The organism is Streptomyces sp. NPDC034670 (assembly GCF_055574875.1).
In genome coordinates, this window is record NZ_JBVITR010000014.1 from 1 (window position 1) to 55,802 (window position 55,802).

The window sequence follows — 55,802 nt, forward strand, 5'->3', positions numbered from 1 at the left end:
AACATATCTGGCGTTGACTTTTGGCACGCTGTTGAGTTCTCAAGGAACGGACGCTTCCTTCGTACTCGCCCTCGCGGGCTTTCCTCCGGGCGCTTTCCCTTCGGTCCTGCGTTTCCGACTCTACCAGACCTTTCCGGTCCGATTCCCTGTCGGCGGGATGTGCCGTCGGCCTTCGGCTTTCGCCGGTCGGCCTTTCGACATTCACTACGTTAGCCGATTCCCCCGCTCGATTCATAATCGAGTTCTGCGGTTCGGAATTCAGACATGCGGACATGAAGAATCCGAGCCCGCCGAGGGCTGATCGTCAGTAGTGGGTTGTCCTCTTCCGGCTGCAGGCGAGTGCCGTACCCGGTTCAAGAGGCCCGGACTACGTTACGTGTCTTCCAAGGCCGAGTCAACTCCGTCGGCGCCTCGGGACATGGGCCCGGTACGGGCTCACGGTCGGGTCGTCGGCGATCCAGAAGCGCCAGGGGTGGACGGCCCCGTCGCCGGAGACTCCGGTGCGCGGACCGTTGCGTACCTGATCGGGGGGGACGGGGGTGCCGGTGAGCACGCGGAGCGGGGTCTCGTCGGGGGCGCAGGCGTCCGTGCCGTTGAGGGCGCGGTCGACGTCCAGGGCGGTGGCCAGGCGGGCCGGTCCCTTGGCCAGTTCCTTGTCGTTGCGGGCCGAGAGCCGACGGGTGCGGGCCAGCTCCGCGCCCTCGACGATCTCGCCGGCGCGGAGCAGGACCGCGCTCGCCCGCTCCTCGGGACCGCACACCAGGTTCATGCAGAACCACATGCCGTAGGTGAAGTAGACGTACACATGGCCGGGCGGGCCGAACATCACGTCGTTGCGGGCCGTGCGCCCCCGGTAGGCGTGCGAGCCGGGGTCGTTCGGGCCGTCGTAGGCCTCGACCTCGGTCAGACGCAGGGCGATCGGGCCGTCGGGGGTGGTCCGCACCAGGATCCGGCCCAGGAGGTCCGGAGCGACCTCGAGGACGGGGCGGTCGAAGAACTTCCGGGGCAGGGGCGTACGGTCAGGGCTGGCGATCATGCCGTCCCAGAGTAACGGAGTCGGGCGGTGGCACGGGGTGGTCACCGGGCCCCGCGCTTGCCAGGGTGGGCACGGAACCGGCCACGGCCGGATCGCGTTCATAGGGATCACAGGGTCCCTGCGCACGAGTCGATGCAGGACGACGGATCAGGTGTGGCCCACGGGGGTCGCCGGAGAGGGAGAGAGATGGCGTTCAAGAAGCTGCTCGCGAGTCTGGGAGCCGGCGGGGCCTCGGTCGAGACGGTGCTGCACGAGGCCAACGTCGTCCCGGGCGGTGTCGTCCAGGGTGAGGTGCGGATCCAGGGCGGGTCCGTGAACCAGCAGATCGAGGGGCTGTCGGTCGGGCTGCAGGCCAAGGTCGAGGTGGAGAGCGGCGACCAGGAGTACAAGCAGGACATCGAGTTCACGAAGTCCCGCCTGGGCGGCGCCTTCGAGCTCCAGGCGGGGGCGGTGCACGCGGTGCCGTTCGGTCTGGAGATCCCCTGGGAGACGCCGATCACGATGATCGACGGGCAGCCGCTGCGCGGGATGGACATCGGGGTGACCACCGAGCTGGCGATCGCGCGGGCCGTGGACTCCGGCGACCTGGACCCGGTCAACGTGCACCCGCTGCCGGCGCAGAAGGCCATCCTGGACGCGTTCATCCAGCTGGGCTTCCGCTTCAAGAACGCGGACATGGAGCGCGGCCACATCCGGGGCACCCGGCAGAAGCTGCCGTTCTACCAGGAGATCGAGTTCTTCCCGCCGCAGCAGTACCGGGGGCTGAACCAGGTGGAGCTGAGCTTCGTGGCCGACGAGCGGGAGATGGACGTCGTGCTGGAGATGGACAAGAGGGGAGGGCTGTTCAGCGAGGGCAGCGACACCTTCCGGTCCTTCAAGGTCGGGCTGAACGACCACCAGGGGACCGACTGGGCGGCATACCTCAACCAGTGGCTGTCGGAGGTCGGCAGCAGGCGCAACTGGTTCTAGGCTCGGTCCCACCGAACGCAGACGATCAGGAGGTACCGAGGTGACCGAGCTCAAGCGGCGGCCGCTCCCCCATGACTTCCATCCGCCCGTGCCGTCGTTCACGGTGACGAGCGAGGACGTCGAGGAGGGGGCGACGCTCAAGGACGCTCAGGTCCACGCGGCGGGCAACACCTCGCCGCACCTGCGGTGGGAGGGCTTCCCGCCGGAGACCAAGAGCTTCGCCGTGACCTGCTACGACCCCGACGCCCCGACGGGCAGCGGGTTCTGGCACTGGGTGGTGTTCGACATCCCGGCCTCGGTGACCGAACTGCCGGCGGGTGCGGGCGGCGGCGCGTTCGAGGGGCTGCCCGAGGGCGCGGTCCACGCGCGCAACGACTACGGCACCAAGGACTTCGGGGGTGCCGCGCCGCCGCCCGGCGACGGACCGCACCGGTACGTGTTCACGGTGTACGCCGTGGACCGGGAGAAGCTCGGTCCGGACTCGGACGCCTCTCCCGCCGTGGTGGGCTTCAACCTGCGGTTCCACACGATCGCGCGTGCCCAGCTGATCGGCGAGTACGAGGTGCCCGCCGGTTCCTGAGCGGCCCGGACGCCCCGGAGCGTTCACGGAACGTTTGCCCGCCCCTGGTCCTGGAATTGATCGGGGGCGGGCATTTTTGTCACCGGGAGCGCGGGGGTCGCCTCCCGCTGGAGCAGCGGATATTGCGTTGTCCATCTCGGTGTGCCCGGCCAGAGTTGACCCCAGCCCGCCGAGGGGTGGGCCGGTGCACACGGGAGGTGGGCTGGTATGCGGGACACGCTGGTGCTGAACGCGAGCTTCGAGCCGCTGTCGACGGTGACGCTCAACCGAGCCGTCGTTCTGGTGCTCCAGGACAAGGCCGTCGTCGAGCAGGCCCACCCCGAACTGCGGATGCGGGGAGCCGCGGTCGACATACCGGCGCCCCGGGTGATCCGGCTCTGCCAATACGTGAGGGTGCCGTTCCGAAGACAAGCGCCGTGGTCGAGGCGGGGCGTCCTGGTGCGGGACCGGCACAGGTGCGCCTACTGCGGGCGGCGGGCGACGACCGTGGACCACGTGGTGCCGCGGTCCCGGGGCGGCCGGGACACCTGGCTGAACACGGTGGCCTCGTGCCCGGAGGACAACCACCGCAAGGCGGACCGGACTCCCCAGGAGGCGGGGATGCCGCTGCTGCGGCAGCCGTTCGAGCCGACGCCGGCGGACGCGATGCTGCTGGCGCTGGGAGAGGACGACTTCGACGCGCTGCCCCAGTGGCTGGTCCAGTCCGCGGCCTAGGCCTCCCGTTCGGATCAGGCCGGACGTCGTGCGGCGGGCCCGCCTCCCCGTGGGGGGCGGGCCCGCCGTTCGTGTCCGTGCCGGCGCGATGTCAGTCGATGGTCGGCTTCTCCCGGCGCTCCTGAGGGGGAACGCTGCCGCCGGGGGCTTTGCCGCCGCCCGAACCGCCGCCCATGGCCCCGAAGTTGCCCACGGCGCCGGAGAGGCCCTTGAGCGCGTCGCCGATCTCGCTGGGGACGATCCAGAGCTTGTTGGCGTCCCCCTCGGCGATCTTGGGGAGCATCTGGAGGTACTGGTAGGAGAGCAGCTTCTGGTCCGGGTCGCCGGCGTGGATCGCCTCGAAGACCGTGCGGACGGCCTGGGCCTCGCCCTCGGCGCGCAGGGCCGCGGCCTTGGCCTCGCCCTCGGCCCGGAGGATCTGGGACTGCTTCTCGCCCTCGGCGCGCAGGATCTCGGACTGCCGGACGCCTTCGGCCTGGAGGATGGCGGCGCGCTTGTCGCGGTCGGCGCGCATCTGCTTCTCCATCGAGTCCTGGATGGAGGTGGGCGGTTCGATGGCCTTGAGCTCGACGCGGTTGACGCGGATGCCCCACTTGCCGGTGGCCTCGTCGAGGACGCCGCGCAGGGCCGCGTTGATCTCCTCGCGGGAGGTCAGGGTCCGCTCCAGGTCCATGCCGCCGATGATGTTGCGGAGCGTGGTGACGGTGAGCTGCTCGATCGCCTGGATGTAGCTGGCGACCTCGTAGGTGGCGGCGCGCGCGTCGGTCACCTGGTAGTAGATGACGGTGTCGATGTTGACGACCAGGTTGTCCTGGGTGATGACCGGCTGCGGCGGGAACGGGACGACCTGCTCACGCAGGTCGATGCGGTTGCGGATGGTGTCGATGAACGGGACGACGATGTTCAGGCCCGCGTTGAGCGTCCGCGTGTAGCGGCCGAAGCGCTCGACGATGGCGGCGCTGGCCTGTGGGATGACTTGGATCGTCTTGATCAGGGCGATGAAGACCAACACCACCAGGATGATCAGGACGATGATGATCGGCTGCATCGTCGGTTCCCCGTACCCTTCTTCGCCTCGGCGCCTTGGGCAGATCCTATGCCTGTTGAGGATCTTGCTGGTCGAGTCTGACAGACCGTCGTGGAACTCGGGGGTGGTTCGGCTCAGTTGTGTCGCGCGGGGTCACATGACGACGGCCGTGGCCCCCTCGATGTCGACGACGTCCACTTCCTGGCCCACCTCGTAGGCGCGGCCGGCGTCGAGGGCGCGGGCCGACCAGACCTCGCCGGCCAGCTTGATCCGGCCGCCGGAGCCGTCGACGCGTTCCAGGACGACGGCCTGTCTGCCCTTCAGGGCGTCCACCCCGGTGGCGAGTCGGGGCCGCTGGGCGCGATGTCTGGTCGCGATGGGCCGCACCACGGCGATGAGGGCGGTCGAGACGACGGCGAAGACCACCACCTGGGCCACGGCGCCGCCGCCGAGGAACCCGGAGACCACTGCGGCGGCGACGGCGCCCACCGCGAGCATGCCGAGCTCGGGCATCGCGGTGATCACGAGCCCGATGCCGAGTGCCGCCGCGCCGATCAGCCACCACAGCCATGCGTCGATGTCCACGGGGTCATGGTAGGACCGCGCGCCCGGTCGCCGACAGGGCGCCGCTCGGGCGGAAAGGGCCGTCATGCCCGGTGCGCCGGGGGCTCGGAGGGGTTCAGGACATCGGGAGGCCCTGGGCGGTCCAGCGGTCGCCGACCTGTTCGACGACGAGGGGCAGGCCGAAGCAGAGGGAGAGGTTGCGGGAGGTGAGTTCGAGCTCCAGCGGGCCGGCGGTGAGGACCTTGCCCTGACGGATCATCAGGACGTGGGTGAAGCCGGGGGCGATCTCCTCGACGTGGTGCGTGACCATGATCATGGAGGGGGCGATCGGGTCGCGGGCGAGGCGGCCGAGGCGGCGCACGAGGTCCTCGCGGCCGCCGAGGTCGAGGCCGGCGGCGGGCTCGTCGAGGAGCAGCAGCTCGGGGTCGGTCATCAGGGCGCGGGCGATGAGGGTGCGCTTGCGCTCGCCCTCGGAGAGGGTGCCGAACCGGCGGTCCAGGTACTCGGACATGCCGAGGCGGTCGAGGAAGGCGCGGGCGCGCTGCTCGTCGATGTCCTCGTACTCCTCCTGCCAGCCGGCGGTCATGCCGTAGGCGGCGGTGAGCACGGTCTGCAGGACCGTCTGGCGCTTGGGGAGCTTGTCGGCCAGGGCGATGCCGGCCACGCCGATGCGCGGGCGCAGTTCGAAGACGTCGGTGCCGGGCGTGCCGAGGGTCTCGCCGAGGATGGTGGCGGTGCCCTTGGTGGGGTAGAGGTAGCTGGACGCGATGTTGAGGAGGGTGGTCTTGCCGGCGCCGTTGGGGCCGAGGATGACCCAGCGCTCGCCCTCCTTGACCGACCAGGAGACCTGGTCCACCAGAGCCCGGCCCTCGCGAACCACGGATACGTCCTGAAGTTCCAGAACATCGCTCATGAGCGCCTTGTCTCCCCTTGCAGTGTGGCCGGTCTCGGCTGTCGCGTAACGCCTGTGGGTCGGTCCGCCGCACCCGTGGGCGCAGCCCTCCATGAAATCTACGCCACCGGCCGGGCCGGGCATTCCATCGGGCCGGTCCTGAGGTCGGCCTAGGGTGGGGGCATGTTCTCGGAACCTCGCTCAGGACGCCTTGCCGCTTGGGGAAATGCCCTGCTCGCCGGACTTGTCTCGCCGGATGACGCCGTGCTCGCCGTGGTGGGCGAGGACGCGGTGCACCGGGTGGCGGGGCTGCCGGGTGAGTCCGCGCCCGTGGGGCTCACCCTGGCGCTGGGGCGGCTGCGGGGGCTGGGGGTGAGGGGGCTGCGGGTCGCGCTGCCCGTGCCGGGGCATCCGCTGGGGCTGAGCGGTCCGCCGGAGTTCAACGCGCGGGCGCTGGAGGCCGGGGAGGCGGTGGTCTGCCACGGGGCCGCGTTCGGACTGGTGCCAAAGGTGCGCGAGGCCGGGCCGGACGGTGATGTGCACGTCGAGGTCGTGTGGCACTGCCTGGCGGTGCGGGAGGCGCCGCCCGCCGACGTGCCCTCGCTCGGTGAGGCCGAGCGGGAGCTGGCGGAGGCCCTGCGGGAGGCGACCGAGGTGCTGACGCGGCTGGACGTGGCCGGGTCGGGGCCGGTGGCCGAGGCGGCGATCGACGCCTACCGGGCGCGGGCCGAGGCAGGGCGCGGGGCGCCGGCGCCGGGGTATCCGCCGCGGGCGGTGCGGGTGCTGGAGCTGGCGCAGCGGGTGGGGACGCTGATCGCGCTGGCGGGGACGAGCGGGCACGGGGGCGCGGTGAGCGCCTCGGAGATGGCGGCGCGCGGGGAGGCGCTCAGGCCGGTGGAGCGCACGGCCCGGCGGGCGCAGGTCGCGGCGTACAACTCCGTCGTGGAGGAGCGTGAGCGGGGGACGCGGTGAGCCGCGTGCGCACGGACGACACGGTGCGGACACGGCCGACCGGCCTCCCGTGCGGGGCCGGGAGGCCGGGGTCCGCACCGCTCCGGTGACGGGTGTCAGTCGTTGACGGCCACGTTGCCGAAGGCCGGGTTCAGCAGGCCGACGACGTTGACGCTGTTGCCGGAGACGTTGACCGGGACGTCGGCCGGAACCTGGACGAGGTTGCCGGAGGCGACGCCCGGGGAGCCCACGGCCTGGCCGTCGGCGTGCGCGCCCTCGGTGGCGGAGGCCACGCCCGTGCCGGCGGCGAGCAGACCGCCGGCCACCATCGCCATGGCCGCTGCCTTCTTCAGGTTCTTCACTTTCCAAGCCCTCCTTGCGACGGCCGCGGCAGGCGCCGCGGCACGCCCTGGAGAACGGCGGGCGTCCGAAGAGGATGCGCCGTTCGGGGGACATTCCCACGACGGTATGAATCTCTGATCGGAGGGGAACCTTCCGCGCCGTCCGGGGCGTCGCGGGTCAGCCGCTCAGGCCGTGGCGCACCGCCCAGAGGGCGGCCTGGGTGCGGTCCGCCAGGTCGAGTTTCATCAGGATGTTCGAGACGTGCGTCTTCACGGTCTTCTCGGACAGCACCAGGGCGCGGGCGATCTCCCGGTTGGAACGCCCGTCCGCTATCAGGCCGAGTACCTCGCGTTCCCGTTCGGTGAGCGAGCCGGCGCGTCCCTGGCCCGGGGCGGACTCCTCCTGGGACAGCAGGGCGCCGGCCACCTCGGCCTGGAGGAGGACGTGACCGGCGTGCACGGAGCGGATGGCCCCGGCGAGCGCGTCGGGGTCGACGTCCTTGTACACGTACCCGGCGGCGCCCGCGCGCAGGGCCGGGACCACCGTGCGCTGTTCGGTGAAGCTGGTGACGACCAGCACGCGCGCGGGGTGGTCCAGTTCGCGCAGCCGGCGCAGCGCGTCCACGCCGTCCGTGCCCGGCATCTTGACGTCCATGAGGATGACGTCGGGCCGCAGTTCCTGTGCGAGGGCCACCCCCCGGCTCCCGTCCGCGGCCTCTCCGACGACCTCGATGTCGTCCTGCACCTCGAGGAAGGTGCGCAGGCCCCGGCGCACCACCTGGTGGTCGTCGACCAGCAGCACCCTGATTGCGTCAGCCACCGGGGACCTCCATCTCGATCGTGGTGCCCTTGCCGGGCGCCGATTCCACGGTCAGCCTCCCGCCGGCCCCGCTCGCCCGGTCCCGCATGGAGACCAGGCCCAGGTGGCGTCCCGCGCGGCGGACGGCCCGCGGGTCGAAGCCGCTGCCGTCGTCGGTGACCCGCAGGACGGCTCCGCCGCCGCGGCGTTCCAGGGTGACGTCGACGTGCTCGGCCCCGGAGTGCCGCAGGGCGTTGTGCAGCGCCTCCTGGGCGACGCGCAGCACGGCTTCCTCCTGGGCCGCGGGCAGGGCCCGCACGCCGCGGCCGGTGAAGGTGACGCGTGCGGTGTGGGCGCGGTCGAGGACCCGGGTCTGGGTGCGGAGGGTGGCGACGAGCCCGTCCTCGTCGAGGGCCGCGGGGCGCAGCTCGACGACCGCCGCGCGCAGTTCGTCGGCGGCTTCGGCGGCCAGGACGGCGACCTGCTGGAGTTCGCCCTTCGCGCGGGAGGGGTCGCGGTCCACGAGGCGGGCCGCGGCCTGCGCCGTCAGCCTCAGGGAGAAGAGCTTCTGGCTGACGGCGTCGTGGAGTTCGTGGGCGAGGCGGGAGCGTTCCTCGGCGATGGTCAGCTCGCGGCTGCGTTCGTAGAGCCGGGCGTTGGTGAGGGCGATCGCCGCGTGCTGGGCGAGGATGCCGAGCAGTTCCTCGTCGTCCTGGGTGAAGCCGCAGGTGCCCTCGGGTTTGGGGCACTTCTTGTTGGCCAGGAACAGGGCGCCGACGACCTCGTCGCCGGCGCGGACGGGCAGGCCGAGGAAGTCGGCCAGGTCGGGGTGGGCGTCCGGCCAGCCCTCGAAGCGGGGGTCCCGGCGCACGTCGGCCAGGCGCTGCGGCGCGGCCTCCTTCAGCATCGCGGCGAGGATGCCGTGCTGGCGCGGGAGGGGGCCGATGGCCCTCCACTGCTCGTCGCTGACGCCGTCGACCACGAACTGGGCGAATCCGCCGTGGTCGTCGGGCACGCCGAGCGCGGCGTACTGGGCGTCGAGCAGTTCGCGGGCCGAGACGACGATCGTCTTGAGGACGTCGCGCACCTCGAGGTGCCTGCTCATGGCCAGCAACGCGGAACTCACCGCGGCGAGGCCGGACCGGGGGCCGTGGCTCATGCCCTCACGGTACCGGCGGGCGGGGACGGCCGGATCGGGCGGGCGGCGGCCGCGGCCCGGGCCGCAGGTCCTAGGCCCCGGGTCCTCGGGTCGGCGGCGTAGGGCGAAGGGCCCCGGCCGCCTGCGTCCGCCGCCCGAGGCGGGGCGGGCGGCGGCGTCCCTACGGTGTGATCACGCCGATCGGACGGCGTTCACGACAAGGGGGCACGTCATGCCGGTGGCGATCGTCACGGGGGCTTCGAAGGGGCTGGGCAGGGCGCTGGCCGGGGCGCTGGCCGCGCGCGGCTGGGACCTGGTGCTCGACGCGCGGGACGCGGTCCGCCTGGCGGAGGCGGCCGGGGTGGTGTCCGCGCACGGCACGCGCGTGAGCGCGCTGCCCGGGGACGTCGCGGACGCCGGGCACCGCGCGGAGCTGGTGGCCACGGCGGAGCGGCTGGGCGGGGTCGACCTGCTGGTGCACAACGCGAGCGCGCTGGGCGCCGAGCCGCTGGTGCGCCTGGCGGAGCTGCCCCTGGACGGGTTGCGGCGGGCGCTGGAGGTGAACCTGGTGGCGGCGCTGGGGCTGGTGCAGGAGGCGCTGCCGCGGCTGCGGGCCTCGCGGGCGGGCACGGTGGTCGCGGTGAGTTCGGACGCCGGCGCCGAGGCCTACGGGACCTGGGGCGGGTACGGGGCGTCCAAGGCGGCGCTGGACCACCTGGCGGCGGTGCTGGCCGTGGAGGAGCCGGGGCTGCGGGTGTGGGCGGTCGATCCCGGGGACATGGCGACGGACCTGTACGCGGCGGCCGTACCGGACGACGACGCTCCGAGGCCGGAGCCGGCCCGTGTGGTGCCGGCCTTCCTGCGGCTGCTGGACGAGCGGCCGGCGAGCGGCCGCTACGCGGCTCCGGCGCTGCTGGAGGAAGGGCGGTGACCCTGGCCGTCCGGGTGCCGCGGGAGCTGTCGGCGCGGGTGCCGGCCGAGCAGCGGGGGCCCGGGCTCGACCGGGACTCGGTGCGGCTGCTGGTGTCCCGGGGCACGAGGGTGTCGCACCACGCCTTCGCGGAGCTGCCGCGGCTGCTGCGGGCCGGGGACCTGCTGGTGGTGAACACCTCGCCGACGCTGGCGGCGGCCGTCGCCGGGTGGGTCGGGGGCACGCGCGTGGTGGTGCACTTCTCCACCCGCGGGGACGACGGCCGGTGGGCGGTCGAGCTGCGGGACCCCGACGGCCGCGGCACCACGCGCGCCCGTGCGGGGGGACCCGCGGGGACGGAGGTGCGGCTGGCCGGGGGCGCGCGGCTGGTGCTGGAGGCGCCGCTGAGCACGCGGGGCCGGCGGTTGTGGTGGGCCCGCGCGCCGCGGGACGTGCCCGGGGTGCTGCGGGAGCACGGGCGGCCCGTCCGGTACGCCTACACGGAGCGGGACCAGCCGTTGTCGGCGTACCAGACGGTGTTCGCGCTGCCGTCGCCGGAGGGAGCGGGCAGTGCGGAGATGCCGAGTGCGGGGCGCCCGTTCACGGCGCGGACGGTGGCGGAGCTGGTGAGCCGCGGGGTGTGGTTCGCCCCGGTCGCCCTGCACGCCGGGGTGGCGTCGGCGGAGGCGCACGAGCCGCCGTACCCGGAGCGGTTCGTGGTCCCCGAGGCGTCGGCCCGGCTGATCGGCGCGGTGCGGGCGGGGGGCGGCCGGGTGATCGCGGTGGGGACGACGGCCGTGCGGGCGGTGGAGTCGGCGGCCGGGGCGGACGGGGTGGTGCGGGCCCGTGCGGGGTGGACCGATCTGGTGGTGACGCCGGAGCGCGGGGTGCGGGTGGTGGACGGGCTGCTGACCGGGCTGCACGAGCCGGAGGCCTCGCACCTGCTGATGCTGGAGGCGGTGGCGGGCCGGGCGGCGGTCGACCGCGGTTACGAGGAGGCGCTGCGGGAGCGCTACCTGTGGCACGAGTTCGGGGACGTCCACCTGGTCCTGCCCGAGCACGACCCTCACTCAGCGCATTGCTCCAGCAACCAGCGGTGAGAAGCGCAGTCGGGTGATGTGAGGCCGAGCATAGGACGTACATCACGTACGAACGGGTTTAGGAGAGACATACCGGCCACACGAGCGGGTCCAGCGGTCCTATATGCCCGATTCGCCCATCCGTGATCCACTACCCGACTTCGTACGTCACATCTTTGCCTCGCCATTTTGCGGCCGCTAAGAATGGCTGCCGTCGCTCGACGCCGCGGGTTCCGCCCGCGGCGTTCTGCCGGAAGTCTCCCCCTCCCCCCTCCGGCACGCCGAGCGACCTCCGCGCTATTCGAAGAGGTCCATTCCCCATGCCGAAGAACTTCCTCACCCGTGGTCACGGCCGCGCCCTGAACCGCCAGCACAGGATCGCCGCCGCCGGTGTCGCCGCCCTCGGCGCCGCCGCCATAGGTCTCTCGGCGGTGCCGAGCAGCGCGTCGACGACCGCCACGAGCGAGGCCGCCGCTCCCGCCGCGCAGGTGGCGTACAGCACCGAGCCGATCAAGGACGTCAAGGCCGACATCACCGACCTTCAGGCCGGCGCCGGCCTGAAGGTCGAGGAGATCTCGGCGAAGAAGGAGGCGGAGGCCCGGGCCGCCGCCGAGAAGGAGGCCGCCGCGGCCGAGCAGAGGGCCGCCGCCGCGGCCGCCGCGAAGGAGCGGGCCGAGAAGGCGCGCCAGGCCGAGGAGGCCGCCAGCCGGGCCGCCGAGCGCGCCGAGGTGAAGGAGTCCGCCCCGAAGGCCTACGCCGACAACCTGGACGGCTGGATCCGCGAGGCCCTGTCCGTCATGAAGAAGCACGGCATCCCGGGCTCCTACGAGGGCATCCACCGCAACATCATCCGGGAGTCCTCCGGCGACCCGAAGGCCATCAACCTCTGGGACATCAACGCCCGCAACGGCATCCCGTCTAAGGGCCTGCTGCAGGTGATCCCGCCGACGTTCGAGGCGTACCACGTGCCGGGCACGTCGAAGGACATCTACGACCCGGTCGCCAACATCACCGCCGCCTGCAACTACGCGGCCGACCGCTACGGGTCCATGGACAACGTCGACAGCGCGTACTGAGGTCGGCGCGGACCTCTCCCCCACGCACCCGCACGCCGAAGGGCGGCACCCTCCTGACGGGGTGCCGCCCTTCGGCGCCGCACGGCGGTGGCCACCGGGACTACTTGCGCATGACCTCGGGCTCGTGCCGGCGCAGGAAGCGGGCCACGAAGAAGCCGCAGACCACGCCGAGGGCGATGAGCGCGCCCATGTCCAGGGCCCAGGCGCCGACCGTGTGCTCCCACAGCGGGTCGGTGTCGCCGGGCGTCTCCGGCGGGCTGATCCTGTTGAAGTCCAGCGTGGCGCCGGAGGCGGCGACCGCCCAGCGCGACGGCATCAGGAACGAGAACTGGTTGACGCCGATCGAGCCGTGCAGGGTGAAGAGGCAGCCGGTGAAGACCACCTGGATGATCGCGAACATGACCAGCAGCGGCATGGTCTTCTCGGCGGTCCTCACCAGCGAGGAGATGATCAGGCCGAACATCATCGAGGTGAAGCCGAGCGCCATGATCGGCAGGGAGAGCTCCAGCAGCGTGAACCCGCCGAGGACCAGGCCCTCCTCGGGGATCTCCCGGCTGGAGAAGCCGATCACACCGACCAGCAGGCCCTGCAGCACGGTGATCGTGCCGAGCACGCACACCTTGGACATCAGGTACGCCGAGCGGGACAGGCCGGTGGCGCGCTCCCGCTCGTAGATGACCCGTTCCTTGATCAGCTCGCGCACGGAGTTCGCGGCCCCCGCGAAGCAGGCGCCGACCGCGAGGATCAGCAGGACCGTGGTCGCCGTGCCGTTCGGGACGAGCCGGCCGGTCCGCGGGTCGGGCGGGTTGGGCAGCAGGCCGCGGTCCGGGTTGATGAGCAGGCTCACCGCGCCGAGGACGGCCGGCAGGACCACCATCAGGGCGAGGAAGCCCTTGTCGGAGGCGATCACCGAGACGTAGCGGCGCACCAGGGTGACGAACTGCGGCGTCCAGCCCTGCGGCTTCGGCGGCCTCATCGCCTGCATCGGCGGCACCTGCGCGGCCTGCGGGGCGACCGCGTCGATGTCCGCGGCGTACATCTGGTAGTGCTGCGAACCCTTCCAGCGGCCCGCCCAGTCGTAGTCGCGGTAGTTCTCGAAGGCGGAGAAGACGTCGGCCCAGGTGTCGTAGCCGAAGAAGTTCAGCGCCTCATCGGGCGGGCCGAAGTAGGCGACGGACCCGCCGGGGGCCATCACCAGGAGCTTGTCGCACAGCGCCAGCTCGGCCACCGAGTGGGTGACGACGAGGACCGTGCGGCCGTCGTCGGCCAGACCGCGCAGCAGCGTCATCACGTCGCGGTCCATGCCCGGGTCGAGGCCGGAGGTCGGCTCGTCCAGGAAGATCAGCGACGGCTTGGTGAGCAGCTCCAGGGCCACCGAGACGCGCTTGCGCTGGCCGCCGGAGAGGGAGGTGACCTTCTTCTCCTTGTGGATGTCCAGCTTCAGCTCGCGCAGCACCTCGTCGATGCGGGCGTCGCGCTCGGCGGCCGTGGTGTCGGCCGGGAAGCGGAGCTTGGCCGCGTACGTCAGGGCCTTCTTGACGGTCAGCTCCTTGTGCAGGATGTCGTCCTGCGGGACCAGACCGATGCGCTGACGCAGCTCGGCGAACTGCTTGTACAGGTTCCGGTTGTCGTAGAGGACCTCGCCCTGGTCGGCGGGCCGGTAGCCGGTGAGCGCCTTGAGCAGGGTCGACTTGCCGGAGCCGGACGGACCGATGACCGCGATCAGCGACTTCTCCGGGACGCCGAAGGAGACGTCCTTGAGGATCTGCTTGCCGCCGTCGACCGTGACGGTCAGGTGGCGGGCGGAGAAGGACACCTCACCGGTGTCGACGAACTCCTCGAGCCGGTCACCGACGATCCGGAACGTCGAGTGGCCGACGCCCACGACGTCGGCGGGGCCGAGCAGGCGCGAGCCGCCCTTGGGGATCGGCTGGCCGTTGACGTACGTGCCGTTGTGCGAGCCCAGGTCGCGGATCTCCATGCGGCCGTCGGGCGTCGAGTGGAACTCGGCGTGGTGGCGGGACACCTGGAGGTCGGAGACGACCAGGTCGTTCTCCAGGGCGCGGCCGATGCGCATCACGCGGCCGAGCGAGAACTGGTGGAACGTGGTGGGGCTGCGGTCGCCGTGGGCCGGCGGCGTCCCCGCGCCCCCGCCGGGGCCCTGCTGCTGCGGGATGTGCGGCGGCTGCGGCGCCGCGTGCTGCTGCTGTGGCTGCGGCTGCGGCTGCGGCTGCTGCCAGCCCGCCTGCGCCGCGGGCGGCTGCTGCTGCGGTGCCTGCGGGGACCAGCCCGGGTGCGCCCCCCGGGCCGCGTACGGCTGCTGCGGCGCGGCGGCCGGGGCCGCGACGCCGGACAGCGTCACGCGGGGCCCGTCGTTCGCGTTGCCCAGGTGCAGCACCGTGTCGGAGCCGCACTCCAGGTGGTGGATCCGCTGCCCCTGCACGAACGTGCCGTTGGTGCTCCCGTGGTCCTCGACGACCCAGCCGCGGCCGTTGAAGCTGATCGTGGCGTGACGCCAGGAGACCCTGGCGTCGTCCAGCACCACGTCCCCCTGCGGATCGCGTCCGAGGGTGTAGGACCTGGACGGATCGAGCGTCCAGGTCCGTCCGTTTGATTCCAGTACGAGTTCCGGCACTCCATGCCCCACTGAGTTGTCCCCCGAATTTCCCCCGTCGCAGGGAGTCTAGGGATGTCGAACATCGTGGGGAACTATTCCAGGCCCGGTCCGCCGACCGGAAGCCGGGCCTTGTCACGACCGCGCACCAACGCGTCCGCCGTCTCCGCCGGCGGGGCGGGAACCGGACCGGGGAACGGTGGACCACGCGAGGGGGCGTGCGCGGCCGTCCGGCGGCCCGCCGGTTCCCGGTGACCGCGACGGGCCTGACGGCGTCCGCGGTTCACGGCGCGCCCGCCGTGACCACCCCCGCCGGGCCGCCCCGGAACGGGCCCGGCCGGGGGCGCGGGGCGCGGGGCGGAGGGCGGAGTACGGGGAGGAGCAAGGTCCGGGACACCTCCGCGACGCCCGGTGTTCGCCGTCCGTCAGGCGGACCTCGGGGGCGCGGGGCACCTGGTGCCGGATACGGTGGGAACACCATGAGCGCATCGCAGACCTCCGAGCTCCCCACCCTCCTCGTCAAGATCTTCGGCAAGGACAGGCCGGGCATCACGGCCGGCCTCTTCGACACCCTCGCCGCCTATTCGGTCGACGTGGTCGACATCGAGCAGGTCGTCACCCGTGGCCGGATCACCCTGTGCGCGCTCGTGACCGAGCCGCCCCAGGGGCTGGAAGGGGATCTGCGGGCGACCGTCCACAGCTGGGCGGAGTCGATGAAGATGCAGGCGGAGATCATCTCGGGCATCGGCGACAACCGGCCGCGCGGGCTCGGCCGTTCCCTGGTCACCGTGCTGGGCCACCCCCTCACCTCGGAGGCGACGGCGGCGATCGCCGCCCGGATCACCAAGGCCGGCGGCAACATCGACCGCATCTTCCGGCTCGCCAAGTACCCGGTGACCGCGGTGGAGTTCGCGGTATCCGGGGTGGAGACGGAGCCGCTGCGCACCGCGCTGGTGACCGACGCGGCCAGGCTCGGGGTCGACATCGCCGTGGTCGCGGCGGGGCTGTACCGCAGGGCGCAGCGCCTGGTCGTCATGGACGTGGACTCGACCCTCATCCAGGACGAGGTGATCGAGCTCTTCGCCGCGCACGCCGGCTGCGAGGACGAGGTCGCCGAGGTGACGGCGGCGGCGATGCGCGGGGAGCTGGACTTCGAGCAGTCGCTGCACGCGCGGGTGGCGCTGCTGGAGGGGCTGGACGCCTCGGTGGTGGACAAGGTGCGCAGCGAGGTGCGGCTGACGCCGGGCGCCCGCACCCTGATCCGTACGCTGAAGCGCCTCGGCTATCAAGTCGGCGTGGTGTCCGGTGGGTTCACCCAGGTCACGGACGACCTGAAGGACCGGCTGGGGCTGGACTTCGCCCAGGCGAACACCCTGGAGATCGTCGACGGGAAGCTGACCGGCCGGGTCACCGGCGAGATCGTGGACCGGGCGGGCAAGGCCCGGCTGCTGCGCCGGTTCGCGGCCGAGGCGGGGGTGCCGCTGTCGCAGACCGTGGCGATCGGCGACGGCGCCAACGACCTGGACATGCTCAACGCGGCGGGTCTCGGTGTCGCCTTCAACGCCAAACCGGTGGTGCGCCAGGCGGCCCACACCGCGGTGAACGTCCCCTTCCTCGACACGGTCCTGTACCTGCTGGGCATCACCCGCGAGGAGGTCGAGGCGGCCGACACCCCCGACGGGGACTGAGGCGCCCGGTCACGGCACGGGCGGGGCCCGGCACCTTCCGCGTCCGCGGGGTGCCGGGCCCCTGTCGTGCCGGACGGGTCACTCGGTCGGCGCCCAGTAGTCGAGCAGGGTGGCGACACCGGGCTCCAGGGTCTTCCAGGAGCCGGTGAAGGACAGGACGGTGAAGGCGGCGGCCGGGTAGCCCCGGCGGCTCATCCGCTCGCGGGCGTCGCCCTCGGCCCCGCCGGCCAGGACGTCGGCGAGGCCCTGGATGCCCGGGTTGTGGCCGACCAGGAGGACGTTCTGCGCGTCGTCGGGCGTCTCGTTGAGCAGGGCGATCAGCTCGCCGGGCGAAGCCTCGTAGATCCGCTCCTCGTAGACGGTCTTCGGTCGCTGCGGGAACTCCTGGACCGCGAGCTTCCAGGTCTCCCGGGTCCGGACCGCGGTGGAACACAGGGCCAGGTCGAAGGCGATGCCGGTGTCGGCGAGCTTGCGTCCGGCGACCGCGGCATCCATGCGGCCCCGCTCGGCGAGCGGGCGCTCGTGGTCGGCCACCGGGGGCCAGTCGGCTTTCGCATGCCGGAAAAGGGCAATCCTACGGGGTTCTGCGACGCTCATGGAACCCAGCTTCGCACGAAACAGGCCACGAGGCGCAGGGAGTTGGCGGCCGCTCCCGGGGCGTTCAGCGGGCCACGAGCTGCTGTACGCGCTCGACGAGGTGGGTGAGCCCGGGTTCCCCCGCGGCCGCGTGGGCGTCGGAGGGGTTCAGGACCAGGGCGAGCAGCGTGACGAAGGCGAGCGCGGGCAGGGCGAGGGCCCACCACGGCAGCCTGGTGCCGGCGCCGCCCCGGGGGGCCGGGTGGGGCCGGGTGTGCGTGCGCGCCGCCATGGGAGGCCTCCGTCCTTCGTGTGGTCCGTGGTCCGCTCCCGCGGCCACCTCTCGAAGGTACGGATCTCCCGGGGACCGGCCCATCCGGTGATCCACCCACTTGACCCTGAGCCTGTCCCCCTAGGGGACAGGGGGGCCGGCACCACCACGGCCGCCCGGACGGGGCGGCGCGGGCCGTCATGGCGCGAGGAAGCTCGCGATCACTCCGATGACGATGAAGATGGCGAAGAAGGCGCCGAAGACGAGCAGCATCTTCTTCTGGCCGTTCTGCGGGTTCGGGTCGAGGACTGGCATGGGGCCAGTCTCGCACCTTTCCTCCCGCGGTGGCCCCCGGGGTCGGACGGGGTCAGCGGGCCGCCGCCGTCTCCTCCTCCACCGTGCGGTCGCGGCCCGCCAGGACGCCCGCGATCGTCTGCGGGACCATCAGGCCGGCCATCAGCGCGATCGGCGGCCCCCAGCCGCCGCTGTGCTGGTAGAGCACGCCCACCAGCAGTGGTCCCGGGACGGAGATCAGGTAGCCGGTGCTCTGCGCGAAGGCCGACAGCCGGGCCACGCCCGCGCCGGTCCCGGCCCGCATCCCGACCAGGGTCAGCGCCAGCGGGAAGGCGCAGTTGGCGATGCCCAGCAGCAGCACCCAGGCCCAGGCGCCGGCGGCCGGCGCGAAGTACAGGCCGGTGTACCCGGCGAGGCCGCTCACCCCCAGCACGAGCACGATCGGCCCCTGCCGGGGCAGCCGCGCGGCGAGGCGCGGTATGACGAAGGCCAGCGGCACGCCCATCAGCATGAGGACCGCGAGCATCAGCCCGGCCGTGCCCGCGGGCACGCCCGCGTCCCGGAAGATCTGCGGCATCCAGCCCATGGTGATGTAGGCGACGGTCGCCTGGAGCCCGAAGAAGACGGCCAGCGCCCAGGCGGTGCGGCTGCGCGTGACGCGCGGCGCGGGCTCCGCGGGCGGGCGCGCGCGCCCGGGCGCCTCCCCGCGTACGCGCCCGCCGGACGGCGCCGCGCCCCGCTCCCGGACGAACGGGAGCCAGGGCAGGACCGCGGCGGCGGCGAGGGCCGCCCACAGGGCGAGGCCCGTGCGCCAGTCCCCGCCCAGCGCGTCGGTCAGCGGCACGGTCGTCGCGGCCGCCACGGCGGTGCCCAGGGCGAGGGCCATCGAGTACAGGCCGGTCATGGAGCCGACCCGGTCGGGGAAGTGGCGCTTGACGATGACCGGCATCAGGACGTTGCCGACGGCGATGCCCATCAGCGCGAGGGCGGTGGCGGCCAGGAAGCCCGCCGTGCCGCCCGCGAACGGACGGATCAGCAGGCCGGCGGCGATGGCGGCCAGGCCGGCGCACACCACCGCGCCGGCGCCGAAGCGCCGGGCCAGCCGGGGCGCGGCGACGCCGAAGACGGCGAAGCACAGCGAGGGCACCGAGGTGAGCAGCCCGGCCACGCCGCCGCTCATGCCGAGCCCGTCGCGGACCTCCTCGAGCAGCGCGCCCAGGCTGGTGATGGCGGGGCGGAGGTTCAGCGCGGCCAGCACGATGCCGGCGACGAGCAGCCGCACGGTCCACGCGCGCGGCCCGGTGGCCCGGGAACCCGGGGCTTCGGTCGTGGACGCGCGGGTCCGGATCTCCTCACTGGGCATGGGGACCATCATAGAATGATGGGATGATTCATGGCCGGTGTCGAGGCAGCCGTCCGGCACCCCCGTCGTGCGAAGGTGGGCCATGCCGTTGAGCCATCCCCGCCGTTCGGCGCTGTCCGAGCAGGTCATCGCCGCGCTGCGGGCCCAGATCACCTCGGGCGAGTGGCCGGTCGGCTCACGCATCCCGACCGAGCCGGAGCTGGTCGAACAGCTGGGGGTCGCCCGCAACACGGTCCGCGAGGCCGTCCGCGCGCTCGCGCACAACGGGCTGCTGGACATCCGCCAGGGCTCGGGCACGTACGTGGCGGCCACCAGCGAGCTGGCCGGCGTGATGCACCGCCGCTTCGCCGGCGCCGATCCCCGGCACATCGCCGAGCTCCGCTCCGCCCTGGAGTCGGCCGCGGCGCGGCTGGCCGCCGAGCGGCGCACGGAGCGGGACCTCAGGCAGCTCGACACGCTGCTGCTGCGCCGCGAGGAGGCCTGGGAGTCGGGTGAGGCGGAGGCGTTCGTGGCGGCGGACGCCACGTTCCACCTGGCCGTCGTGGCCGCCTCGCACAACGACGCGCTGACCGCGGTGTACGCGGACCTGGGCGAGGTGCTGCGGGACTGGCTGCGCGACGACGTGGGGCGGGAGCTGACTCCGCGGACCCGCATGGACCACGGGCGGCTGGTGGAGGCGATCCGCGCGGGCGACGGGGCCACGGCGGCCGAGGAGGCCGCCGCCTACCCGCTGGTGTGCCGGCCGGGGCGGCCGGGGGCGCCGGGCGCCTCCTGAGCCCGCCCCGCCGGCGGGCGACCCGGCGAAGGCCCCGGCGGAGGCTCCGGCGGACGATCCGGCGGAGGCTCCGGCGGACGGTCCGGCGGACGGCTCAGCCTTCCCTCCGGTGGGTGATCCACGCCGAGTGGACCTCCTCCCAGCAGCGTCCGGTCAGCTCCACGGTCTGCGCGGGTTCCACGGCCACCGGGACGCCGTCGCCGTCGAGGTCCCACCAGCGGACGCACTCGACGTGCAGGCTGACACGATCGGTGTCCGGATAGGGGTTGTGGCAGTGGGCGGTCACCCGGGATCCGTCGATGCGGACCCGGCAGGCGGCGCCGAACAGGTCGTCGGACCGCGTCTCGGCGAGGCGCACGCGCGCGTACGCCACCGCCTCGCACGGCAGGGCGAGCACGAGGGCGACGGCCGCGGCCGTCGAGGCCAGGCGGAACAAGCGCACGGGGGACCTCCGCGGCCGTACGGGGGAGGGAGGGGGTCGCGCGACGGGCGCGCTCTTCCACGGTGCCCCGCCGGCGCCCCGTTCCGCCCGCGCTGCTGAGCCGAACGGGGGGTGCGCCCGGGGGCCCGCACCCCGAGGGTGCGGGCCCCCGTCGGCTCCGGGACCGGGTCGGCCGCGCTCACGCGCCGACGGCGTGCAGACCGCCGTCGACGTGGACGATCTCGCCCGTGGTCTTCGGGAACCAGTCGCTCAGCAGGGCGACGATGCCGCGGCCGGCCGGCTCCGGGTCCTTCAGGTCCCACTCCAGCGGGGCGCGGGTGTCCCACACGGAGGCCAGCTCGCTGAAGCCCGGGATGGACTTGGCGGCCATGGAGCCGATCGGGCCCGCCGAGATCAGGTTGCAGCGGATGTTCTGCTTGCCCAGGTCGCGGGCCATGTAGCGGTTGGTCGCCTCCAGGGCGGCCTTGGCGGGGCCCATCCAGTCGTACTGCGGCCAGGCGTACTGCGCGTCGAAGGTGAGGCCGACGACGGAGCCGCCGTTCTGCATCAGCGGCAGGCAGGCCATGGTCAGCGACTTGAGGGAGAACGCCGAGACGTGCATGGCGGTGGAGACCGACTCGAACGGCGTGTTGAGGAAGTTGCCGCCGAGCGCGTCCTGCGGCGCGAAGCCGATGGAGTGCACGACGCCGTCGAGGCCGCCCAGCTCCTCGCCGACGACGTCGGCCAGCCGGCCGAGGTGCTCGTCGTTGGTGACGTCGAGCTCGATGACCTTGGTGGGCTTCGGCAGCTTCCTGGCGATGCGCTCGGTCAGGGTGGGCCGTGGGAACGCGGTCAGGATGATCTCGGCGCCCTGCTCCTGCGCCAGCTTGGCGGCGTGGAAGGCGATGGAGGACTCCATCAGCACACCGGTGATCAGGACGCGCTTGCCCTCGAGGATTCCGCTCATGTCGTTCAGTGACCCATTCCCAGTCCGCCGTCAACGGGGATGACGGCTCCAGTGATGTACGAGGCGTCGTCCGAGGCGAGGAACCGCACGGTCGCGGCGACCTCCTCCGGCTGCGCGTACCGGGCGAGCGGCACCTGCGCCAGGATCTTCGTCTGCTGCTCCTCGGTGAGCTCCCTGGTCATGTCGGTGTCGACGAAACCGGGCGCGACGACGTTGAAGGTGATGTTGCGCGAGCCCAGCTCACGGGCGAGGGAGCGCGCGAAGCCGACCAGGGCGGCCTTGGAGGCGGCGTAGTTCGCCTGCCCCGCGGAACCGAGCAGTCCGACCACCGAGGAGATCAGCACCACGCGGCCCTTCTTGGCCCGCAGCATGCCGCGGTTGGCGCGCTTGACGACGCGGAAGGTGCCGGTGAGGTTGGTGTCGACGACGGAGGTGAAGTCCTCCTCCGACATCCGCATCAGCAGCTGGTCCTTGTTGACGCCGGCGTTGGCCACGAGGACCTCGACGGGGCCGTGCGTCTCCTCGATCTCCTTGTAGGCCTGCTCCACCTGCTCGGCGTCGGTGATGTCGCACCTGACGGCCAGGCAGCCCAGGTCCGTCAGGGCGGCCGGCGGCTCCCCCGAGCGGTACGTGACGGCGACCTTGTCGCCGGCTTCGGCGAACGCGCGGGCGATGGCGAGGCCGATGCCCCGGTTGCCTCCGGTGACGAGAACCGAGCGGCTCAACGGATCACCCTTTCGATAGCGGTTTCGTTCCCCGCCCGCACGCCCGGGCGAGGGGCGGCGACGACAGGCGGCTTCCCTGAGAACCTATCGGTCCGGATCCGCCCGAGGACATTCGGGCACCCACAGTGGCCGACGGGCGGCTCTGTCGGATCCCTACAGTCGCACGTCCCGCCGGCGCCCCCGGTCCCGGCGCTCCCGGGGAGCGGGGACACCGCGGCCCGCACGTTCCGCGGAGCGCGGACCGTGCGGCATGATTCACTGCCCGTGACGGTCCTCCCGGCTCGCACCCCGAAGGGAAACCACACCGTGCCCCATGAAGTCGACCAGTCGTTCCTGGCACTGCCCCTGCGCGCCCTCGCCGACGCCGCGCTGGCCCGCGCGCGGGCGCTCGGGGCGGAGCACGCGGACTTCCGCCTGGAGCGGGTGCGCAGCGCGTCCTGGCGGCTGAGGGACGCCAGACCCGCCGGGTCGTCGGACACCACCGACCTCGGATACGCGGTGCGCGTGGTGCACGGCGGGACGTGGGGGTTCGCCTCCGGGGTGGACCTCACCCTCGACGCCGCCGCGAAGGTCGCCTCGCAGGCGGTGGCGATGGCGAAGCTGTCCGCCGAGGTGATCCGGGCCGCGGGGGCGCGGGAGAGGGTGGAGCTGGCCGACGAGCCGGTGCACGCCGGGAAGACCTGGGTGTCGTCGTACGAGATCGACCCGTTCACCGTGCCCGACGGGGAGAAGACCGGGCTGCTGGCCGAGTGGAGCGCGCGGCTGCTGGCGGCGGACGGGGTGGACCACGTCGACGCCTCGCTGCTCACCGTGCACGAGAACAAGTTCTACGCCGACACCGCCGGGACCGTGACCACGCAGCAGCGCGTCCGGCTGCACCCGGTGCTCACGGCCGTGTCGGTGGACGGCTCCAGCGGGGAGTTCGACTCCCTGCGCACCCTCGCGCCGCCCGTCGGCCGCGGCTGGGAGTACCTGAGGGGCACCGGCTGGGACTGGGACGACGAGCTGGAGCGGATGCCGGAGCTGCTCGCCGAGAAGATGCGGGCGCCGAGCGTCGAGCCGGGGCCGTACGACCTGGTGGTCGATCCCTCCAACCTGTGGCTGACCATCCACGAGTCCATCGGGCACGCCACCGAGCTGGACCGCGCGCTCGGCTACGAGGCGGCCTACGCCGGCACCTCCTTCGCCACCTTCGACCGGTTGGGGAAGCTGAAGTACGGCTCGGAGCTGATGAACGTCACCGGCGACCGCACCGCCGAGCACGGCCTGGCGACCGTCGGCTACGACGACGAGGGCGTCGAGGCGCAGTCCTGGGACCTGGTGAAGGACGGCACGCTGGTCGGCTACCAGCTGGACCGGCGGATCGCGAGGCTGACCGGGTTCGAGCGGTCCAACGGGTGCGCCTTCGCCGACTCCCCCGCCCACGTGCCGGTGCAGCGCATGGCCAACGTGTCGCTGCGGCCCGACCCGGCGGGGATGTCGACGGAGGACCTGATCGGGGGCGTGGACCGGGGCATCTACGTCGTCGGCGACCGGTCGTGGAGCATCGACATGCAGCGGTACAACTTCCAGTTCACCGGGCAGCGCTTCCACCGGATCGAGAACGGCCGGATCACCGGGCAGCTGCGGGACGTCGCCTACCAGGCGACGACCACCGACTTCTGGGGTTCCATGGCGGCGGTCGGCGGTCCGCAGACGTACGTCCTGGGCGGTGCCTTCAACTGCGGCAAGGCCCAGCCGGGGCAGGTGGCGGCGGTCTCGCACGGCTGCCCGTCCGCCCTCTTCAAGGGAGTCAACATCCTGAACACGACGCGGGAGGCCGGTCGATGAGCGCGCGTAGCACCAAGCCCCACGAGATCGTCGAGCGCGCCCTGGACCTGTCCCGGGCCGACGGCTGCGTCGTGATCGCCGACGAGCACTCCACCGCCAACCTGCGCTGGGCGGGCAACGCGCTGACCACGAACGGGGTCACGCGCGGGCGCACGCTCACCGTGATCGCCACCGTGGACGGCGCGCAGGGCACCGCCTCCGGGGTGGTGTCCCGGTCCGCGGTGACCGTGGACGAGCTGGAGTCCGTGGTGCGGGCGGCCGAGGACGCCGCGCGGGCGGCGGGGCCGGCCGAGGACGCCCGGCCGCTGGTCACGGGCACGGCGCCGTCGCCCGGGTTCACGGAGGCGCCGGCCGAGACGTCCTCGGCCGTGTTCGCCGACTTCGCGCCGGCGCTCGGCGAGGCGTTCGCCCGCGCCCGTACGGGCGGCCGGGAGCTGTACGGCTTCGCCCACCACGAGATGGTCTCCAGCTACCTGGGGACGTCGACGGGACTGCGGCTGCGGCACGACCAGCCGAACGGGACGCTGGAGCTGAACGCCAAGTCGCCGGACCGCACGCGCTCGGCGTGGGCGGGGCGCTCCACGCGGGACTTCGAGGACGTCGACCCGGCGGCGCTCGACGCGGAGCTGGCCGTACGGCTCGGATGGGCGAAGCGGCGCCTGGAGCTGCCCGCGGGCCGGTACGAGACGCTGCTGCCGCCGACCGCCGTGGCGGACCTGCTGATCTACCAGCTGTGGTCGGCCTCGGGCCGGGACGCGGCCGAGGGCCGCACGGTGTTCTCCCGGCCGGGCGGCGGGACCCGGATCGGCGAGCGGCTGACCGGGCTGCCGCTGACCCTGCGCAGCGACCCGGACGAACCGGGCCTGGAGTCGGCGCCCTTCGTGATCGCGCACTCCTCCGGCGGCGACCGGTCGGTGTTCGACAACGGGCTGCCGCTGACGGCCACGGAGTGGATCCGCGAGGGCGAGCTGAACCGCCTGACCACCAGCCGGCACGGCGCGGACCTGACCGGGCTGCCCGTGGCGCCGGCGATCGACAACCTGATCCTCGACGGGGGCGAGGACCGCTCCCTGGAGGAGATGGTGGCGGCCACCGGGCGCGGACTGCTGCTGACCTGCCTGTGGTACATCCGCGAGGTCGACCCGGCGACCCTGCTGCTGACCGGTCTCACCCGGGACGGCGTCTACCTCGTCGAGAACGGCGAGGTGACCGGCGAGGTCAACAACTTCCGGTTCAACGAGTCGCCGGTGGACCTGCTGGGCCGGGCCGCCGAGGCGGGCCGTACGGAGAGGACGCTGCCCCGGGAGTGGGGCGACTGGTTCACCAGGGCGGCGATGCCGGCACTGCGTGTCCCCGACTTCAACATGAGCTCGGTCAGCCAGGGCGTATAACCTCGTAGGCGTCCACAGTCGGCCGTCACCCGAACGGCCGAAGATCATCGAGGAGACACGAGAACCGTGACGGACATCGTCGACGAGCTGAAGTGGCGCGGGCTGTTCGCCCAGTCCACCGACGAGGACGCTTTGCGCAAGGCGCTCGCGGACGGTCCCGTCACGTTCTATTGCGGCTTCGACCCGACCGCGCCGTCGCTGCACGTGGGGCACCTGGTGCAGGTGCTCACCCTGCGCCGGCTCCAGCAGGCCGGTCACCGGCCGCTGGCGCTGGTCGGCGGGGCCACGGGCCAGATCGGCGACCCCCGTCCGACCGCGGAGCGCACGCTGAACCCGCCGGAGACCGTCGCCGGCTGGGTCGAGCGGCTGCGCGGCCAGATCGAGCCGTTCCTGTCCTTCGAGGGCGAGAACGCGGCCGAGATGGTCAACAACCTCGACTGGACGCAGAACCTCTCCGCCATCGAGTTCCTGCGGGACGTCGGCAAGCACTTCCGGGTCAACAGGATGCTGACGAAGGACTCCGTCGCCCGGCGGCTGGAGTCCGCCGAGGGCATCAGCTACACGGAGTTCAGCTACCAGCTGCTGCAGGCCATGGACTTCCTGCAGCTGTACCGCAGGTACGGCTGCACGCTCCAGCAGGGCGGCAGCGACCAGTGGGGCAACCTCACGGCCGGGCTGGACCTGATCCACCGGCTGGAGCCGGGCGCCACCGTCCACGCCTACGCGACGCCGCTGATGACGAAGGCGGACGGCACCAAGTTCGGCAAGACCGAGAGCGGCGCCGTCTGGCTCGACCCGGAGATGACGACGCCGTACGCGTTCTACCAGTTCTGGCTGAACACGGACGACCGGGACGTCTCCCGGTACCTGCGCATCCTGTCCTTCCGGTCCCGCGCGGAGCTGGAGGAGCTGGAGCGGCAGACCGAGGAGCGGCCGCAGGCCCGGGCCGCGCAGCGCGCCCTGGCGGAGGAGCTGACGACCCTGGTGCACGGCGCCGACCAGACGGCCGCCGTGATCGCCGCGTCCAAGGCCCTCTTCGGCCAGGGCGAGCTGGCGGACCTGGACGAGAGGACCCTCGCGGCGGCCCTCTCCGAGGTGCCGCACGTCCGGGTGGCCGAGCTCGGCCCGGTCGTCGACCTGTTCGCCGAGGTCGGCCTGGTGGCGAGCAAGTCGGCCGCGCGGCGCACGGTGAAGGAGGGCGGTGCCTACGTGAACAACGCCAAGGTCACCGCCGAGGACGCCGTGCCCGCGCGGGAGGAGCTGCTGCACGGACGCTGGCTGGTGCTGCGCCGGGGCAAGAAGAACCTGGCGGCGGTGGAGCTCGCGGGCGCCTGAGCGGGCGGGCCGCGGGTCCTCACCCGACGGGGCGGTTTCCGGGACGCGTCCGGAGGCCGCCCCGTCGTGCGTCCGCCTCGTGGGGCGCCCGCGGCGCGCGGCGGGTCCGTCAGACCCGCTGCCCCTGGTGCCGCCTGCGCTGCATCGCGTTGTACAGCATGTCGACGAGGAAGACGATGACGACCGCCGCCGCCACCTGGAAGATGTGCCGCCCCCAGTCGATGCCCCGGGTCTCCGCGATCCCGAAGCCCCGTGCGATCGCGTTGCCCGCGATCGCACCGAGGATGCCGCAGATGGTGCTCAGCCACAGCGGGATGTGCTGCTTGCCCGGGATCACCGCCTTGGCGATCAGGCCGAGCACGAATCCCACGATGATCGCCCACAACCAGCCCATGGCTGCCTCCTGTACGACGTGACGCGGACATTACGGCCAGTGTCGGCCGAGCCCCGGTACGGCGCATGTCGGACGGTGCCGTGCGCACGGCGGCGCGGACCGGGTGGACGGGTGCGGGGTGCCCCGGGCTCGTGACCCGGGTGGGGGCGGCGTAACGTGGAGCTGTCCGGGCCCGGTGCCCCCGGCCGGTCACGGAACGGTCGAAGCGGGGAAGAGTCCGATGCGGGCGGATGGTGGAATGCGATGCGCAAGCAGCATGGCGGCGGCGGCGCCCAGGTGTTCCGGATCACCGGCGCCCGGACGGGCCTCCAGGAGGACGTGCGCGGGCGGCAGCGCCGCTACGTGATCTCGATGACCGTCCGTACGCTCTCGGTCATCCTCGCGGCCACGCTCTGGAACGTGGAGCGGCACGTGGCGATCGTGGCGCTGGTCCTGGGGGCGGTGCTCCCCTACATCGCCGTGGTGATCGCCAACGCGGGTCGCGAGAGCGCGCCGTCGCTGCCGTCGACGTTCGTGACGATGCCGGTGAAGCCGATGATCGCGCCGTCGCAGCAGGACGACGGTGACGCGGGACCGGACGCGCGGGACGCGGCGTCCGGGTCCTCGGCGGGCGCACGGACGGAGCAGTCCGAGCGGTCGTGAGGACCGGGCGGACCGGGGAAACGGCGCCGGACGGCAGGCACTTCCCCGCCAAGCTCAGGCGGACCTCGGATCAATCATGCTGTTCCGGTGCCGGGGGCGGGGTGACCCGTGACATACTTCGTACGCGCTCCGCATCCCCCGTCGGAGCGACGGACCGACGCCGGGCAGCTCCCCCCGTGGCTGCTCGGCGTCGCCTTTTCCCGTGCCCGCGCACTGCGCCGGTCGGGTTAGGGTCGGCGGTGTGATGGTCCCTGATCCCGAGACGCCGATCTGCTCCGCCAAGGGCTGCCGTGCCGCCGCCGTGTGGGTGCTCGCCTGGAACAACCCGAAGGTCCACACGCCGGAGCGCCGCAAGACGTGGCTGGCGTGCGAGGAGCACCGTGAGCACCTGTCGCAGTTCCTCGGGGTGCGCGGGTTCCTGAAGGACGTCGTGCGGTTCGAGGACTGGCGGGCGGTCGGGGAGGCGTAGCCCGCCGCCGTGGTGCGCGGCCCGTCAGCCGCCGATCGCCGACATCGGGCGGTCCGGCTGGACGAAGGACGGGTCGTCCAGGCCCGCGCCCGCCTTCTTGCCCCACATGGCCAGCTTCCACCGGCGGGCGATCTCCTCGTCGGGGGCGCCGGAGCGCAGGGCGGCGCGCAGGTCCGTCTCCTCGGTGGCGAACAGGCAGGTGCGGACCTGCCCGTCGGCCGTCAGGCGGGTGCGGTCGCAGGCGCGGCAGAAGGGGCGGGTGACGGAGGCGATGACACCGACGCGGTGCGGTCCGCCGTCGACCAGCCAGCGCTCGGCCGGTGCCGAACCGCGTGCCTCGTCGCCCTCCGGGGTGAGCGTGAAGCGGGTGCGCAGGGAGGCCAGGACGTCCCCGGCGGTGATCATGCCGTCGCGCCGCCAGCCGTGCTGGGCGTCCAGGGGCATCTGCTCGATGAAGCGCAGCTCGTAGTCGTGCTCCACGGCCCAGGCGAGGAGGTCGGGGGCCTCGTCGTCGTTGAGCCCCGGCATCAGGACCGCGTTCACCTTCACCGGGGTCAGCCCGGCCTCCCGGGCCGCGTGCAGACCGTCCAGGACGTCCTGGTGGCGGTCGCGGCGGGTCAGGGCCTTGAAGACGTCCGGGCGCAGGGTGTCGAGGGAGACGTTGACCCGGTCCAGGCCCGCCGCCCGCAGGGCGGACGCGGTGCGCTTCAGCCCGATGCCGTTGGTGGTGAGGGACGTCCGCGGGCGGGGCTCCAGGGCGGCGACGCGCTCGACGATGCCGGCCAGGCCGGGGCGCAGCAGCGGTTCGCCGCCGGTGAAGCGGACCTCCTCGACGCCCAGGCGGGTGACGGCGATGCCGACGAGGCGCACGATCTCGTCGTCCGTGAGCAGGTCGGGCTTGGCCAGCCACTGCAGGCCCTCCTCGGGCATGCAGTAGGTGCACCGCAGGTTGCACCGGTCGGTGAGCGAGACCCTCAGGTCGGTGGCCACTCGGCCGTAGGTGTCGACGAGCACGGGGCCCCTCCCTCGACGCGGATTCACTCCTGCCTCCGTACCACGAGCCTACGCGACACCGCCGACGGGCAGGGGGGCGCCGGCCCGCGGCGGCCGCGGTGACGGCACGCCGCGGCCGCGGCGCGGGGACCGTGAAGGTCCGCGCGCCGCGGCCGCCCGGGACGCGGGTCAGTGGGCGCCGGTGCCGGTCAGCGACCGGACCTCCAGCTCCGCGTACTTCTTGACGTCGGGCTCCTCCTTGGACAGGACGGTGCCCAGCCAGCCCATCAGGAAGCCGAACGGGATGGAGATGAGGCCCGGGTTCTTCAGCGGGAACCAGGCGAAGTCGACGTCGGGGAACATCGCCGTGGGGTCGCCGGAGACCACGGGCGAGAACAGCACCAGGCCGACGGCCACGATGAGGCCGCCGTAGATCGACCACAGCGCGCCCTGGGTGGTGAACCGCTTCCAGAACAGGCTGTAGAGGATGGTCGGCAGGTTGGCGGACGCGGCGACCGCGAACGCCAGCGCGACCAGGCCGGCCACGTTGAGGTCGCGGGCGAGGGCGCCGAGCGCGATGGAGACGACGCCGATGAAGACGGTCGCCCAGCGGGCCGCCCTCATCTCCTCCTTCTCGGTGGCCTTCCCCTTGCGGATGACGTTGGCGTAGATGTCGTGCGCGAAGGAGGACGACGAGGCGAGGGTGAGGCCGGCGACCACGGCGAGGATCGTCGCGAAGGCGACCGCCGAGATGGTCGCGAGCAGGATCGCGCCCCAGGTCGAGTCGACGCCGCCCACGTGCAGGGCGAGCAGCGGGGCGGCCGTGTTGCCGGACGGGTTGGACTCGATGATCTCGGTCCGCGAGATGAGCGCCGCGGCGCCGAAGCCGAGCGCGATGGTCATCAGGTAGAAGCCGCCGATGATGCCGATGGCCCAGTTCACGGACTTACGGGCGGCCTTGGCGTTGGGGACCGTGTAGAAGCGGATGAGGATGTGCGGCAGGCCGGCGGTGCCGAGCACCAGGGCGATGCCGAGGGAGATGAAGTCCAGCTTGGTGGTGCCGGTCGCGCCGTACTGGAGGCCGGGCTCCAGGAAGGCCGCGCCGTGGCCGCTGTTGTCGGCGGCCTTGCCCAGCAGGTCGGAGATGTTGAAGTTGAACTTCAGCAGCACCAGGAAGGTGATCAGGAGGGTGCCGCCGATGAGCAGCACGGCCTTGATCATCTGGACCCAGGTGGTGCCCTTCATGCCGCCGATGGAGACGTACACGATCATCAGGACGCCGACGAGGGCGACGATGAGGATCTTGCCGGCGTCGGAGGTGATGCCGAGCAGCAGCGAGACGAGGACGCCCGCGCCCGCCATCTGGGCCAGCAGGTAGAAGATCGACACGACGATGGTGGAGGTGCCGGCCGCGGTGCGCACGGGGCGCTGGCGCATGCGGTAGGCGAGGACGTCGCCCATGGTGTAGCGGCCGGAGTTCCGCAGGGGCTCGGCGACCAGGAGCAGTGCCACGAGCCAGGCGACCAGGAAGCCGATGGAGTAGAGGAAGCCGTCGTAGCCGAAGAGGGCGATGGCGCCCGCGATGCCGAGGAAGGACGCGGCCGACATGTAGTCGCCGGAGACCGCGAGGCCGTTCTGGAAGGCGCTGAACTGGCGCCCGCCCGCGTAGAAGTCGGCGGCGTCCTTGGTCTGGCGGCCCGCCCAGACGGTGACGCCGAGCGTCGCGACGACGAAGAGCGCGAACAGCGTGATGATGAGCGGCCGGTGCTCGCTGGCCTCGTTCGCGGCGAGCTGGACGTGGGTGATCGCGGGGCTCATGCGCCGCCCTCCATACGGGTCTTGATGGCCTCGGCCTTCGGGTCGAGCTTGGCGGCGGCGTGCCGGGAGTACCACCACGCGATGAGGAACGTGGTGACGAACTGCAGGATGCCGAAGACGAAGGCGACGTTGATGTTGCCGAACAGCTCGGTGCCCATGAAGCCGCCCGCGTAGTTGGAGAGCAGGACGTACAGCAGGTACCAGGCAATGAAGGCGACGGTCAGCGGGAAGGCGAAGGAGCGGTGGGAGCGGCGCAGTTCACCGAACTCCGCGCTCTCCTGCACCTCGGTGAACTCCTCGGGGGTGGGGAGTTTGCGTCGTTCCGTCGAGGGGGGCGGTGCTTCGGCGGCCACGGAGTCTCCTCGCGTAGTGGTGCGGTCGGACGGGACGGAAGGCGAGTGTCCCCGCGCTTCCTGCACAAGGGCACGGCGCCACGCGAGGACCGGTTCAACCGTCTCCGTTTCTTTCCCGGACGCCCCCGCGGAACCGCCCGCGGGGGCGTCGCGGGGAGCGTCGCCGGGACGTCGCACGGGAGGCCGGTGGGACATTCGGGGTCTTCTTTGTGAAGTCCTTCCGGGAAAACATTGCTGGCCAGCAACATCGCGGGATAGCTTCACCCTGCACCACCCGTCATGTACCTGCCCGAGCACCACCTGTGTCTCGGGCCGGTTCCGTTTCCGGATGATGTGGAGACCCCATGGCTCATCTGCGGTCCAGACGCCGACTCGCCCTCGCCGTCCCCGTCGTGCTGTCCCTGACCGCCTCGCTCGGCTTCCTGCCGGCGGCGGCTTCGGCCACCGAGGGGACGGCTCCGGCGGCCGAGCGGGCGACGGACGCGTCCGCCCTGGCGTACGTCGTCAACACCGAGGTGGACCGCCGCACGATCGCGTCGGTGGAGAAGGCGGTCGTCGCGGCCGGCGGGACCGTCGTGGTCACGTACGACCGGATCGGCGTGATCGTCGCCCACTCGGCGAACCCGGACTTCGGCGCGCAGATGAGGAAGGTGCGCGGCGTCCAGTCCGCCGGCGCCACCCGCACCGCGCCGCTGACCCGCGCCGGGACGACGGACGAGGGCGCCGCCGACTACGTGACGGCCGCCGAGGCCGCGCGGACGCGGGCCGCCTCCGCCGGGACCCCGGGCAGCGAGCCGCTCGAGGCCGACCAGTGGGACCTGCGGGCGATCGGCGCCGACAAGGCCGCGAAGATCAACCCGGGCAGCAGCAAGGTGACCGTCGCCGTGATCGACACCGGCGTCGACGACACCCACCCCGACCTCGCCCCGAACTTCTCCGCCGCCCAGTCGGCCAACTGCGTCGGCGGCAAGGCGGACACCAGCGAGGGCGCCTGGCGCCCGTACACGGACGAGGACTACCACGGCACCCACGTGGCCGGTGAGATCGCCGCCGCCCGCAACGGCATCGGCGTCGCCGGCGTCGCGCCCGGCGTGAAGGTCTCCGGCATCAAGGTGAGCGACCCGGACAACGGCCTCTTCTACCCGGAGAACGTCGTCTGCGCCTTCGTGTTCGCCGCCGACCACGGCGTCGAGATCACGAACAACAGCTACTACGTGGACCCGTGGCTGTACAACTGCAAGGACGACCCCGACCAGAAGGCGATCCTGGACGCGGTCAACCGCGCCCAGCTGTACGCCCAGCGCAAGGGCACCCTGCACGTCGCCTCGGCCGGCAACTCCAACCACGACCTGGCCTCGGACGCCATCGAGGACGCCTCCAGCCCCAACGACACCACGCCGGTGACGCGCACCATCGACCCGAGCGAGTGCCTGGACCTGCCGACGCAGCTGCCGGGCGTGGTCACGGTCAGCGCGACGGGCGTCCAGAACCTCAAGTCGTACTACTCCACGTACGGCAAGGGGATCGTGGACGTCGCGGCGCCGGGCGGCGACCGCCGCTACCAGCTGCCGGACACGCCGTCGAAGGACGGGCGCATCCTGTCCACCATGCCGAACGGCGAGTACGCCTTCCTGCAGGGCACCTCGATGGCCTCGCCGCACGCCGCCGGCGTCGCCGCGCTGCTGAAGTCCAAGCACCCGTGGGCCTCCCCGGCCGTGCTGCAGGCGATGCTGAAGGCGCAGGCGGACAACCCGGGCTGCCCGGAGACCTACGACCAGGACGGCGACGGCGTGCAGGACGCGACGTGCGAGGGCGGGAAGCTGGTCAACGGCTTCTACGGCTTCGGCATCGTCAACGCCCTGCGTGCCGTCAAGTGAGCCCCGCGGATGCGGAGTCCCGCTCCGTCCGCCCGTCCTTCGTGAACGAACTGGAGACCCCATGACCGCGTCCCACCCGCGCCGCCGCCGCGCACTCGTGGTCCCGGCCGGGATGGCCATGGCCACGACGCTCGCCTTCCTGCCGAACACCGCGGCCACCGCCGCTCCGGCCGCCTCCGGGGCGACCGGAGCGACCGCGTCCGCCGCCGGCGCGACCCCGCTCAGCTACGTCGTCAACGTCCGTGCCGGGCACGGCGCTCCGGCGCACGTGAGGAAGGCGATCGTCGCGGCCGGCGGCACCGTCGTGACGTCGTACGACCGGATCGGCGTCATCGTCGTCCACTCCTCGAACCCCGACTTCGCCGAGACCGTCCGCAAGGTGCGCGGGGTGCAGTCGGCCGGGGCCACCCGCAACGCGCCGCTGCCGTCGGCGGCCACCGCCGACACCGTCACCCCGAAGGTGCTCGGCGCGGCGGAGGTCGCCGAGGCCGCGGCCGCGGCCGCCGCGGACCAGGACCCGCTCCAGGGACTGCAGTGGGACCTGCCCGCCATCAAGGCGGACCGGGCGCACGAGAAGTCGCTGGGCAGCCCGGAGGTCACCGTCGCCGTCATCGACACCGGCGTCGACGACACCCACCCCGACATCGCGCCCAACTTCGACCGGGCCGCGTCGGTCAACTGCGTGACGGGCAAGCCCGACACCAGCGAGGGCGCCTGGCGGCCCGGTCCGTCGGAGAGCCCGCACGGCACGCACGTCGCCGGTGAGATCGCCGCCGCCAAGAACGGCGTGGGCATGACCGGCGTGGCGCCCGGCGTGAAGGTCTCCGGCATCAAGGTGTCCAACCCGGACGGCTACTTCTACACCGAGGCCGTGGTGTGCGGCTTCATGTGGGCGGCCGAGCACGGGGTCGACGTGACCAACAACAGCTATTACACCGACCCCTGGTACTTCAACTGCACGGACGACCCGGACCAGAAGGCGCTCGTCGAGGCCGTCACCCGGGCGTCGCGGTACGCGGAGAAGAAGGGCGCGGTCAACGTGGCCGCGGCCGGCAACGAGAACTACGACCTCTCGGCCGACGAGATCGCCGACCCGGTCTCCCCGAACGACGGCACGCCGTCGGAGCGGGTGATCGACCCGTCCGAGTGCCTCGACATACCGACCCAGTTGCCGGGTGTCGTGACGGTCGCGGCGACCGGCGCCAAGGGGTTGAAGTCGTCCTTCTCCAACTACGGCCGGGGGGTCGTCGACATCGCCGCGCCCGGCGGCGACTCGACGGCGTACCAGCCGCCGGCGGCCCCCGCCACCAGCGGCCTGATCCTGGGCACGCTGCCCGGCGGCAAGTGGGGCTACATGGCGGGCACGTCGATGGCGTCCCCGCACGTCGCGGGCGTCGCGGCACTGATCAAGTCGACGCGTCCGCACGCCTCGCCGGCGCTGGTGAAGGCCCTGCTGTACGCGCAGGCCGACCCCGTCGCGTGCACGGACCCGTACGACATCGACGGCGACGGCAAGGCCGACGCGGTGTGCGAGGGCCCGAGGAACCGCAACGGTTTCTACGGCCGGGGCACGGCCGACGCGCTGGACGCGGTGACGCGGTAGCCGTCGGACAGGACCGACGACGGCGGAAGGGCCGGGCGTCACGCCCGGCCCTTCCGCTGTCCGGGCCCCTGACCGGCCCCTTCTCCCATCGGCCGCGCCGATGCCGCATAGTGCGGTCATGGAGCCCCTCACGACCGCCTGGTCCGCCCTGGGCGGCGATCCCGCCCTCCTCGCCCACGTGTCGGCCGTCGAACGCCCCGGCGTGCTGCGGGCGCGCCTGCCGGTACGGGAGACGGCACGCGCCTGCGTGGGCGCGTGCGCGCTGGCCGCCGCGGAGCTGGGGGCGCGGCGGGCCGGGCTCGCCGGCGTGCCGGCGGTGCGGGTGGACGACGGGGCCGTGGCGACGGCGTTCACCAGCGAGCGGTGGCTGCGGATCGACGGGCGGGCGCCGGTCGCCTTCGCACCGCTGTCGCGGTTCTGGCGCACGGCCGGCGGATGGGTGCGCACCCACGCCAACTACCCGCACCACCGGGCCCGGTTGCTCGCCGCGCTGGGCGTGCCGGACCGTCCGGAAGCGGTGGCGGCGGCGCTCGCCGAACGGTCGGCGCGGGAGGTGGAGGAGACCGTGTACGCGGCCGGGGGCCTCGCCGTCGCCCTGCGGACGCCCGGGCAGTGGGCGGCGCACGAGCAGGCGGCCGCGGTGGGAGGGCTCCCCCTGGTGGAGCGGGGGCGGCTGGACTCCGCCCGCCCGCGGGCGGGCACGCGCGTGGGCCGGGACCCGCTGCTGCCCGCCGCCGGACTGCGGGTGCTGGACCTCACCCGGGTCCTCGCGGGGCCGGTCGCCACCCGCACGCTCGCCCTGCTCGGCGCGGACGTGCTGCGCGTGGACGCCCCGTGGCTGCCCGAACTCGCCGACCAGCACGCCGACACGGGGTTCGGGAAGCGGTCGGCGGGGCTGGACCTGGTGGCCGACCGCGGCACCTTCGAGGAGCTGCTCGCGGCGGCGGACGTGGTGGTCACCGGGTACCGTCCGGGCGCGCTGGACCGCCTGGGGCTGACCCCCGAGGCGCTGGCCGGGCGCCGGCCCGGCGTGGTGGTGGCCCAGCTGTCGGCGTGGGGCGCCCGCGGGCCGTGGGGCGGCCGGCGCGGCTTCGACAGCCTGGTGCAGGCGGCCACGGGGATCGCGGCGACCGAGGGCTCGGCCCGCCGGCCGGGCGCCCTGCCGGCCCAGGCGCTCGACCACGGCACCGGATACCTGCTGGCGGCCGGGGTGCTGCGGGCGCTCACCGACCAGCTGGACGGGGGCGGCGGCAGGGTCGTGCGGGTGGCACTGGCGCGGACCGCGGGGTGGCTGCTCGAAGCGGCCGGGGGCGCGGGGGCGGGGGCCGAGGGGGCCCCGGGCGCGGGGGCCGAGGAGGGTCCGGACGGGCGGGGGGACGGGGTGCCCGCCGACGCCTGGCTCGCGCGGCGCGACGGTCCCCTCGGAACGCTGCGGTACGCGCTGTCCCCGGTGTCGTTCGCCGGCGGCCCGGACGACTGGGCGCGGCCGCCCGGGCCGTGGGCGGCCGATCCGGCGCGCTGGGAGTGAGACCGGGCCGGCGCCGCGGGCGGGCCGGTTTCCCCGCGGCGAGCGGGACGCGGGAGCGGCCGGCGGGCCGGAACGCCCCGTCGGCGCGGAATGTCCCGCTTCTTTTCGCCCCGGACTTGCCCGGTTCTGTGGGCACTGGTGAAGATCCTGGGGTGACTCTGACGAATCCCAGGTCCCGGGCGACCGGTACGCACAGGGGCGCCGGGCGTCCCGGCGCCGGCCGGGCCGTCGCCGTGATCGTGCTGGTGGCGCTGGCCTCGCTGATACCGCTCCTCGGCCCGTCCCCCGCCCTGCACGGCACCGGGGAGGACGAAGCGCCCGGCACCGGCGGCATAGCCCTGCTGCGCGCGGTGCTGTTCGCGGCGCTGTCCGTGCCCGTGGGCGAGCTGTTCGTCAACCGCCTGGTCCGTTCCGTGCCCGGCGCCCCCGCGGCCGTGCCCCGCAGCTGGTCCGTCGCGGCGGGCGCCGTCGGCTTCGTGGCCGCCCTCGGACTCGCCTCCGTGGTGGCCACCGGCAATCTGGTCCCCGACAGCCCGGCCGCCGTCGACGTCGGCGGCCTGTACGCGACCCGGGACGGCAAGCTCGCCCTCCTGGAGGTCAACGCCTTCCTCGCGGCGGCCCTGTGCGCCGCTTCCCGCCGTCCGGGCACCCAGGCCCTGCCGCTGGCCGTGGTGATCGTCGCGGAGGCCCTGCGCGCGCATCCGACGACCGAGTACAGCCCGCTCGTCGGCTCCGGGCTGACGCTGGTGCACCTGACCTGCTCGTCCCTGTGGGTGGGCGGCCTGCTGTACGCGCTGCGCGTCCTGCGGCGGTGGCGGGGGGCGGAGGCGGGCGCCGTGCTGCTGGGGCGCTACGCCCGCGTGGCGGCCCTCCTGCTCGCCGCCCTCACCGCCACGGGGGTGTGCAGTTCGCTGCGCCGGATGCCGCCGGAGACGGTCCTGGAGCAGCTGACGGACACGGCGTACGGACGCGTCCTGCTCGCCAAGGTGATCCTGATGGCCGGTGTCGCCGCCCTCGCCCTGTGGGCCCGGATCCGGCTGGCCCGCGCGGCCGACCCGCTGACCGCCGCCGCCCCCGCGCGGGCGGAGGTGTACGTGCTGGGCGCGGTGGTCGCCGTCTCGGGCCTGCTGACGGCCGTGCCGGTGCCGATCCGCTGGTGAGGACCGGCGAAGGGCCGCGCACGGCACCTGACGGACGGTGCTGTCAGTCGCGGCCCGTATCCTCGTGAACCATGCTCGAAGACCTCACGACCGCGGCGTCCTCCCCCACCGTGTGGCCGGCCGCGTACCCGCAGGGGTACGCGGTCGTCGACGTGGAGACCACGGGGCTGGCCCGCGACGACCGCATCATCTCCGCGGCCGTCTACCGGCTGGACGCGCGCGGTGAGGTCGAGGACCACTGGTACACGGTGGTCAATCCGGAGCGGGACCCGGGCCCGGTGTGGATCCACGGTCTGACGAGCGAGGCGCTGGAGGGGGCCCCCCTCTTCCGCGACGTCGCCGAGGAGTTCGCGGACCGGCTCCGGGACCGGGTGCTCGTCGCGCACAACGCCGTCTTCGACTGGCAGATGATCGCCCGGGAGTACGCCCGTGCCCGGAGCGAGGCGCCGGTCAAGCAGCGGCTGTGCACCATCGCCCTTTCGAAGGAACTCGGGCTTCCGCTGCCCAACCACAAGCTGGAGTCGCTCGCCGCGCACTTCGGCGTCGTCCAGCGGCGGGCGCACCACGCGCTGGACGACGCGCGCGTGCTGGCGGAGGCGTTCCGGCCCAGCCTGCGGGCCGCCGCGGCGGGCGGTGTGCGGCTGCCGCTGCACGAGTGCCGGCCGCTGACCGAGTGGACGGACCGGCCCCGCACCGGGCAGCAGGCGGGGTACGGCCACCGGACGGCCGGCTGGCGCCCGTCCCGCAGGAGGCCCGCCTGCCCCTATCCCAACCCGGGGCGCTACACACCGGGCGGACGGCTCAAGCAGGGCATGCGGGTGGCCTTCTCCGGCGACACCTCCGTCGAGCGGGACCTGCTGGAGGACCGCGCGACCGAGGCCGGGCTGCACGTCGCCGGCAGCCTGTCCCGGCTCACCAGCCTCCTGGTCACCAACGATCCGGACTCGGGCACCTCCAAGACGGTCAAGGCCCGGCAGTACGGCACGCCGATCGTCGACGAGGCCGCGTTCGGCCAGCTGCTCGGGGACGTCGAGCCCGCCGCGGAGGACTGACCGGCGCCGCGGGGCGGTCCGCGAACCGGAGGAGGCGGACCGCGCGGACGGGTGATTGCCGGGCGACTCGCCCGCCGTCCGCTCGCCCGCGCCGGGCCGGCGGCCCACCCTGTGGCGCATGGCGACATGCGAAGTGTGCGGCAACGACTACGGAATGACCTTCGAGGTGCACGCGCAGGGCGCGGTGCACGTCTTCGACTGCTTCTCCTGCGCGATCCACCGCATGGCCCCGATCTGCGAGCACTGCCGGGTGCAGATCATCGGCCAGGGCGTGGAGGCCGACGGCCACTGGTACTGCGGCGCCCACTGCGCCCGCGCCGAGGGGAGGACGGGGATCGTCGACCGGGTGTGAGGGGGCACCCGCTGCCGGAAACCCCGCGTCCGGGTTGTACGGTCGTGGGGTGTACCGCTTCCTGTTGTCCCGCCAGTGGGTGATCCTCACCCTCGTGGCGCTCGTGCTCGTCCCGACGATGATCGAGCTGGGCTTCTGGCAGCTGCACCGCCACGAGCGCCGCGTCGCACTGAACCGGGTGATCTCCGACTCCCTGGCCGCGGAACCGGTGCCGGTCGGGTCCCTGACCGCGCCCGGGGCGAAGGTCGACGGCGACGACCGGTACCGCAGGGTGACGGCGAAGGGCCGCTTCGACACCGGCGGCGAGGTCGTCGTGCGCCGCCGCACCAACGCGGACGACAAGGTCGGCTACCACGTGCTGACCCCCTTCGTCCTCGACGACGGCAGGGTCCTCCTGGTCAACCGGGGCTGGATCCCCTCCAACGGGCCGAGCCAGACCGCGTTCCCCGAGATCCCCGCGCCGCCGGAGGGGGAGATCACCGTCACCGGGCGGCTGATGCCGGACCAGACGACCGAGGAGAGCGGCATCAAGGACCTCCAGGGGCTGCCCGACCGGCAGGTCATGCTGATCAGCAGCGGGCAGGCGGCCGAGCGCCTCGGCAAGGAGGTCCTCGGCGGTTACATCGACCTGACCTCCCCCCGCCCGGCGGGGGACACGCCGGAGCCGATCCCCGACCCCGAGCACGACGGCATCGGCAACCACCTGGCGTACGCCGTCCAGTGGTGGCTGTTCGCCGCGGGCGTCCCCGTCGGCTGGGTGGTCCTGGTCCGCCGCGAAGTCCGGGACCGCGCGGAGGCGGCTGCCGGGAAGGCGGACGCCGAGGACGCGGAACCGGCGGCGGTCTAGGGCTCTTCCGTCCGGATCGGGCCGGGCCCCGGCACGCGGCGCCCCGGCCCCGGCGGCCCGTCGCGCACCCGGCTCCGCCCCTGATTGCCGCGCCGGACGGCCGGGCATCCGCACTCTGTGCACCGTATCGAGGACTACGCGCTCATCGGCGACGAGCAGACCGCGGCCCTGGTGGGCACGGACGGCTCGGTCGACTGGCTCTGCCTGCCCCGCTTCGACTCGGCGTCCTGCTTCGCCCGGCTGCTCGGTGACGAGGACAACGGCCACTGGCGCATCGCCCCCGTCGGCGCGGACCGCTGCACCCGCCGCTCCTACCGCCCCGACACCCTGGTCCTGGACACCGAGTGGGAGACCCCCGGCGGGACGGTGCGGGTCACCGACCTGATGCCCCAGCGCGACCGCGCGCCCGACCTGGTGCGCATCGTGCAGGGCGTGCGCGGCGAGGTGACGGTGCACAGCACCCTCCGGCTGCGCTTCGACTACGGCTCGATCGTGCCCTGGGTGCGCAGGGAGGACGGCCACCGGGTGGCGGTCGCCGGGCCGGACTCGGTGTGGCTGCGCAGCGAGCCGGAGGTGCGCACCTGGGGCGAGGACCTCGGCACGCACTCGGAGTTCACGGTGCGGGAGGGCGAACGGGTCGCGTTCGTGCTCACCTGGCACCCGTCCCACGAGCCCCGGCCGGCGCTCGTCGACCCCTACTCCTCGCTGCGGCACAGCACCGCGGACTGGCGCGCCTGGGCGGCCCGCTGCCGCTACGACGGACCGCACCGGGACGCGGTCGTCCGCTCGCTGATCACCCTCAAGGCGCTCACCTACGCCCCCACCGGCGGGATCGTCGCCGCGCCCACCACCTCGCTGCCGGAGGAGCCGGGCGGGGTGCGCAACTGGGACTACCGCTTCTGCTGGCTGCGGGACTCCACCCTCACGCTGAACGCGCTGCTGGCGGCCGGGTACCAGGAGGAGGCGCAGGCCTGGCGCGACTGGCTGCTGCGCGCGGTCGCGGGCGATCCGGCGGACCTGCGGATCATGTACGGCCTGGCGGGCGAACGGCGGCTGCCCGAGTTCGAGCTGCCGTGGCTGTCCGGCTTCGAGAACTCCGCGCCCGTACGGGTCGGCAACGCCGCCGTGGACCAGCTCCAGCTGGACGTGTACGGCGAGGTCATGGACTCCCTGGACCTGGCCCGGCGTTCGGGGCTGTCCCCGAAGCCGGACGTGTGGGCGCTGCAGGCGGCCCTGATCGACTTCCTGCGCACGGCGTGGCGGCAGCCGGACGAGGGGCTGTGGGAGGTGCGCGGCGGCCGGCGCCACTTCGTGCACTCCAAGGTGATGGTGTGGGTGGCGGCCGACCGCGCCGTGCGCACGCTCGAGGAGCACCCGGACTTCGACGGCGACCTCGACGGCTGGCGGGCGCTGCGCGACGAGGTGCACCGGGAGGTGTGCGAGCGGGGCTACGACCCCGAGCGGAACACCTTCACGCAGTACTACGGCTCGCGGGAGCTCGACGCCGCCCTGCTGCTGATCCCCCGGGTGGGTTTCCTGCCGCCGGACGATCCGCGGGTGCTCGGCACCATCGACGCGGTCCGCGCGGAGCTGGAGCAGGACGGTCTGCTGCGCCGCTACTCCACCGACCGGGCGACCGTCGACGGGCTGCCCGGCGACGAGGGCACGTTCCTGGTGTGCACGTTCTGGCTCGCGGACGCCCTGCACATGACGGGCCGGCCCAAGGAGGCGCGCGCGCTGTTCGAGCGGCTGCTGGGCCTCGCCAACGACGTGGGCCTGCTGGCGGAGGAGTACGACCCGGTGGAGGGGCGGCTGCTGGGCAACTTCCCGCAGGCGTTCAGCCACATCGGCCTGGTGAACACCGCCCTCGCCCTGTTCGGGGACGAGGAGGCAGGATAAGGACCATGGATCTTGGACTGAGGGACCGGGTGTACGTCGTCACCGGGGCGACCCGCGGGCTGGGCGGCGCCTCCGCGCGCGAGCTGGTCGCCGACGGCGCGAAGGTGGTCGTGACGGGGCGGGAGGAGGAGGGCGTCGCCGGGGCGGCGTCCGCGCTCGGCCCGAACGCGGTCGGGGTGGCCGTCGACAACGCCGACCCCCGGGCGGCCGAGCTGCTGATCGGGACCGCGCGGGAGCGGTTCGGCCGCTTCGACGGCATCCTCGTCAGCGTGGGCGGACCGCCGCCGGGGTTCGTCGCCGACGCCACCGACGAGCAGTGGCGGGCGGCGTTCGAGTCCGTGTTCCTGGGTGCGGTGCGGCTGGCCCGGGCCGCCGCCGCGGAGCTGGACGAGGGCGGCGTCATCGGCTTCGTGCTGTCCGGTTCGGTGCACGAGCCGATCCCCGGCCTGACCATCTCCAACGGTCTGCGCCCCGGGCTCGCCGGTTTCGCCAAGTCCCTCGCGGACGAGCTGGGTCCGCGCGGCATCCGTGTCGTCGGCCTGCTCCCCGGCCGCATCGACACGGACCGGGTCCGCGAGCTGGACTCCCTGTCCGCCGACCCGGAGGCCACCCGCCGGGCGAGCGAGTCCCGCATCCCGCTGCGCCGCTACGGCACCCCGGAGGAGTTCGGCCGCACCGCGGCGTTCCTCCTCTCCCCCGCGGCCTCCTACCTGACGGGCGTGATGCTGCCGGTGGACGGCGGGGTGCGGCACGGGTTCTAGCCAGGGCGTGTCCCGACGGGCACCGCCCGCCCCCGTCGTCGGGCTCCGTGCCCCGCGTGTCGTCCCCGTCGTGCGGGCGTCCTCCGGGCAGCCGGGGGCGCGTCGGGGGCCCGGGCGCCGCCGGCTGCCCGGTGCGCTATTCGCCGAGGCCGGCCAGGTCGCGCAGGCGGCGGCCCTGCGCGGCGCGCTCGGCGGCCCGCTGCTCCTCGTACGTGCGGTCCTGCGCGCCGCGCAGCAGCGCCTTGGTCTCGATCACGGCGTCCCGGGGCGCGGCCAGCAGCGCCGCGGCCAGGTCCCGCACCGCCGCGTCCAGCTCGGCGGCGGGCACGGCGAGGTTGGCCAGGCCGGTGCTCACCGCCTCCTCGGCCGCGACGAAGCGGCCGGTCGCGCAGATCTCCAGCGCGCGGGCGTATCCGACGAGCCCGACCAGCGGATGGGTGCCGGTCAGGTCCGGGACCAGTCCGAGACTGGTCTCGCGCATGGCGAACTGCACGTCGTCCGCGACGACGCGCAGGTCGCAGGCGAGGGCCAGCTGGAAGCCCGCCCCGATGGCATGACCCTGCACGGCCGCGACGGAGACGATGTCGTTGCGCCGCCACCAGGTGAACGCCTCCTGGTACTCGGCGATGGTCGCGTCGAGCTCGGTCCCGGCGCTGCGCGCCAGGTCGAGGAACGAGGGTTCGCCCTCGATCCCCTCGGGCGTGAGCATCTGCCGGTCGAGCCCGGCGGAGAAGGACCTGCCCTCACCGCGCAGCACCACGACCCGGACGGATCCGGGCAGCAGCCGGCCCGCCTCGGTCAGCGCCCGCCACAGAGCGGGGCTCTGCGCGTTGCGCTTGGCCGGGTTGGTCAGCGTCACCGTGGCGATCGCGTCGTCGACGGTGAGCCGTACGCCGTCCTTGTCGAGTACCGGACCGAGGTCCTGGGCGGACGAAGCCATGGGGCGCCTCCGATGGGTGCGGTCGTCTTCCCGTGCCGCGCGACGGCGTCGGGCCGTCCTGCGGCACAGCTAAGTGACTGCACAGTAACCACCCGGCCGGTCAGTCGGCCGGCCGGGTGGCCACCACCGGGGTCGAGGGCGCCCGGGGTCAGTCCGAAGGGGCCTTCTTGCCCCGTGTCGCCCCGCCACGCCCTCGGAGCGTGACACCCGATTCGCTGAGCATGCGGTGCACGAAGCCATACGAGCGGCCGGTCTCCTCGGCCAACGCCCGGATGCTCGCACCGGCGTCGTACTTCTTCTTCAGGTCTGCCGCGAGCTTGTCGCGCGCGGCGCCGGTCACCCGGCTGCCCTTCTTCAGAGTCTCGGCCACCCGTGCCTCCTCATGGGAAGTGCGCTCTGGTCTCCTCATGATCACCCCTACCGGCCCTCATGGCCACCCATTCGGCAAGGTCCGTGAGACAAGGTTGTGACGACAGGAGCGCGTCCCCACATATGGAATCCGGCATTCCAGCCGGTGCCGCCGGTACCGCCGAACGGGTTCCTCCGTGAAGTCCCAGGTCAGAAAGGCGCGACGGCCGCACCCCGGCACAGGGGGACGCGGCCGCGACATGGCTGTAGGACACACCTCGGTACGAGGAGATCTCACACGAATGATGGATCACCGATGGGCCGAATGATCCATACGCCGTGGATCATCCGTTCGATCACCCCGGGCTGACCGCTCGCGGACGCCCCGGGCGGCGGGCCGCCCCGCTCAGGCGAGGGCGACGAGGTCCGCGTAGTCGGATCCCCAGAGGTCCTCGACGCCGTCCGGCAGCAGGATGATCCGCTCCGGCTGGAGCGCCTCCACGGCGCCCTCGTCGTGCGTCACCAGCACGACCGCGCCCTGGTAGGTGCGCAGGGCGCCGAGGATCTCCTCGCGGCTGGCCGGGTCGAGGTTGTTGGTGGGCTCGTCCAGCAGCAGCACGTTCGCCGAGGAGACCACCAGGGTCGCGAGCGCCAGGCGGGTCTTCTCGCCGCCGGAGAGGACACCGGCGGGCTTGTCCACGTCGTCGCCGGAGAACAGGAACGAGCCGAGCACCTTGCGGACCTCGACGAGGTCCATGTCGGGCGCGGCGGAGCGCATGTTCTCCAGGACCGTGCGGTCGGGGTCGAGGGTCTCGTGCTCCTGGGCGTAGTAGCCGAGCTTGAGGCCGTGGCCGGGGACGACGGCTCCGGTGTCCGGCTGTTCGACGCCGGCCAGCAGCCTCAGCAGGGTGGTCTTGCCCGCGCCGTTGAGGCCGAGGATGACGACCCGGGAGCCCTTGTCGATGGCCAGGTCGACGTCGGTGAAGATCTCCAGCGAGCCGTACGACTTCGACAGGCCCTCGGCCATCAGCGGGGTCTTTCCGCAGGGGGCGGGCTCGGGGAAGCGCAGCTTGGCCACCTTGTCGGACTGGCGGACCTCCTCCAGGCCGGCCAGCAGGCGCTCGGCACGGCGGGCCATGTTCTGCGCGGCGACCGTCTTGGTGGCCTTGGCGCGCATCTTGTCGGCCTGCGCGTTGAGCGCGGCGGCCTTCTTCTCGGCGTTCTGCCGCTCGCGCCTGCGGCGCTTCTCGTCGGCCTCGCGCTGCTGCTGGTAGAGCTTCCAGCCCATGTTGTAGACGTCGATGGTGGCGCGGTTGGCGTCCAGGTAGAACACCTTGTTGACGACCGTCTCGACCAGGTCGACGTCGTGGGAGATGACGATGAACCCGCCGCGGTAGGTCTTGAGGTAGTCGCGCAGCCAGACGATCGAGTCGGCGTCGAGGTGGTTGGTCGGCTCGTCCAGCAGCAGCGTGTCCGCGTCCGAGAACAGGATCCGGGCCAGCTCGACCCGGCGGCGCTGACCGCCGGAGAGCGTGTGCAGCGGCTGGCCGAGCACCCGGTCGGGCAGGTTCAGCGCGGCGGCGATGGTGGCGGCCTCGGCCTCGGCGGCGTATCCGCCCTTGGTGAGGAACTCCGTCTCCTGGCGCTCGTACTGCCTGAGCGCCTTCTCGCGGGTGGCGCCCTGGCCGTTCGCGATCCGCTGCTCGTTGTCGCGCATCTTGCGGATCAGCACGTCCAGGCCGCGCGCGGAGAGGATGCGGTCGCGGGCGAGGACGTCGAGGTCGCCGGTGCGGGGGTCCTGGGGGAGGTAGCCGACCTCGCCGGAGCGGGTGATGGTGCCGGCCGCCGGGATGCCCTCCCCGGCGAGGCACTTGGTGAGGGTGGTCTTGCCCGCGCCGTTGCGGCCGACCAGGCCGATGCGGTCGCCCTTGGCGACGCGGAAGGTGGCGCTCTCGATGAGGACACGGGCACCGGCGCGCAGCTCGATGCCGGAGGCGGAGATCACGGACAGACTCCTGGGCGGTGGGGGTCCCCCTGCTCGAGCGGGGCCGAGGACTCGGGGGAAGGGGCGGGACGGGCGGCTGAGGACGTTCCCGCCGTCTAATGCGCGAGGAGAATGGCCATGCGAGCCATTCTAACGGGGCCGTGCAAGCGGTTTTCCTGCCCGCGGCGTCCCGCCCCCGTCCCGCCCCCTCCTCCCCCTCCCGCTCCCCGCGCGCGCACCGGGTGCTGTCCGTGGCCGGTGCCACACCGAGCGGCGACGGGGCGTCCGGCGACGTCCGGCCGCTCCGGCCACGACGCACGAGGGAGTGATCGCCGTGGCGGGCACCGGCGGCGGGCGTCCGGGCGTCCTCCCGACGCTGCCGTACGCGGACGCGAAGGCGGCGGTCCGGCAGCTCACCGAGACCTTCGGCGTCACGGGGATGCCGGGGTGCGAGGGCGAGGACGGCACGGTGCCGCACGCCGGGCCGGCGCGGGGCGACGGCGCGGTGACGCCGGGCCCCGAGGGGCGCGGCGGGGTGTTCGGCACCGCGACGAGGGGCGCGGGCCCGGCCGGGGTGCACGTCGTCGTGGACGACGTCGACGCACACCACCGGCGGGCGGTGGAGCAGGGCGCGGAGGTCCTGGCGCCTCCGACGGACCAGGACCACGGCTCGCCGGACTGCCCGGCCCGGGACCTCGAGGGCGGTCTCCGGGGCTTCGGCACGTACGCGCCCGGGACCGGGACCTGCGGCGCGGCGGGGCCGCCGGCGGGGTCAGCCCCCGGTGTGCACCTGGAAGGCGGCCCGGCGGACGATCTTGGCCAGGGCGGGGTCGGGGTGCGCGGCGGCGAGCGCGACCAGGACCTGCACGGTGCGCGGGTGGCCGACGGCGCGCACCTCGTCGAGCAGGGCGGGCACGGTCGGCTGCACGGCGGACTCCAGGTGCCGGACCAGCAGGGGGGCCTCGCCGTGGTCGGCGACGGCGGCCGCGGTGTCCACCCACAGCCAGGTCGCCTCCTCGCGGGTGAGGACCGCGTGGGCGTCCTCGGGGTCGGCGCCCTCGTGCTCGGCGAGCCACAGCAGGGCGTAGGGCCGCAGCGTCGGCTCGTCGAGCACGGCGCGGACCTCGGGTTCGGCGGGGGCGCCGACCACCCGCAGGGCCTCGAAGGCGAGGCCGCGCAGCAGGGCGTCCTCGCCCCGGGCGGCGCGGATCAGCTCGGTGACGGCGCTGCCGACCGGGCGGGCGGCGAGCCAGGCCCGGTACTCGGCGCGGGCCGCGCCCGGCCGCAGCCGGGCACAGCCGCGGAGCATGTCCTCGGCGCCCTGCTCGATGTTCCCGGCCGGGCTCTGCGCGGCGACGCAGATCTGCTCCAGTTTGACCCACACCGCCCAGTTGCCGAGCGGGGTGAGCGTGGCCTGCCCGTCGCCGTAGGTGAGGGCCCCGACGGAGGCGAGGGCGCGCAGGGCCCAGTCGAGCAGCGGCTCGAGCGGGGCGTCGGCGGCGGGCGGCCCGGCGGGCGCGGGGCGGTGGGCGGCCCGGGGCTGCGGGGCGTAGTCGACCTCGCAGCGCTCCGTGCGGAGTTCGGTGACCCGCTGCTCCAGGAGGTCGAGGAGCTGCGGCACGGGGACCGGGCCGGCGGACAGCTGGAGGAAGGAGAGCACCTGGGGCATGGCCGAGACGACCTCGGCGACGGCGGCGGGCTCGAACCCCTCGGGCTCCGGGTGGGCCAGCGACCAGGCGTCGAAGAGGGCGACCCAGCCGCGCAGCACGGCGCTGTCGTCGCGGTCCCAGGCGCGCAGCCGCCAGCCGGGGCGGGCGGTGCCGCCGTGCACCTCGATGAGGCCGGCCAGGCGGGCGGTGTCCCAGTCGGCGCGGACCCGATCCGGGGTCAGGCCCAGGTCGCGCGCCGCCCGTTCGGCCGACGCGTCGGAGAGGGTGGCCTTGCCGTCGGTGGTGGCGCCGGCCCGGCCGGGGCCGAGGGCGGCGTCGGCCCAGCGGGCGACGCGGGCCGCGCCGGCCAGACCGGAGCGTGCCATTCTGGCCAGTTCGGCCGGTGCCGGGGTGCCCTCCGGAGGGCGGGGCGCGGCGCGGCGCGGGCGCCGCTGGTTCATCGCTCTGGGGGCGGCGGCCAGGGGTCGTGGGCGGACGAGTCGAAGCCTGGAGTCGCGCGGGATACGGGACGTCACGGGTGCAGTCTCGCGGCTGACGGTCCGAAAACCCAAACGGAATGTCACCGTGGGCGATCGGGAGGGCCAACGCACCGGGTCCGGTGGGGGCCGGGGGAGGGAAACAGGCCAGTGGCCGGAGTCAAACGGAACCCCTGGGACCGGCCGCCCGGTCCCTGCGGGCCGCGGTCACATGAGGGGGGTGAGGAAGCGCCGCAGGGACTCCTCGTAGGTGTGCGGGTCGGCGTTCCACATCGCCGCGTGGGAGGCGCCCCTGACGGTGTGCAGCGTGGCGGTGTTCGGGTGGGCGGCGGCGAGGCGGCGGGAGAAGCGCCAGGGGGCCACCGTGTCGTCGGGCCCGTGGAAGATCTGCAGGGGGACGGTGATCTGGTCCGGGTGGACGACGCCGGGACCGCGGTCGCCGTACAGGCCGGTGCGCCCCTGCGCGGCGCGGACCGCGAGCGGCAGCAGCGCGCCGGGGGTGCGGCGGGCCGCGGCGAGGGCGCGCAGCGTCGCGTCCCAGCTGAGCACCGGGGAGTCCAGGACCAGCCCGGCGATGCGCTCGCGCGCCATGGAGCGCGCGGCGGTGCGCAGCGCCATGGTCGCGCCCGTGGACCAGCCGTACAGGACCACGTGCCGGGCGCCGGAGTCCACCGCGTGGTGCAGCGCCGCGTCGAGGTCGTGCCACTCGGTCTCGCCGAGGTGGTTGAGGCCGTCCGGGGAGCGCGGCGCGTCCGGGTCGCCCCGGTAGGCGAGGGCCAGCACGGGGAAGCGGTGGCGGCGCAGGAACTCCATGACGTTCAGGGTGTGTTCCCGGGTGGTGCCCAGGCCGTGCACCGCGAGCACCCAGGTGTCCCGGACGCCCGGCACGAACCACGCGGGGAGCGGGCCGAGGTCGCCGGGGACGGTGAGGTCGGTGTGGTCCAGGCCGAGGGCGGTGCCGGGGTCGCCGACGTACAGGTTCGGGGTGAGCCACGCGCGGTCGCCGGGCTCCGGGGTGCCGTAGGTGACGTGTTCCAGGCGGCGTACGACGGTGTCGGCGGAGCCGGGGGCACCGGCCAGCACGGGTCCGACGACCGCGTGGAAGCCGTCGCCGGCGAGACCGTGGCGTCCGGGCCGCAGCGCGGCGAGGTCCCGGGTGAGGCTGATCCGGCCGGCGGCGGTGCCGTGGACGGTGAGCCGGGGTTCGGTGGGCAGGGGCTCGCCCGGGGACACCTTGAGGGCGGCGTCGCTGGCGAGCCGGCCGGCGGCCACGGCCGCGGCGCCGGCCCCTATCACGGCGGTGACGGCAGCGGCCGTCGCTCTGGCAGTGCGCACAGCACCAGTGTCCCGGCGGAGGCGCGGACCGGCCAGTGGGCGGTCCGGCCGGGCGGGGCGGCCCGCCCGGCCGCGGCGCGGCGGGTCCCGGGGGCGGCCGCGCCGGCGGGTTCACCCCCGCTGCCCGTACCCCCGCAGGCGCTCCCCCGCCCGCGCCACCTGCTCCGGCGACAGCAGGTGCGGGGACCGGCCCGGGACCGAGGAGGCGGCCAGCCAGACGCGGCACATCCACTCCAGCTGGGCCGTGCGGTCGTAGGCCTGGGCGAGGGTCGCCCCGTGGGTGACGGTGCCGTGGTTCTGCAGGAGGCAGCCGGTGCGGCCGTCGAGGGCGCGGAGCATGTTCCCGGCCAGTTCCTCCGTGCCGTACGTCGCGTAGCGGGCGACCCGGACGGGGCCGCCCAGCGCCGCGGCCATGTAGTGGATCAGCGGCAGCTCGTCGACGAGCGTGGAGACGGCCGTCGCGTGCACGGCGTGCGTGTGCACGACGGCGCGCGCGTCGGTCGTCCGGTGGACGGCCAGGTGCAGGGGCAGCTCGCTGGTCGGGACCAGCGAGCCGAGGACCTGCCGGCCGGCGAGGTCGACACCGGTCACGTCGTCCGGCGTCAGCCGGTCGTACGGCACCCCCGAGGGGGTGACCAGGACGGTGTCGCCGACCCGGACCGAGACGTTGCCGGAGGTGCCGACGACGAGTCCGTCGGCGACGGTGCGGCGCGCGGTCCCGACGAGTTCCGCCCAGGCGCGCGCCTCCTCCTCGCGCACGCGGCGCCCCCGCGCCCGCCCCCCGTCCGGCGCGCGGCGCTCCCGTTCGTCCCCCGCGCCCCGCGCGCGTTCCCCGGCGTCCTCCGCTTCCCGTCCGTCCCTCCGCTGTCCAGTCATGCCGTGATCCTGTCAGGCGGCCCGCCCCCGGGTGACCGAAATCTCTCCGGCGGTCCTCCGGCCGGCTGAAAAGGGCCCCGCTGCGGGCGTCCGGCGCCCCGGGGCGGGCCCGCCGCCGGACACGGCGGCGGACCCGCCGTCCGGCGGAGCGGCCACCCCCTCTTACGGTCACCGCGATGCCCATTCCAGTTCATCTTCCGTTCACCCTGGTTACCTACGTTCGACCAGCCAATGACCTCGAACGAATGCCTGGGTAAATGGAAAGCTTCTCGCTGATCCTCGCGATTGTGGTGGTGACCGCACTCGCGTTCGATTTCACGAACGGTTTCCACGACACCGCGAACGCGATGGCGACGACCATTTCGACCGGTGCGCTGAGGCCCAAGGTCGCGGTGGCCATGTCCGCCGTGCTCAACCTCGTCGGTGCCTTCCTGTCGGTGGAAGTCGCCAACACGATCTCCAAAGGCCTCGTCGACGAGGCCGGCATCCGTCCCGAGGTCATCTTCGCCGCCCTGGTCGGCGCGATCCTCTGGAACCTCCTCACCTGGCTGGTCGGCCTGCCCTCCAGCTCCTCGCACGCCCTCATGGGCGGTCTGATCGGCGCCACCGTCGCCTCCGCCGGCCTCGGCGCGGTGCACGGCGACGTCCTGGTCACCAAGGTGCTGATCCCCGCCGTCGCCGCCCCGCTGGTCGCGGGCGTCGCCGCGATGATCGCGACCCGGCTCACCTACCGGATGGACAAGAAGGCCGACGGCCAGGCCGCCGAGAAGGGCTACCGCGCCGGCCAGATCGCCTCGGCCGGTCTGGTCTCCCTGGCCCACGGCACCAACGACGCCCAGAAGACGATGGGCATCATCACCCTGGCCCTGGTCGCCGGCGGCGCCCTCGCCCCCGACTCCGACCCGCCCCTGTGGGTCATCGTCTCCGCGGGCGTCGCCATCGCGCTCGGCACCTACCTCGGCGGCTGGCGCATCATCCGCACCATGGGCAAGGGCCTGACCGACCTCCAGCCGCAGCAGGGCTTCGCCGCCCAGACCAGCGCCGCGACGGTCATCCTGGCCTCCTCCCACCTCGGCTTCTCGCTGTCCACCACGCACTCCGTCTCGGGTGCCGTGATGGGCGCCGGACTGGGCCGCAAGGGCGGTGTCGTGCGCTGGTCGACCGCCACCCGGATGTTCGTCGCCTGGGGTCTGACGCTGCCCGCGGCCGCCCTGGTCGCGGCGCTCGCCGAGTGGGTCTGCGGCTTCGGTTCCTGGGGCACCGCCGCGGTGGCGGTCTTCCTGGTCGTCTCCAGCGCGGCGATCTGGAAGATCTCCCGGCGCGAGGTCGTCGACCACACCAACGTCAACGACACCGACGACGCCTCCGCCGAGGAGCCGGCCGGCGTGGTGACCCAGGCGGTGGCCGCCGTGGCCCCGCCCCCGGCCGGGGAGCTGGCCGCCTCCGTCCCGTCGCCGGTCTCCACCGACCCGGCCGCCCCGTCGGCCAAGACCACCGTCTGACGCGACCCGGCACGAAGGAAGAAGAGCACCATGCAGATCGACTGGGCAGCCCTCGGTTCCGTCTTCGGCGTCAGCCTCGTGGTCACCGTGGCCCTGGTGGGCCTGTTCACCCTCGGCATCGCCGGCCTGTCCCACCGCGACCGGGCCGCCGCCCGGGGCCGGTCCGCGCCCCTGGCGGTCACCGGCGCCTACGCCTGCTTCGCGGCGTGCGCGGCGGCGGTGGCGTACGGAATCAGCCTGATCATGGCCTGATCACACCTCGTCCCCGTCCGGCGGGGGGTGCGCGGGCCCCGGCCCCGCACCGCCCGTCCGCGCGTCCGGAGCCGTCCACGCGCCTTCCCGGCCCGCCCGCCGACCCCCCGGCGCACCGCTGTGGGCCTCAGCACACTTCAGCCTCGCAGGTCAACGGCAAGTTGACGGTTCTTCCACGGCCGTGGTGGACTGCCTCAGCCAATACGGCGGCAGGAGAGGAAGCCGGTGAGAGTCCGGCGCGGTCCCGCCACTGTCACCGGGGCGCACGCCCCGGGAGCCAGGAACTCTCACCGCCGGTCTCGTCGAACCAGGGCGCGGACACCCTGAGTGAGGACACAACGCCATGCGCGGCTGCCTGTTGAGGTCGATCAGCGACACTCCGCCCCGTCCCGGGGCCTTCCCCCTCACGATTCCCGCCGGCTCCACGACCGGCTGACCCCATGGGTGCCGATCGCGTGTTCGCGTACGGCGCCGCCGCCGGCCTCCTCGGCGACCTGCTGCTCGGCGATCCCCGCCGCGGGCACCCGGTCGCCGCCTTCGGGCGGGCCGCGGCCGCCGTGGAACGGGTGCTGTGGCGGGACGACCGCGGCCGGGGCGCGGCGCACACCGCCGTGTGCGTCGGCGGGACCGTCGCGCTGGGGTGCCTGGCCGCCCGCTGGGCACGGCCCTCCCCCGCCGCCTCCGTCGCCCTGACCGGTGTCGCCACCTGGGCCGTCGTCGGCGGGACCTCGCTGGCCCGCGAGGCCCGGGCCGTCGGGCGGGCCCTTCGGGACGGGGACGTCGAGGCGGCGCGGGCGCGGCTGCCGCACCTGTGCGGACGGGACCCGCAGGCGCTGGACGCCGACGGGATCGCCCGCGCGGTCGTGGAGTCCGTCGCCGAGAACACCTCCGACGCCGTCGTCGGCGCGCTGGTGTGGGGGGCCGTCGCCGGGGTGCCGGGCCTGCTCGGCTTCCGGGCCGTCAACACGCTGGACGCGATGGTCGGCCACAAGTCCCCCCGCTACCGCCGCTACGGCTGGGCCTCCGCCCGCCTCGACGACGTGGCCGGGTGGCCGGGGGCGCGGCTGACCGCCGCCCTCGCCGCGCTCGCGGGACCGGACCCGCGCGGGGCCGTGCGGGCCTGGCGGGCGGACGCCGCGAAGCACCCGAGCCCCAACGCCGGCCCCGTCGAGGCGTCCTTCGCGGGCGCGCTCGGCGTGCGGCTCGGCGGGACGCTCTCCTACGGCGGACGGGTCGAGCACCGGCCCGTCCTCAACGGCGGCGGCCGGACGGTGACCGTGCGCGACATCGACCGGGCGGTACGGCTCTCGCGGCGGGTCGGCTGGCTCGCGCTGGGCGTCGGCGCCGCCGCGCGGCTCGCCGTCAAGGGGCGTGCGGCATGAGCGGCGGGGGTCTGCTGGTCGCCGGGACCACCTCGGACGCCGGCAAGAGCGTGGTGACCGCCGGGATCTGCCGGTGGCTGGTGCGGCAGGGCGTGCGCGTCGCGCCGTTCAAGGCGCAGAACATGTCGCTGAACTCGTTCGTGACGCGCGAGGGCGCCGAGATCGGGCGGGCGCAGGCCATGCAGGCCCAGGCCTGCCGGATCGAGCCGACCGCGCTGATGAACCCGGTGCTGCTCAAGCCGGGCGGGGAGCGCAGCAGCCAGGTGGTGCTGCTGGGCAGGCCCGTCGGGGAGATGAGCGCACGCGGCTACCACGGGGGCCGGCAGCAGCGGCTGCTGGGCACGGTGCTGGACTGCCTGGAGCGGCTGCGGAGCACGTACGACGCGGTGATCTGCGAGGGGGCCGGCAGCCCGGCCGAGATCAACCTGCGCCGCACGGACATCGTGAACATGGGCGTCGCCCGGAACGCCGGGCTGCCGGTGCTGGTGGTGGGCGACATCGACCGGGGCGGCGTCTTCGCCTCCTTCTTCGGCACCGTCGCCCTGCTCTCCCCCGAGGACCAGCGGCTGGTCGCCGGGTTCCTGGTGAACAAGTTCCGGGGCGACGTGTCGCTGCTGGAGCCGGGGCTGGAGATGCTGCGCGGCCTGACCGGGCGGCGGACCTACGGCGTGCTGCCGTTCCGGCACGGGCTCGGCATCGACGAGGAGGACGGACTCCACGTGTCGCTGCGCGGCGCGGTGCGGGAGTCGGCGGTGGCCGCGCCGGCCGGTGAGGACGTGCTGCGGGTCGCCGTGTGCGCGGTGCCGCTGATGTCCAACTTCACCGACGTGGACGCGCTCGCCGCCGAACCGGGGGTCGTGGTGCGGTTCGTGGACCGGCCCGAGGAGCTGGCCGACGCCGACCTCGTGGTCGTACCGGGTACGCGCGCGACCGTGCGGGCGCTGCGGTGGCTGCGGACGCGCGGGCTCGCGGACGCGCTGGAGCGGCGGGCCGCCGAGGGACGGCCCGTGCTCGGCATCTGCGGCGGCTTCCAGCTCCTCGGCGAGCACATCGAGGACGACGTGGAGAGCCGCGCGGGGCACGTGGACGGGCTCGGGGTCCTGCCGGTGCGGGTGCGGTTCGCCCGGGAGAAGACGCTCGCCCGGCCGGTCGGGCAGGCCTTCGGGGAGCGGGTCGAGGGGTACGAGATCCATCACGGGGTCGCCGAGGTGACCGGCGGGGAGACCTTCCTGGACGGCTGCCGGGTCGGGCAGACCTGGGGCACGCACTGGCACGGCTCCCTGGAGTCGGACGGCTTCCGCCGGGCCTTCCTGCGCGAGGTGGCCGCCGCCGCGGGGCGCCGCTTCGTGCCCGCCCCGGACACCTCTTTCGCCGCGCTGCGCGAGGAGCAGCTCGACCGGCTCGGCGATCTCATCGAACAGCACGCGGACACGGACGCGCTGTGGCGGCTCATCGAGTCGGGCGCGCCGCAAGGACTGCCTTTCATTCCACCGGGAGCGCCCGCATGAGCACTGTGTTGTTGTTGTCGACCGCCGACACGGACCTGCTGGCGGCCCGGGCCTCCGGCGCCGCCTACCGGATCGGCAATCCGACCCGGGTGGACGCGGCCCGGGAGCTGCCCGGGCTGCTCGACGGCGCGGACCTCGCCGTCGTCCGGCTGCTGGGCGGCAAGCGGGCCTGGGAGGACGGGATCGCGGCGCTGAGGGCGTCCGGGGTCCCGGCGGTGCTGCTCGGCGGGGAGGCCGTGCCGGACGCGGAGCTGATGGCCGAGTCGACGGTGCCGGCCGGTGTGGTCGCGGAGGCGCTGAAGTACCTCGTCGAGGGCGGCCCGGAGAACCTGGCCGAGCTGGCCCGGTTCCTGTCGGACACCGTGCTGCTGACCGGCGAGGGGTTCGAACCGCCGCGGAAGATGCCGGAGTTCGGCGTCCACGGCGCGCGTGCGGTGGAACCGGGCCGTCCGACCGTGGGCGTGCTCTTCTACCGGGCCCACGAACTGAGCGGCAACACCGCCTTCGTGGACACGCTGTGCGACGCGATCGAGGCCCGCGGGGCCAACGCCCTCCCGGTGTACTGCGGTTCGCTGCGCGGTGCCGACGCGGGCCTGTACGAGCTGCTGTCGCGGGCCGACGCCCTGGTCGCCACGGTGCTCGCGGCCGGCGGCACGCACGCCTCGCAGGCGTCGGCGGGCGGCGACGAGGAGGCCTGGGACATCGGGGCGCTGGCCGACCTGGACGTGCCGGTGCTGCAGGGGCTGTGCCTCACCTCCTCGCGCGCCGCCTGGGAGGAGTCCGACGCCGCCCTGTCCCCCATGGACGCGGCGATGCAGGTCGCCATCCCGGAGTTCGACGGGCGGCTGGTCACGGTCCCGTTCTCCTTCAAGGAGCAGGGCCCGGACGACGTCCCGGTGTACGTCGCCGACCCGGAACGGGCCGCCCGGGTGGCCGGGATCGCCGTGCGGCACGCCCGGTTGAAGCACACGCCGAACGCCGGGAAGAAGCTCGCGCTCGTCTTCACCGCGTACCCGACGAAGCACTCGCGCGTCGGCAACGCGGTCGGCCTGGACACGCCCGCCTCGGCGGTGCGGGTGCTGGACGCGCTGCGGGACGCGGGGTACGGGGTGCACGGGTACCCCGACGACGGCGACGAGTTGATCCACCGGCTCATCGAAGCGGGCGGCCACGACGTGGAGTGGCTGACCGAGGACCAACTGGCCGCCGCGCCCGCGCGGGTGCCGCTGGCGGACTACCGGGCCTGGTTCGAGAAGCTGGACCCGCAGCTGCGGGACGCGATGACCGAGGCGTGGGGGGAGCCGCCGGGCTCGCTGTACGTCGACGGCGACGACATCGTGCTGGCCTCCCTCCGGTTCGGGAACGTCGTGGTGATGATCCAGCCGCCGCGCGGCTTCGGCGAGAACCCGATCGCCATCTACCACGACCCCGACATGCCCCCGTCGCACCACTACC

The 55,802-nt window shown here is 73.7% G+C and carries 53 protein-coding genes and 1 riboswitch (1 of these 54 running past the window's edge); of the genes, 28 read left to right on the top strand and 25 right to left on the bottom strand.

Translation table 11 applies throughout. From position 1 onward, the window contains the following. Window positions 1–394 precede the first annotated feature (394 nt). Entirely contained in the window at window positions 395–1,036 is a 642-nt protein-coding gene (locus ACZ56B_RS12610) for a DNA-3-methyladenine glycosylase (protein WP_468789109.1), read from the bottom strand. Between the two features lie 186 nt (window positions 1,037–1,222). Between ACZ56B_RS12610 and ACZ56B_RS12615 the strand changes: the two genes are divergently transcribed. The 3 genes from ACZ56B_RS12615 (at window position 1,223) to ACZ56B_RS12625 (ending at window position 3,299) form a co-directional block, all read left to right on the top strand. After that, window positions 1,223–2,005 carry a sporulation protein gene (locus ACZ56B_RS12615; protein WP_468789111.1) on the top strand — a complete coding sequence of 261 codons (783 nt, stop codon included), beginning with the start codon at window positions 1,223–1,225 and terminating at the stop codon, window positions 2,003–2,005. 40 nt (window positions 2,006–2,045) lie between these two features. Beyond that, entirely contained in the window at window positions 2,046–2,585 is a 540-nt protein-coding gene (locus ACZ56B_RS12620) for a YbhB/YbcL family Raf kinase inhibitor-like protein (protein ID WP_468789113.1), read from the top strand. A gap of 207 nt (window positions 2,586–2,792) precedes the next feature. Continuing rightward, the gene (locus ACZ56B_RS12625) at window positions 2,793–3,299 is read left to right on the top strand and encodes an HNH endonuclease (RefSeq protein ID WP_468789114.1); all 507 of its coding nucleotides are present in this window, start codon (window positions 2,793–2,795) and stop codon (window positions 3,297–3,299) included. A 91-nt stretch (window positions 3,300–3,390) separates the two neighbouring features. Here the strand turns inward: ACZ56B_RS12625 and ACZ56B_RS12630 are convergent, their stop codons facing one another. The 3 genes from ACZ56B_RS12630 to ACZ56B_RS12640 all read right to left on the bottom strand — a co-directional run bounded on the left by ACZ56B_RS12630 (window position 3,391) and on the right by ACZ56B_RS12640 (window position 5,803). After that, window positions 3,391–4,347, bottom strand: coding sequence for an SPFH domain-containing protein (locus tag ACZ56B_RS12630; protein ID WP_468789115.1), 957 nt, complete (start codon window positions 4,345–4,347; stop codon window positions 3,391–3,393). 132 nt (window positions 4,348–4,479) lie between these two features. Then, window positions 4,480–4,911, bottom strand: coding sequence for an NfeD family protein (locus ACZ56B_RS12635; RefSeq protein WP_468789116.1), 432 nt, complete (start codon window positions 4,909–4,911; stop codon window positions 4,480–4,482). 94 nt (window positions 4,912–5,005) lie between these two features. Next, a complete protein-coding gene (locus tag ACZ56B_RS12640) occupies window positions 5,006–5,803 on the bottom strand; it encodes an ABC transporter ATP-binding protein (protein WP_468789117.1) in 798 nt (265 codons plus the stop codon). Window positions 5,804–5,965: 162 nt separating this feature from the next. Here ACZ56B_RS12640 and ACZ56B_RS12645 point away from each other — a divergent pair, with 162 nt between their 5' ends. Then, entirely contained in the window at window positions 5,966–6,754 is a 789-nt protein-coding gene (locus ACZ56B_RS12645) for a hypothetical protein (RefSeq protein ID WP_468789118.1), read from the top strand. A gap of 95 nt (window positions 6,755–6,849) precedes the next feature. On the opposite strand, the gene ACZ56B_RS12650 is transcribed toward ACZ56B_RS12645, so the two are convergent. The 3 genes from ACZ56B_RS12650 to ACZ56B_RS12660 form a co-directional block, all read right to left on the bottom strand. Continuing rightward, window positions 6,850–7,095, bottom strand: a complete 246-nt coding sequence (locus tag ACZ56B_RS12650) for a chaplin (protein ID WP_468789119.1) — start codon at window positions 7,093–7,095, stop codon at window positions 6,850–6,852. A 157-nt stretch (window positions 7,096–7,252) separates the two neighbouring features. Continuing rightward, entirely contained in the window at window positions 7,253–7,894 is a 642-nt protein-coding gene (locus ACZ56B_RS12655; protein WP_468789121.1) for a response regulator, read from the bottom strand. Beyond that, complete coding sequence (locus tag ACZ56B_RS12660) at window positions 7,887–9,032, bottom strand: GAF domain-containing sensor histidine kinase (RefSeq protein ID WP_468789122.1); 1,146 nt, start codon at window positions 9,030–9,032, stop codon at window positions 7,887–7,889. The genes ACZ56B_RS12655 and ACZ56B_RS12660 overlap by 8 nt, the downstream gene beginning before the upstream one ends. Before the next feature lie 211 nt (window positions 9,033–9,243). Between ACZ56B_RS12660 and ACZ56B_RS12665 the strand changes: the two genes are divergently transcribed. The 3 genes from ACZ56B_RS12665 to ACZ56B_RS12675 all read left to right on the top strand — a co-directional run bounded on the left by ACZ56B_RS12665 (window position 9,244) and on the right by ACZ56B_RS12675 (window position 12,076). Then, window positions 9,244–9,942 (top strand): SDR family NAD(P)-dependent oxidoreductase, encoded by a 699-nt coding sequence (locus tag ACZ56B_RS12665; RefSeq protein ID WP_468789123.1) that lies wholly within the window; start codon window positions 9,244–9,246, stop codon window positions 9,940–9,942. Further along, window positions 9,939–11,021 carry an S-adenosylmethionine:tRNA ribosyltransferase-isomerase gene (locus ACZ56B_RS12670; RefSeq protein ID WP_468789124.1) on the top strand — a complete coding sequence of 361 codons (1,083 nt, stop codon included), beginning with the start codon at window positions 9,939–9,941 and terminating at the stop codon, window positions 11,019–11,021. The genes ACZ56B_RS12665 and ACZ56B_RS12670 overlap by 4 nt, the downstream gene beginning before the upstream one ends. 299 nt (window positions 11,022–11,320) lie before the next feature. Beyond that, the gene (locus tag ACZ56B_RS12675) at window positions 11,321–12,076 is read left to right on the top strand and encodes a transglycosylase SLT domain-containing protein (RefSeq protein ID WP_468789125.1); all 756 of its coding nucleotides are present in this window, start codon (window positions 11,321–11,323) and stop codon (window positions 12,074–12,076) included. A gap of 100 nt (window positions 12,077–12,176) precedes the next feature. Here ACZ56B_RS12675 and ACZ56B_RS12680 read toward each other — a convergent pair whose 3' ends face one another. After that, entirely contained in the window at window positions 12,177–14,711 is a 2,535-nt protein-coding gene (locus ACZ56B_RS12680; RefSeq protein WP_468789126.1) for an ABC transporter ATP-binding protein/permease, read from the bottom strand. Window positions 14,712–15,169: 458 nt separating this feature from the next. Between ACZ56B_RS12680 and serB the strand changes: the two genes are divergently transcribed. Beyond that, window positions 15,170–16,378, top strand: coding sequence for a phosphoserine phosphatase SerB (gene serB, locus ACZ56B_RS12685; protein ID WP_468789127.1), 1,209 nt, complete (start codon window positions 15,170–15,172; stop codon window positions 16,376–16,378). A gap of 78 nt (window positions 16,379–16,456) precedes the next feature. Here serB and ACZ56B_RS12690 read toward each other — a convergent pair whose 3' ends face one another. From ACZ56B_RS12690 to ACZ56B_RS12705, 4 genes are all read right to left on the bottom strand, one after another. After that, entirely contained in the window at window positions 16,457–16,975 is a 519-nt protein-coding gene (locus ACZ56B_RS12690; protein ID WP_468789128.1) for a SixA phosphatase family protein, read from the bottom strand. Window positions 16,976–17,039: 64 nt separating this feature from the next. Continuing rightward, entirely contained in the window at window positions 17,040–17,246 is a 207-nt protein-coding gene (locus ACZ56B_RS12695) for a hypothetical protein (RefSeq protein ID WP_468789129.1), read from the bottom strand. 177 nt (window positions 17,247–17,423) lie between these two features. Then, the gene (locus ACZ56B_RS12700; RefSeq protein WP_468789131.1) at window positions 17,424–17,540 is read right to left on the bottom strand and encodes an SGM_5486 family transporter-associated protein; all 117 of its coding nucleotides are present in this window, start codon (window positions 17,538–17,540) and stop codon (window positions 17,424–17,426) included. Window positions 17,541–17,592: 52 nt separating this feature from the next. Beyond that, the gene (locus tag ACZ56B_RS12705) at window positions 17,593–18,894 is read right to left on the bottom strand and encodes a CynX/NimT family MFS transporter (protein ID WP_468789133.1); all 1,302 of its coding nucleotides are present in this window, start codon (window positions 18,892–18,894) and stop codon (window positions 17,593–17,595) included. A 70-nt stretch (window positions 18,895–18,964) separates the two neighbouring features. Here ACZ56B_RS12705 and ACZ56B_RS12710 point away from each other — a divergent pair, with 70 nt between their 5' ends. After that, entirely contained in the window at window positions 18,965–19,657 is a 693-nt protein-coding gene (locus ACZ56B_RS12710) for a FadR/GntR family transcriptional regulator (RefSeq protein ID WP_468789135.1), read from the top strand. A 94-nt stretch (window positions 19,658–19,751) separates the two neighbouring features. Here the strand turns inward: ACZ56B_RS12710 and ACZ56B_RS12715 are convergent, their stop codons facing one another. From ACZ56B_RS12715 to fabG, 3 genes are all read right to left on the bottom strand, one after another. Continuing rightward, the gene (locus ACZ56B_RS12715; RefSeq protein ID WP_468789137.1) at window positions 19,752–20,099 is read right to left on the bottom strand and encodes a hypothetical protein; all 348 of its coding nucleotides are present in this window, start codon (window positions 20,097–20,099) and stop codon (window positions 19,752–19,754) included. A 178-nt stretch (window positions 20,100–20,277) separates the two neighbouring features. After that, window positions 20,278–21,045, bottom strand: a complete 768-nt coding sequence (gene fabI, locus ACZ56B_RS12720; RefSeq protein WP_468789139.1) for an enoyl-ACP reductase FabI — start codon at window positions 21,043–21,045, stop codon at window positions 20,278–20,280. A 5-nt stretch (window positions 21,046–21,050) separates the two neighbouring features. After that, window positions 21,051–21,770: a 3-oxoacyl-[acyl-carrier-protein] reductase gene (gene fabG / locus ACZ56B_RS12725; RefSeq protein ID WP_468789141.1), complete on the bottom strand. Its 720-nt coding sequence runs from the start codon at window positions 21,768–21,770 to the stop codon at window positions 21,051–21,053. A gap of 306 nt (window positions 21,771–22,076) precedes the next feature. Here fabG and ACZ56B_RS12730 point away from each other — a divergent pair, with 306 nt between their 5' ends. The 3 genes from ACZ56B_RS12730 to tyrS all read left to right on the top strand — a co-directional run bounded on the left by ACZ56B_RS12730 (window position 22,077) and on the right by tyrS (window position 26,326). Beyond that, window positions 22,077–23,600, top strand: coding sequence for a TldD/PmbA family protein (locus ACZ56B_RS12730; protein ID WP_468789143.1), 1,524 nt, complete (start codon window positions 22,077–22,079; stop codon window positions 23,598–23,600). Continuing rightward, window positions 23,597–24,991 carry a metallopeptidase TldD-related protein gene (locus ACZ56B_RS12735; protein ID WP_468789145.1) on the top strand — a complete coding sequence of 465 codons (1,395 nt, stop codon included), beginning with the start codon at window positions 23,597–23,599 and terminating at the stop codon, window positions 24,989–24,991. The genes ACZ56B_RS12730 and ACZ56B_RS12735 overlap by 4 nt, the downstream gene beginning before the upstream one ends. Window positions 24,992–25,057: 66 nt before the next feature. After that, entirely contained in the window at window positions 25,058–26,326 is a 1,269-nt protein-coding gene (gene tyrS, locus ACZ56B_RS12740) for a tyrosine--tRNA ligase (protein WP_468789147.1), read from the top strand. Window positions 26,327–26,435: 109 nt separating this feature from the next. On the opposite strand, the gene ACZ56B_RS12745 is transcribed toward tyrS, so the two are convergent. Then, the gene (locus ACZ56B_RS12745) at window positions 26,436–26,720 is read right to left on the bottom strand and encodes a GlsB/YeaQ/YmgE family stress response membrane protein (protein ID WP_468789149.1); all 285 of its coding nucleotides are present in this window, start codon (window positions 26,718–26,720) and stop codon (window positions 26,436–26,438) included. A gap of 243 nt (window positions 26,721–26,963) precedes the next feature. On the opposite strand from ACZ56B_RS12745, the gene ACZ56B_RS12750 reads away from it, so the two are divergent. Further along, window positions 26,964–27,362 carry a DUF3099 domain-containing protein gene (locus ACZ56B_RS12750; protein WP_468789151.1) on the top strand — a complete coding sequence of 133 codons (399 nt, stop codon included), beginning with the start codon at window positions 26,964–26,966 and terminating at the stop codon, window positions 27,360–27,362. A gap of 244 nt (window positions 27,363–27,606) precedes the next feature. Then, a complete protein-coding gene (locus tag ACZ56B_RS12755; protein ID WP_468789153.1) occupies window positions 27,607–27,831 on the top strand; it encodes a hypothetical protein in 225 nt (74 codons plus the stop codon). A 24-nt stretch (window positions 27,832–27,855) separates the two neighbouring features. On the opposite strand, the gene moaA is transcribed toward ACZ56B_RS12755, so the two are convergent. The 3 genes from moaA to ACZ56B_RS12770 all read right to left on the bottom strand — a co-directional run bounded on the left by moaA (window position 27,856) and on the right by ACZ56B_RS12770 (window position 30,995). Continuing rightward, a complete protein-coding gene (gene moaA, locus ACZ56B_RS12760; RefSeq protein ID WP_468789155.1) occupies window positions 27,856–28,845 on the bottom strand; it encodes a GTP 3',8-cyclase MoaA in 990 nt (329 codons plus the stop codon). 168 nt (window positions 28,846–29,013) lie between these two features. Continuing rightward, window positions 29,014–30,642 carry a solute symporter family protein gene (locus tag ACZ56B_RS12765; RefSeq protein ID WP_468789156.1) on the bottom strand — a complete coding sequence of 543 codons (1,629 nt, stop codon included), beginning with the start codon at window positions 30,640–30,642 and terminating at the stop codon, window positions 29,014–29,016. Beyond that, window positions 30,639–30,995 carry a DUF485 domain-containing protein gene (locus tag ACZ56B_RS12770; protein ID WP_468789157.1) on the bottom strand — a complete coding sequence of 119 codons (357 nt, stop codon included), beginning with the start codon at window positions 30,993–30,995 and terminating at the stop codon, window positions 30,639–30,641. The genes ACZ56B_RS12765 and ACZ56B_RS12770 overlap by 4 nt, the downstream gene beginning before the upstream one ends. A gap of 344 nt (window positions 30,996–31,339) precedes the next feature. Here ACZ56B_RS12770 and ACZ56B_RS12775 point away from each other — a divergent pair, with 344 nt between their 5' ends. The 9 genes from ACZ56B_RS12775 (at window position 31,340) to ACZ56B_RS12815 (ending at window position 42,074) form a co-directional block, all read left to right on the top strand. After that, the gene (locus ACZ56B_RS12775; RefSeq protein WP_468789158.1) at window positions 31,340–32,872 is read left to right on the top strand and encodes a S8 family serine peptidase; all 1,533 of its coding nucleotides are present in this window, start codon (window positions 31,340–31,342) and stop codon (window positions 32,870–32,872) included. 61 nt (window positions 32,873–32,933) lie between these two features. Continuing rightward, a complete protein-coding gene (locus tag ACZ56B_RS12780; RefSeq protein WP_468789160.1) occupies window positions 32,934–34,475 on the top strand; it encodes a S8 family serine peptidase in 1,542 nt (513 codons plus the stop codon). 118 nt (window positions 34,476–34,593) lie between these two features. After that, on the top strand, window positions 34,594–36,003 hold the full coding sequence (locus ACZ56B_RS12785; RefSeq protein WP_468789162.1) for a CoA transferase: 1,410 nt from the start codon (window positions 34,594–34,596) through the stop codon (window positions 36,001–36,003). Window positions 36,004–36,155: 152 nt separating this feature from the next. Then, on the top strand, window positions 36,156–37,163 hold the full coding sequence (locus ACZ56B_RS12790; protein WP_468789164.1) for a CopD family protein: 1,008 nt from the start codon (window positions 36,156–36,158) through the stop codon (window positions 37,161–37,163). 71 nt (window positions 37,164–37,234) lie between these two features. Continuing rightward, window positions 37,235–38,215 (top strand): DEDDh family exonuclease, encoded by a 981-nt coding sequence (locus ACZ56B_RS12795; protein ID WP_468789166.1) that lies wholly within the window; start codon window positions 37,235–37,237, stop codon window positions 38,213–38,215. Window positions 38,216–38,333: 118 nt separating this feature from the next. Further along, on the top strand, window positions 38,334–38,567 hold the full coding sequence (locus ACZ56B_RS12800; protein ID WP_468789168.1) for a hypothetical protein: 234 nt from the start codon (window positions 38,334–38,336) through the stop codon (window positions 38,565–38,567). Window positions 38,568–38,616: 49 nt separating this feature from the next. Then, a complete protein-coding gene (locus ACZ56B_RS12805) occupies window positions 38,617–39,414 on the top strand; it encodes an SURF1 family cytochrome oxidase biogenesis protein (protein WP_468789170.1) in 798 nt (265 codons plus the stop codon). Window positions 39,415–39,531: 117 nt separating this feature from the next. After that, on the top strand, window positions 39,532–41,313 hold the full coding sequence (locus ACZ56B_RS12810; RefSeq protein ID WP_468789172.1) for a glycoside hydrolase family 15 protein: 1,782 nt from the start codon (window positions 39,532–39,534) through the stop codon (window positions 41,311–41,313). 5 nt (window positions 41,314–41,318) lie between these two features. After that, entirely contained in the window at window positions 41,319–42,074 is a 756-nt protein-coding gene (locus tag ACZ56B_RS12815) for an SDR family oxidoreductase (protein ID WP_468789174.1), read from the top strand. 136 nt (window positions 42,075–42,210) lie between these two features. Here the strand turns inward: ACZ56B_RS12815 and ACZ56B_RS12820 are convergent, their stop codons facing one another. From ACZ56B_RS12820 to ACZ56B_RS12845, 6 genes are all read right to left on the bottom strand, one after another. Then, entirely contained in the window at window positions 42,211–43,014 is an 804-nt protein-coding gene (locus ACZ56B_RS12820) for an enoyl-CoA hydratase/isomerase family protein (RefSeq protein ID WP_468789176.1), read from the bottom strand. Window positions 43,015–43,162: 148 nt separating this feature from the next. Next, window positions 43,163–43,384, bottom strand: a complete 222-nt coding sequence (locus tag ACZ56B_RS12825) for a helix-turn-helix domain-containing protein (protein WP_361035204.1) — start codon at window positions 43,382–43,384, stop codon at window positions 43,163–43,165. A gap of 384 nt (window positions 43,385–43,768) precedes the next feature. Continuing rightward, on the bottom strand, window positions 43,769–45,367 hold the full coding sequence (locus tag ACZ56B_RS12830) for an ABC-F family ATP-binding cassette domain-containing protein (protein ID WP_468789178.1): 1,599 nt from the start codon (window positions 45,365–45,367) through the stop codon (window positions 43,769–43,771). A 751-nt stretch (window positions 45,368–46,118) separates the two neighbouring features. Then, the gene (locus ACZ56B_RS12835; RefSeq protein ID WP_468789180.1) at window positions 46,119–47,531 is read right to left on the bottom strand and encodes a hypothetical protein; all 1,413 of its coding nucleotides are present in this window, start codon (window positions 47,529–47,531) and stop codon (window positions 46,119–46,121) included. A gap of 168 nt (window positions 47,532–47,699) precedes the next feature. Next, the gene (locus ACZ56B_RS12840) at window positions 47,700–48,827 is read right to left on the bottom strand and encodes an alpha/beta hydrolase (RefSeq protein ID WP_468789182.1); all 1,128 of its coding nucleotides are present in this window, start codon (window positions 48,825–48,827) and stop codon (window positions 47,700–47,702) included. Window positions 48,828–48,938: 111 nt separating this feature from the next. After that, the gene (locus ACZ56B_RS12845; protein ID WP_468789184.1) at window positions 48,939–49,703 is read right to left on the bottom strand and encodes a class II aldolase/adducin family protein; all 765 of its coding nucleotides are present in this window, start codon (window positions 49,701–49,703) and stop codon (window positions 48,939–48,941) included. A gap of 257 nt (window positions 49,704–49,960) precedes the next feature. Here ACZ56B_RS12845 and ACZ56B_RS12850 point away from each other — a divergent pair, with 257 nt between their 5' ends. From ACZ56B_RS12850 to cobN, 5 genes are all read left to right on the top strand, one after another. After that, window positions 49,961–51,205 (top strand): inorganic phosphate transporter, encoded by a 1,245-nt coding sequence (locus ACZ56B_RS12850; RefSeq protein WP_468789186.1) that lies wholly within the window; start codon window positions 49,961–49,963, stop codon window positions 51,203–51,205. Between the two features lie 30 nt (window positions 51,206–51,235). After that, window positions 51,236–51,457 (top strand): hypothetical protein, encoded by a 222-nt coding sequence (locus ACZ56B_RS12855; protein ID WP_468789188.1) that lies wholly within the window; start codon window positions 51,236–51,238, stop codon window positions 51,455–51,457. A 168-nt stretch (window positions 51,458–51,625) separates the two neighbouring features. Then, window positions 51,626–51,763: riboswitch (cobalamin riboswitch) on the top strand. Window positions 51,764–51,897: 134 nt separating this feature from the next. Next, on the top strand, window positions 51,898–52,839 hold the full coding sequence (locus ACZ56B_RS12860) for a cobalamin biosynthesis protein (protein WP_468789190.1): 942 nt from the start codon (window positions 51,898–51,900) through the stop codon (window positions 52,837–52,839). Continuing rightward, window positions 52,836–54,347 (top strand): cobyric acid synthase, encoded by a 1,512-nt coding sequence (locus ACZ56B_RS12865; protein WP_468789192.1) that lies wholly within the window; start codon window positions 52,836–52,838, stop codon window positions 54,345–54,347. The genes ACZ56B_RS12860 and ACZ56B_RS12865 overlap by 4 nt, the downstream gene beginning before the upstream one ends. Further along, window positions 54,344–55,802 carry the beginning of a cobaltochelatase subunit CobN gene (cobN, locus tag ACZ56B_RS12870; RefSeq protein ID WP_468789194.1) on the top strand. 2,207 nt of this gene lie beyond the right edge of the window, so only the first 1,459 of its 3,666 coding nucleotides appear in the window; its start codon is at window positions 54,344–54,346; the stop codon falls past the right edge of the window. The genes ACZ56B_RS12865 and cobN overlap by 4 nt, the downstream gene beginning before the upstream one ends.

Excerpts from the sequence above, each read along its gene's own strand:
- serB (WP_468789127.1), top strand. The coding sequence starts at position 15,170 with ATGAGCGCATCGCAGACCTCCGAGCTCCCCACCCTCCTCGTCAAGATC.
- ACZ56B_RS12755 (WP_468789153.1), top strand. The coding sequence starts at position 27,607 with ATGGTCCCTGATCCCGAGACGCCGATCTGCTCCGCCAAGGGCTGCCGT.
- ACZ56B_RS12820 (WP_468789176.1), bottom strand. The coding sequence starts at position 43,014 with ATGGCTTCGTCCGCCCAGGACCTCGGTCCGGTACTCGACAAGGACGGC.
- ACZ56B_RS12815 (WP_468789174.1), top strand. The coding sequence starts at position 41,319 with ATGGATCTTGGACTGAGGGACCGGGTGTACGTCGTCACCGGGGCGACC.
- ACZ56B_RS12865 (WP_468789192.1), top strand. The coding sequence starts at position 52,836 with ATGAGCGGCGGGGGTCTGCTGGTCGCCGGGACCACCTCGGACGCCGGC.
- ACZ56B_RS12640 (WP_468789117.1), bottom strand. The coding sequence starts at position 5,803 with ATGAGCGATGTTCTGGAACTTCAGGACGTATCCGTGGTTCGCGAGGGC.
- ACZ56B_RS12615 (WP_468789111.1), top strand. The coding sequence starts at position 1,223 with ATGGCGTTCAAGAAGCTGCTCGCGAGTCTGGGAGCCGGCGGGGCCTCG.
- ACZ56B_RS12705 (WP_468789133.1), bottom strand. The coding sequence starts at position 18,894 with ATGATGGTCCCCATGCCCAGTGAGGAGATCCGGACCCGCGCGTCCACG.
- ACZ56B_RS12785 (WP_468789162.1), top strand. The coding sequence starts at position 34,594 with ATGGAGCCCCTCACGACCGCCTGGTCCGCCCTGGGCGGCGATCCCGCC.
- ACZ56B_RS12695 (WP_468789129.1), bottom strand. The coding sequence starts at position 17,246 with ATGGCGGCGCGCACGCACACCCGGCCCCACCCGGCCCCCCGGGGCGGC.
- ACZ56B_RS12690 (WP_468789128.1), bottom strand. The coding sequence starts at position 16,975 with ATGAGCGTCGCAGAACCCCGTAGGATTGCCCTTTTCCGGCATGCGAAA.
- ACZ56B_RS12610 (WP_468789109.1), bottom strand. The coding sequence starts at position 1,036 with ATGATCGCCAGCCCTGACCGTACGCCCCTGCCCCGGAAGTTCTTCGAC.
- ACZ56B_RS12750 (WP_468789151.1), top strand. The coding sequence starts at position 26,964 with ATGCGCAAGCAGCATGGCGGCGGCGGCGCCCAGGTGTTCCGGATCACC.
- ACZ56B_RS12630 (WP_468789115.1), bottom strand. The coding sequence starts at position 4,347 with ATGCAGCCGATCATCATCGTCCTGATCATCCTGGTGGTGTTGGTCTTC.
- ACZ56B_RS12775 (WP_468789158.1), top strand. The coding sequence starts at position 31,340 with ATGGCTCATCTGCGGTCCAGACGCCGACTCGCCCTCGCCGTCCCCGTC.
- ACZ56B_RS12765 (WP_468789156.1), bottom strand. The coding sequence starts at position 30,642 with ATGAGCCCCGCGATCACCCACGTCCAGCTCGCCGCGAACGAGGCCAGC.
- ACZ56B_RS12855 (WP_468789188.1), top strand. The coding sequence starts at position 51,236 with ATGCAGATCGACTGGGCAGCCCTCGGTTCCGTCTTCGGCGTCAGCCTC.
- ACZ56B_RS12780 (WP_468789160.1), top strand. The coding sequence starts at position 32,934 with ATGACCGCGTCCCACCCGCGCCGCCGCCGCGCACTCGTGGTCCCGGCC.
- ACZ56B_RS12850 (WP_468789186.1), top strand. The coding sequence starts at position 49,961 with ATGGAAAGCTTCTCGCTGATCCTCGCGATTGTGGTGGTGACCGCACTC.
- ACZ56B_RS12660 (WP_468789122.1), bottom strand. The coding sequence starts at position 9,032 with ATGAGCCACGGCCCCCGGTCCGGCCTCGCCGCGGTGAGTTCCGCGTTG.
- ACZ56B_RS12645 (WP_468789118.1), top strand. The coding sequence starts at position 5,966 with ATGTTCTCGGAACCTCGCTCAGGACGCCTTGCCGCTTGGGGAAATGCC.
- ACZ56B_RS12675 (WP_468789125.1), top strand. The coding sequence starts at position 11,321 with ATGCCGAAGAACTTCCTCACCCGTGGTCACGGCCGCGCCCTGAACCGC.
- ACZ56B_RS12745 (WP_468789149.1), bottom strand. The coding sequence starts at position 26,720 with ATGGGCTGGTTGTGGGCGATCATCGTGGGATTCGTGCTCGGCCTGATC.
- fabI (WP_468789139.1), bottom strand. The coding sequence starts at position 21,045 with ATGAGCGGAATCCTCGAGGGCAAGCGCGTCCTGATCACCGGTGTGCTG.
- ACZ56B_RS12735 (WP_468789145.1), top strand. The coding sequence starts at position 23,597 with ATGAGCGCGCGTAGCACCAAGCCCCACGAGATCGTCGAGCGCGCCCTG.
- ACZ56B_RS12700 (WP_468789131.1), bottom strand. The coding sequence starts at position 17,540 with ATGCCAGTCCTCGACCCGAACCCGCAGAACGGCCAGAAGAAGATGCTG.
- ACZ56B_RS12625 (WP_468789114.1), top strand. The coding sequence starts at position 2,793 with ATGCGGGACACGCTGGTGCTGAACGCGAGCTTCGAGCCGCTGTCGACG.
- ACZ56B_RS12795 (WP_468789166.1), top strand. The coding sequence starts at position 37,235 with ATGCTCGAAGACCTCACGACCGCGGCGTCCTCCCCCACCGTGTGGCCG.
- ACZ56B_RS12665 (WP_468789123.1), top strand. The coding sequence starts at position 9,244 with ATGCCGGTGGCGATCGTCACGGGGGCTTCGAAGGGGCTGGGCAGGGCG.
- ACZ56B_RS12845 (WP_468789184.1), bottom strand. The coding sequence starts at position 49,703 with ATGACTGGACAGCGGAGGGACGGACGGGAAGCGGAGGACGCCGGGGAA.
- ACZ56B_RS12710 (WP_468789135.1), top strand. The coding sequence starts at position 18,965 with ATGCCGTTGAGCCATCCCCGCCGTTCGGCGCTGTCCGAGCAGGTCATC.
- ACZ56B_RS12860 (WP_468789190.1), top strand. The coding sequence starts at position 51,898 with ATGGGTGCCGATCGCGTGTTCGCGTACGGCGCCGCCGCCGGCCTCCTC.
- ACZ56B_RS12800 (WP_468789168.1), top strand. The coding sequence starts at position 38,334 with ATGGCGACATGCGAAGTGTGCGGCAACGACTACGGAATGACCTTCGAG.